Origin of the sequence: Hymenobacter coccineus (assembly GCF_001816125.1) — a bacterium.
Classification (GTDB): Bacteria; Bacteroidota; Bacteroidia; order Cytophagales; family Hymenobacteraceae; genus Hymenobacter; species Hymenobacter coccineus.
The window spans coordinates 1-56,394 of sequence record NZ_MDZA01000222.1; the positions used below are offsets into that span (position 1 = coordinate 1).

The following is a 56,394-nucleotide window of genomic DNA, read 5'->3' on the forward strand; positions in this document are numbered from 1 at the left end:
CGGGGTTGCTGGGGCCCTGTTCGAGCCGGCCGAGGCGTCGGCGCGGTAGCCGGCGGCCGAGGGGCGCGAGTTGAAGTATTCGGGCCGGTCGAAGCGCTGGCCCACGTTGGCGAAGCCCACGAGGCGGCCGTGCTGCCGGACTTGCACGCCCTGGCCCTGGCCGGGCGCGAGCTGGGCGGCGGCCCACACAAGGGCCGGGTAGGCCCCGCAGCACAGCACCAGCATCACAAGGGTCAGGCGGAAAGCGGTTGAGAGTTGGGTTTTCATGGTTTTAGTGCGTAAAACGGAGTGGTACTCCGTTAATCATTACTTGGAAAAAGGGCTTGCCGGCGCGGTGTAAAACGGAGTGGTACTCCGTTAATCGTTGCTTGGAAAAAGGGCGCTACTGGCGCGGGGAGCAACGGAGTGCCACTCCGTTTTACAAAAACACGCCTACAATCAGGTCGATGACTTTGATGCCGATGAAGGGCACGATGACGCCGCCGAGGCCGTAGATGAGCAGGTTGCGGCGCAGCAGGGCCGAGGCCCCCACGGCCTGGTAGGCCACGCCCTTGAGCGCCAGCGGCACCAGCGCCGGAATGATGAGGGCGTTGAAAATGACGGCGCTCAGAATGGCCGACTGCGGCGACTTCAGCCCCATCACGTTCAGGGCCCCCAGCGCGGGGATGGCCACCATGAATAGGGCCGGCACGATGGCGAAGTACTTGGCCACGTCGTTGGCGATGCTGAACGTGGTGAGCGTGCCGCGGGTCATCAGCAACTGCTTGCCAATCTCCACTACTTCAATGAGTTTAGTGGGGTCGTTGTCGAGGTCCACCATGTTGCCGGCTTCCTTGGCGGCCTGGGTGCCGCTGTTCATGGCTACCCCCACGTCGGCCTGGGCCAGGGCGGGGGCGTCGTTGGTGCCGTCGCCCATCATGGCCACCAGCTTGCCGGCCTGCTGCTCGGCCCGGATGTACTGCATCTTATCCTCGGGCTTGGCCTCGGCGATGAAGTCGTCCACGCCGGCTTTCTCGGCGATGAACTTGGCGGTGAGGGGGTTGTCGCCGGTCACCATCACGGTTTTGATGCCCATTTTGCGCAGGCGCTCAAACCGCTCCTGGATGCCGGGCTTGATGATGTCCTGCAACTCTACCACGCCCAGCACGCGGTCGTTTTCGCTCACCACCAGCGGGGTGCCGCCGTTGCTAGCCACCGCTTTCACGCGGTCGGCCACGTCGGCGTGGTAGGGCTGGCCGGCGGCTTCGGCCAGGCGGCGAATGGCGTCGGCGGCGCCCTTGCGGATGCGGGTGCCGCTGGCCAGCGTCACGCCGCTGCTGCGGGTTTCGGCCGTGAACTTGATCAGCTCGGCCCCGTCGAGGCGGCTTTGCAGGGCCTGGGGGCTCACTTGGTTGTCGCGGGCCAGCTCCACAATGCTCTTGCCCTCGGGGGTTTCGTCGGTGAGCGAGCTGATGGTGGCCTTCTCCACAAACTCCAGCAGGGGTACGCCGGGGGCGGGCCAGAAGTGGGTGGCTTTGCGGTTGCCGATGGTGATGGTACCGGTTTTGTCGAGCAGCAGCACGTCGATGTCGCCGGCCGTTTCCACGGCTTTGCCGCTCTTGGTGATGACGTTGGCGCGCAGGGCCCGATCCATGCCGGCAATGCCGATGGCCGAGAGCAGGCCCCCAATGGTGGTTGGAATCAGGCACACGAACAGGGCGATGAAGGCCGAAATGGCAATCGGCGTGTGGGCGTATTCGGCAAACGGCTGGAGCGTGACGCACACGATGACGAATACCAGCGTGAAACCCGCGAGCAGGATGGTGAGAGCAATTTCGTTGGGCGTTTTCTGGCGCGAGGCGCCTTCCACCAGGGCAATCATCTTGTCGAGGAACGACTCGCCGGGGGCCGTCGTCACCTGCACCACGATGCGGTCGCTCAGCACCTGGGTGCCGCCCGTGACCGACGACTTGTCGCCGCCCGCCTCGCGGATAACCGGGGCCGACTCGCCGGTGATGGCCGACTCGTCAATCGTGGCCAAGCCCTCGATGATCTCGCCGTCGGTGGGAATCAATTCCCCAGCCTCAACCACGAACACCTGCCCTTTCTGGAGCTGGGCCGAGCTCATGGCGACCATGGTGCCGTCGGGCTGGCGCACGTTGGCGGGCGTGTCCTGGCGGGTTTTGCGGAGCGAATCGGCCTGGGCCTTGCCGCGGGCTCGGCAATGGCCTCGGCGAAATTAGCGAACAGGAGGGTGAGGAACAGCACCACGAACACCGTGGCGTTGTAGCCGAAGCTGCCCTGCGCCGCGTCGGGCCGCACGAGCAGGCCCAGGGTGACGAAGAACATGACCACTGTGCCCAACTCCACGGTGAACATGACCGGGTTGCGGAACATGATGCGCGGGTCGAGCTTCACGAACGCCTGGCCAATGGCTTCGCGGACGAGGGCGGGTTGGAAAAGGGATTGGGACTGGGTTGCCATTGTCTGGAGCTGTTAGCTGATGGCTATTAGCTGTTAGTTTTTGATAAGAAGGGAATCGATTAGGCCGTCATGCTGAGCTTGTCGAAGCATCTCTCCCGCAGCAGTAAACCGTGATTAGTTGAGCAGCAGACATGCTTCGACAAGCTCAGCATGACGGCCTTTTTGGGCCCCACGACTACTTTGCGTACAGCGTGAAGTGCTCGGCCAGGGGCCCCAGGGCCAGGGCAGGGAAGAAGGCCAGGGCGGCGATGATCCAAATCACGAAGAAGACCATGATGCCGAAAGTGCCCGTGTCGGTGCGCAGTGTGCCGGCGCTTTCGGGGATGTACTTTTTGCGGGCCAGCAGGCCGGCGATGGCCACCGGCCCGATGATGGGCAGGTAGCGCGACAGAATCATCACCACGCCGGTGCTGATGTTCCACCAGGGCGTGTTGTCGCCGAGGCCCTCGAAGCCCGAGCCGTTGTTGGCGGCCGAGGACGTGAACTCGTAGAGCATTTCCGAGAAGCCGTGGTAGCCGGGGTTGGCCAGCCAGCCGGCGTAGGCGGTGGGGTTGCCCACGTAGAGGTGGGCGGCCAGGGCGGTGCCGGCCAGGATGAGCAGCGGGTGCAGCAGGGCGATGACGATGGCGATTTTCATCTCGCGGGCCTCAATCTTCTTGCCCAGGAACTCGGGGGTGCGCCCCACCATCAGCCCCGAGATGAACACGGACACGATGATGAACACGAAGAAGTTGAGGAAGCCCACGCCCACCCCGCCGTAGAAGGCGTTGGTCATCATGCCTAGCAGCGCGTCCATGCCCGAGAGGGGCGTGAGCGAGTCGTGCATGGCGTTGACGGAGCCGTTGCTGGTAACAGTAGTGGTGATGGCCCACAGCGCCGAGGCGGGGGCCCCCAGGCGCATTTCCTTGCCTTCGAGCGAGCCCAGGCGTTGGTCAACGCCCAGGTGGGTGATGGCCGGGTTGCCGTGCATTTCGAGGTACACGGTGGGCACTTGCAGCAGCAGGTAGCCGGCCGTCATCACCCCAAACACCATCCAGCCCAGCCGGGGCCGGCCCAAGTAGTAGCCGAAGGCCAGGGCCATGGCAATGGGAACGAGGACGATGGCGCCGTTCTCGACGGCGTTGGTGAGGTAGGTTGGGTTTTCGAGCGGGTGGGCCGAGTTGACGCCGAAGAAGCCGCCACCGTTGGTGCCAATTTGCTTGATGCCGATCATGGCCGCGGCGGGGCCCCGGCTCACGAACGTGCTGTCGCCCTGCATCGTCACGAGCGGGGCCTTGCCCAGCCACGTCATCGGCGTGCCCTGGAAGGCCACTACCAGGGCCACCACCAGCGAGAGCGGCAGCAGCACCCGCGTAATGCTGCGGGTGAAGTAGACGTAGAAGTTGCCCAGCTTTTCGGTGGTGCGGTCGCGCAGGGCGTTGAACACCACCACGCAGGCGGCCAGGCCGGTGGCAGCCGTCACGAACTGCAAGAACATCAGGCAAAACACCTGTGAGAAGTAGGTGGCGCCCGACTCGCCGGAGTAGTGCTGCAAGTTGCAGTTTACCAGGAACGAGACGGCCGTGTTGAACGCCTGGTCGGGCGTCATGCTGGGGTTGTGGTCGGGGTTGAGCGGCAGGCTGCCCTGGGTGCAGAGCACGAACATGGCCCAGACGAACCAGACCAGGTTGATGGTGAGCAGCGCCACCAGGTGCTGCTGCCAGCTCATTTCCCGCTCGGGCCGCACGCCGCCCAGGCGGTACAGCAGGCGCTCTAGGGGCCCCAGAAAATCGGACCAGCTTTTGTCGCCCCGGTACACGGTGGCCAGGTAGCGGCCCAGCGGCACGGCCAGCAGCACGGTGCTGCCGAAAATGACGAGGATGCCGAGGAGTTCTTTGTTCATGGGAAGTGGGTGGGGCCCCCGTGTAAGCGGGAGGGGCCCCGGTTAGAATTTTTCCGGCTTCAGCAGCACGTAGCAGAGGTAGCCGAAGGTGGCAAGGGCCAGCAGCAAAAGGGCGAGCATCATGGCGCGGGGCGGGTTAGATGTGGTCGAAAAAATCGACCGATTTGTAGAAGAGCCAGAAGAAGCCGATGCCGGCAGCAGAGAGGACCGGAATCATGAGGGCGGGGGCCATGGCAAAAGAATTGGTGAAGAATATATGGGTGAGTAGGCCGTAAGCCAACGGCGCACCCATTCCCAATGCGGCGGATTATTCCTATCTAACTATCAGATTACCAGTGATAAATATTTTATTTCGGCGCTGCGCCGGGGCCCCGGCGGCCCGCCCACCCTACCGTTTTGGTAGGGTGCTTTCCAAAACGGTAGGGTGGCGGCGGGCAATGGGGTGGCCCGGGGGCCCCAGGTCGGTGTGGGCGCGTTTTTGGGGCCCTTGGCACGGCGCTAATATTCGGCCGAGGCGTCCCTTTAACCCGTCCCATGCCCGATTTACTGGCTGAAATCACCGCCGCCGCCCGCGCTTACTACGCCCAGGCCAACGCCCTCCCCCTCACCGCCACCGATTTCCTCTCCTGGCTCGACGAGCTGCCCGCCGCCCGGCGGGCCGGCCTGCTGGCGCGCGGCCTCATCGCCAGCCGGGCCGAGCCCCACTTCCTGCGCTACTGCCTCGAATGCCGGGGCTACACCATGCGCGCGTTTATGGCCCCGCGCCTATCAGTGCCCGCCTACGGGCTGTGGGCCGCCCACGGCGAGTTCGACGGCGACCTGCCGCCGCACGGCATCGCCAGGTAGGCTGGTTGGGGCCCTAGCGCGGGTTGCGCCGGGAGCTTACCGTTTTGGTAGGGTGCTTTGCTGCTTCGGGTGGGCCCCCAAGCGGGTCACTGCGCCAAAGGATGGGGCCCCGGTGGGACCCAGGGCTGTATTAGAACCGGGCCCCCGCTAGCCCAGCCCGTACTCCTGCACCTTGCGGTAGAGCGTGGTGAGGCCAATGCCGAGCACCCGGGCGGCTTCGGTTTTGTTGCCGCCGGCTTCGAGCAAAATGCGGCGGATGTGCTGCTCCTCCACGTGGCGCAGGCTGCGCTCATCGTCGGCCGCAGCGGGGCCCGCGGGGGCCGCGGCGGCGAGCTGGATTTCCAGCGGCAGGCCGTCGAGGTCGAGCAGCTGGCCGGCGGGCGTGAGGATGGCGGCGCGCTCGAGCACGTTGCGTAGCTCGCGCACGTTGCCGGGCCAGGCGTAGGCTTGCAGGGCGCGTAGGGCCTCATCGGTGAGCGCCAAGGGCTGGCGGGTGAGCTTGGCGGCCAGCTGCCGCGCGTAGAACGCCACCAGCGCGGGCACGTCGGCGCGGCGGGCGCTGAGGGGCGGCACCTGCACCTCAAACACCGAAAGGCGGTAATATAAATCGGGCCGGAAGCGCCCGGCCTCGGCTTCTTGCTTGAGGTTGCGGTTGGTGGCGGCCACCAGGCGCACGTTCACGCGGGTGGACTTGGTGTCGCCGATTTTCAGGAACTCCTGGCCCTCCAGCACCCGCAGCAGCTTGGCTTGCAGGCCCAGCTCCAGCTCCCCAATCTCGTCGAGGAACAGCGTGCCGCCGTTGGCCTCCTCAATAAGCCCCTTCTTGTCGGCCTGGGCCCCCGTGAAGGCGCCTTTTTTGTATCCAAACAGCTCCGACTCCAGCAATTCGCGCGAAAAGGCGCTGCAATTGACGGCCACGAACGCCTTGCTGCGCCGCCCGCTGGCCCCGTGGATGGCCTGGGCAAACAGCTCCTTGCCGGCGCCCGTGGGGCCCCCCAGCAGCACGGTGGCGTCGGTGGGCGCCACCTGGCGGGCCAGGTGCTTGGCCGCTTCCAGGGCCGGCGCGTGCCCGATGATGGCGTCGAACGTAGACTGGGCCCCCGCCACTTGGCGCTCCAGGTCGGCCACGCGGCGCTGAAGGCGGGCTTTTTCCACGGCCCGCTCGGCCACCACCAGCAGCTGGTCGTCGGAGTCGCCCTTGGTGAGGTAGTCGAAGGCCCCCGCCTTCATGGCGCGCACGCCGTCGGCCACGGTGCCGTAGGCGGTCATCAGCACCACCTCGGCCAAGGGCGCCTGCGCCTTGAAGCGGGGCAGCAACTCCACGCCGTGGCCGTCGGGCAGCTTCACGTCGCTCAGCACCAGCAGCACCTCGTCGGCGTGGTCGTGCAGGGTTTGCAGTCCGCGGCGGGCGTCGGGGGCCTGCAGCACGGTGTAGCCTTCCAGCTCCAGCAGCCGCCCCACCACGGTGCGCAGCTGGGTTTCGTCGTCAATCAGCAAAATGGTGCCGGTAGGCATGGGCGGGCGGAGCAAGTGGGGCCCCAAAGAACGGCCACTCGGCCCGCCCGCTACGCAAAAAGGACCCCGCACCAAGCGGTGCGGGGCCCTCAAAACTGCCAATGCATCGGTTACTGGTTCACGCTGGTGGGCGTGAACAGGTCCGTCACCGTTTGAGCAGGCGTGTTGGGGTTGGTCGTTATCTCGATTTGCGGGTACAGGAAGCGCTGGGGCAGCGAAGCGCCCTTCTTGGGTGTCACGCCAACCAGGCTCTTGGCCAGTACGCTGCCGCCGGCCAATGGCTTGGCGCGGCGCTGGTCGTTGAAGGGCTCAATCTGGCCAATCAGACTCAGGTATTTTTCCGTCACAATCTCCTTCAGCAGGGCCTCGTTGGCGTTGGCTGCGCCGTACACGGCGATGCCGCCCGCGGCGAAGTCGGCGGCCGTGTAGGCGTCGTACTTCACCGCGCCGCTGGCGGCGTAGGGGCTGCTGCTGCCGGCGTGGTAGGCACGCACGGCGTTCAGCGCGGCCAGGGCTGGGGCGAAGTTGCCCAGCCGAATTTGCGCCTCGGCCAGCACGAGCTGCGTTTCAGCATAGGTCACCATCGGGTAGGGCGAGTTCGGCTGGAAAGCGCCGTTGTAAATGTTGGGCTCGTAGTCGACGCTAGCATAGCCCGTGCCCGTGCCATTGTTGAAGGTTTTGGTGTAGAAGTAGTTCAGGCGGCCCGTTTCCGTGGTTTTGGCATTGGTGCGGCTGGCTGCCAGCAGCTTGGGGGCAAAGGCGCCGTCGGCAGTGATATCGCCGGCGCGGTCCTGGTCCAGAAAAGAATATATCAGGTTAAGATCAACCTGATAGGCCGTGCCTGCGTGGGGCATGGTCAGGTTATTAGCCGGGGCCGATACCCCCAGCGCGGCGTACTTGGCGGCGTTCGTATAGTCCTTCGTGTGCAGGGCGTAGCGGGCGCGCAGCGTGTTGGCCACGCCCAGCCACTTCGGGCTGCTGCCGGCAAAGAAAATATCGGCCGCGGCCGGGCTGACGCCGGGCTTGGCCAGGTTGGCGGCGGCGTCGGTCAGCAGCGTTTGCACGCTGGCGTACACGTCCTTCTGGGCGTCAAACTTGGGCTGGGCGATGGTCGCGTTGAAGGCTTCCGAATACGGAATATCGCCCCACAGGGCCGTGGCCTGGCCGATGGATAAGCCCTCCAGGGTTTGGGCAATGCCCTTCACGAGCGGGTTCTTGTCCACGTCGGCGCTGGCTTCGGCCAGGCGGGCGTTGTTGCTCACGTTCAGGTAAAAGTCGCCCCAGTCGCTGTCGTAGTCCGACGCCAGGGTTTGGTATACGTCCAGGCCGGCGGCTTGGCGGGCCACCCCCGTGAACTGCTGGGTCCAGATGCTGGACAAGCGGGCCGCGTTGGCTTCTTCCTGCAAGCCCGTGGCCACTTCTACCGACGTCAGCAACAGAGAGGTGGAGGCCCCCAGCGGTACGTTGGGGTTGATGTCGTAGCCGGAAGTGAATTTTTCGCAACCCGCCAGTGCCGTCGCGGCCAGGAGCCCAGGGACGAGGAATCTTAATGGTTTTTTCATATCAGCAGGGACGCGTAGCATCCGCGAATAAAGAAGACGGGAGGAATTAATAAGTGAGACGGACGGAGAACAAGACCGAGCGCGTGCTCGGGTTGTTGAAGTAGTCCAGGCCGCGGCCGTTGGATACCCCCGTCAGGTTCGTTTCCGGGTCCACGCCCGAGTAGTTCGTCCACAGGTACAGGTTGCGGCCAGTCAGGCTGAAGTCGATGGACTGCAACTTGGTAGCGTCGCGGAAGCCCTGGTTGTTGAGCGAGTACGAGAGCGTGACTTCGCGCAGACGCGTTGTGTTCACGTGCTCCACGTATTGCTCGCCGGCGCCGGTGAAGCCGCTGCCGGCCCCCGAGCTGTACCAGTCCTCGTCGAGGGCCACGGGGCCCCCGCCGTAGTTGGCCACCGAACCACGGAAGGTCACGCTGCCGTCGTTGTTGAGCACGTAGGCAGAATTCTGGCCCACTTTGGAAGCTACAGTGCCGCCGCCGAAGGTTTTGGTGGCGGCCGCGTCGGCGGCGCTCAGCGTGGTCTTGGTGCCGCTGCTGGCCGAGGTGCCGAAGTAGTTCAGGATGCCGCGGGTGCCGTTCCACACGTCAAAGGCGTGCACGTGGTCAAACAAGGCGTAGACCGACAGGCCCTTGTAGCGGATGGTGGCGCCAAGGCCCCCGCGCCATTGCGGGTTGGGGTCGCCCACCACGCCGTTGGCGGGGTCGAGCTGGGCAAAGCCCTGGGCGTCGAGTACGAGGGCGTTGGTGCCGTCGGTGGTGCGCTGGAAGCGCGAGCCGTACAGCGTGCCCAGCTGGTAGCCCTGGATGGCCACCGAGTTCACGGAGTTGCCGCCGAAGCCGTTCAGGAACACCGAGCTGACGCCGGCCAAGTTGGCCACGTTGTTTCGGTTCTGCGAGAAGTTGGCGGCCAGGTTGAAGCCGAAATCCTGCGTCTTGATGATGGCCCCGTCCAGTTGCAGCTCAACGCCTTTGTTGGTGATGGTGGCCGCGTTCTGGAACTGCGACGAATAGCCCGTGGTGTAGGGCTTCGAAATGGCCAGGATGGCGTCGGTCGTCTTGTTGTTGTAGTACGTGGCGCTGAAGCTGATGCGGTCTTTGAGGAAGCGCAGGTCCAGGCCGGTTTCCACTTCCTGCTTGCGCTCGGGCTTCAGGGTGTTGTTGCCCTGGGCCGTGCTGCGGATGTAGCCGCCGCCGTAGGCTGCCACGTCCAGCGCGGGGCCGTAGCCGTCCACGAGCTGGCCGCTGGCGGGGATGTAGTACGTCTGGGTTTGGTACAGGCCGGGCTGCACGCCCACCTGGCCGTAGGCCACGCGCAGCTTGCCAAAGGTCAACCCTTGCTTGTCGGCCAGGGCCCCCACTTTGGTGAACTGCCAGGCAAACGTGCCCGAGGGGAAGTAGAACGTGTTTTTGGTGGCGGTGCCGAATGTTGAAGCCGCTTCGCCGCGCAGCGTGCCCGTCAGGAAGAACTGGTTGAGCAAGGCCACGTCCACTTCGCCGTACACGGCCGCCGTGCGCAGCACCGTTTTCAGGTTGAAAGGCGTGCGGGCGGTGGCCGGCGAGTTGTTGAGCTGCGGCGGCGACAACACGTTCACGATGTTGGTGGCCGAAGCGCCCAATTGGTCGGCGCGCCGCTCGTTCAGGTTGTTGCCCACAATCGCCGAAACCGAGAAGTTCTCGCCGAAGTTGTGGTTGGCCCGCACAATGAAGTCGTTGTTCACCTGGGTTTCGGTGATGTTTTCCTCCGTCACGGAGCCCGTCAACTGGGCCGCCGACTGGCGGGGGAAGAAGGCCTCCCGGCGGTCGTTGTAAGTATCCACGCCCGTGCGGTTCAGGAAGCTCAGCCAATCGGTGGGGTGGTAGTTCAGCTCGGCCGAGCCCACCAGGCGGTTCACCAGCGAGGTGTTCGTCACGCGGTTAATGGTCCAGTTCGGGTTGTCGTAGCCGGGGTTGGCGGCCCCCAGCGGGTTGCGGTAGCTCACCTGGCGGCCGGTGGTAACGGCCCCCGCGGCGTTGGTGTAATCGCCGTAGTACCCGCTGTTGTTGTAGTCGGCCGGGGTGCGCAGGCCCCCCAGGAAAATGCCGCTGGTGTTGGAACCCTGCTGGATGCGGTTGGAGAGCGTCCGGGCGTACGTTATGTTCACGGCCGAGCTAAACTTGTCCGACAAGTTGCGGGTCACGTTCGCGCGGATGGTCGTCCGGTTGTTGTCGCTGTTGTTGTACACAATGCCCTTGGTGTAGGTATTGCTGCCGCTCAGGAAGTACGTCGATTTTTCGTCGCCGCCGCTGAACTCAATGGAGTTGTCGCGGTAGTAGCCCGTGCCAAAAATGTCGCGGCCGTGGTCATACGTCTGCTGGCTGTTTTTGCCGCCGTGGGGGTTGGCCGCCGTGCCGTTGGCAACGCCGTACTGCGTCGAGCCGTCGGGAAAGGTCACGAAGCCGCGGTAGCCGGGGGCCCCTGGAGTAATAATCTGGGCGTCGGCCCCGCCGGTGCGGGTGCTGATGTCGTCGCCCCAGTTGGTGCGGCTGCCGAAGGCGTAGCGGCCGGTGGCCCCCTGGCCGTAGTTGAGCTGCAACGCCGGCGTCTTGTTGATGCGGTCGAAGCTAAAGGCCGAGCGCACGGCAATGTGCATCCGGTCGCCCAGCTTGCCCTTCTTGGTGGTGATGACGATGACGCCGTTGGCGGCCCGGGTGCCCCACAGCGCGGCGGCGGCGGCGCCTTTCAGCACTTCCATCGAGGCGATGTCGTCGGGGTTGATGTCGTTGAGGCGCGAGGCCTGCACCACGCCGTCTACCTGGTTCGAGCCGGCCCCGCCGTTGCTGGTCAGGATGCCGTCGTTGCCAATCGAGGAGTTCGAAATCGGAATGCCGTCCACCACAATCAGCGGCTGCAAGTTGCCCGTGATGGTGGCCGCGCCCCGAATCTGAATGTTGGCGCTGGCGCCCGGGTCGCCCGACGAGCGGGTGATGAGCACGCCCGGCGTCTTGCCCGAAATGCCGGTCACGACGCTGGTTTCGCCCGAGCTCACCAGGGCCGTGCCCTGCACCGTGGCCTGGGCCGTGCCCAGCTGGTCGCGGTTAGCCTGCAGGCCCAGGGCCGTCACCACCACTTCGCTCAGCTGCTTGGCGTCGGTGGCCAGCGCCACGTTCAGCGCGCCGCCGGTAATGGGTCGCTCCTGCGTGGAGTAGCCCACAAAGCTGAACACCAAGGTCGAAGCCTCAGCTGGCACGTCGTTCAGCACAAAAGAACCCTCCGCGTTACTCGTGGTGCCAACGGTCGGCCGGCCCTTCACAATCACCGTCACCCCGGGCAGCCCTTGGTTGGTGGCCCGGTCGGTTATTTTCCCCGAAACGGTTCGGTTCTGCGCTTGGGCCTGCTGCAACAGGCCGCCAAGCAGCAGGACAAACAATAGTAGCGTTTGCTTCATTTTTTGGTTGGTTTGGTGAGTAGAAATTGGGTGGTTGAAAAAATGAAAAGGCCCGTTAGATGAGAAATAGAACCTTTGCTTATGTATTGTCTGTGGAGGTAATCGGTGCTTTGGGACCCCTAGCCGTCGCTCAGTGAAGCGTAATTGTTGCCAGCCATCCTCGGGGCCCGGCCTATTCTCTGTTCTCTGTTCTCCGTAGCAGCAATTTGTGTTAACTAACAGTGAGCAATTGATTAAGAATAAGCTAACCTACCGAAATAAAAGAAAATAATATTTTACTGTGCTGTTTTAGAGCCCCAAACGGTCAATTACTTCCTCGCTAGATGTACAAAAGCCCGGGGCCTGCTGCACAGCAGGGGCCCCGGGCTTTTCGCGTAAGTGGGGGCCCTGTGCCAGGTGCAGGTTTCCTAGGTAAGGTAGGTTACCCAGCGCTGGGGCCCCACCCCGCAACAAAAAGGGCTGCCCACTGGGCAGCCCTTTCACAAAAGTGCAGGCGACAATGCAGGCGCTAAGCCTAGAGCTTGTCCCAGAAGATTTTCGTGGTCACCGCGTCGCCGCCAATGGCGGTAGCGGCGGCCGTGTAGTTGGTAGCGTTCAAGTACTGCACCAGGGTTTGCAGGCCGAGGCGGGCGTCGGGGGCGTGCCGCACGGTGTAACCTGCCAGCTCCAGCCGCCCCGCCATGGTACGCAGCGGGGTTTCGCCGTCAATCAGCATAGTGCCGGTGGGTATGGGCAGGCATGGGCGGGCGGGGCAAGTGGGGCTCCAAAGAATGGCCATTCGGCTCGCTGGGCGGTAGCAGAAAGGGCTACCCAATGCGGGTAGCCCTTTCAGAATGGTAGTCGGCTACTGCGTAGCCCGGCGTTTCGCCGTTAAAATTTGTCCCAGAAAACCTTAGTTTCCACCTTATCGCCGCCGATGGCCGTGGCGGCCGCGGCATAGTTCGTGCCGTTCAGGTTCGACTCTTCGGTGGGGTAGCGCAGGCGCACCGGAATGCCCGACAAAGCCCCGGCCGGCGCCGTAAGCGTCGGGGAATCGAGCCGCCGCCAGTCGGTCCAGGCCTGCACGGGCTGGATGTATTCAGAAATCCATTTCTGCACGCCGATTTTCTGTTTGTACGTGGTGCCCGCGGCCGTGGCGTAGGCCACGCCCGGCTGGGCCAAGTAGGTAGCCGCATCGGCGGCCGAGCCCCCCCATTGCTGGATAGACGCCGTGATGGCCGCGTTGTAGTGCGTGGTCACCGTGCCGCCCACGCTAAAGCCACGGGCCGCCGCCTCGGCCAATAGGAATTCTACTTCTGAATAGGATTCCAAAACCGCTGGCAGCGTGGGGTCTTGCAAAGCGACGCCGGGCTGCGAAAACGAAGAAGCGTTGTTGTTGGTGCCGTACACCCCGCCGATGTACGTGCCCGGGGCCATGCCAGCGGCCGCTACCTGGAAGTATTTGGGCAAACGGGGGTCTTGCAGGGTCTCAAGCTGGTTGATGAAAAAATCGGTGCCAACGAAGTCTTTCCGGCCACTTTGCACCAGGTTTTCCCATAGGGGGTTGGCGTTCGGCGGAGCGGCCTGGAAAACGAAGTTTGCCTGGTCCCCGTTGGCCGCAAACACGTTCGGCGCGGCTTGTTCCGCCTGGGTCTTGGCCTGCGCGGCATTGGCGTCGGCCGTCGTGATGGCCATGCGCAGCTTCAAGGAGTTAGCAAATTTTATCCAGCTGGTCATATTCCCGCCGTACACCAGATCGGCCGAGCCCAAGCCCGCCGACCCGGACTTCATCGACGTGATGGCCGCGTTCAACCGGGCAAACAAATCCGTGTAAATCGTGGCCGCGTCGTCGTACTTAGGCTGCGGCTTGTTGAAGTCCAGCGCTTCCGTGTAGGGCACGTTGCCGTAGGTGTCCACCAGCACCGTCCAGGCATAAACCGAGAGCACCTCAATGCAGGCCAACTGGTTGGCCTTCACCGCGGCATCCAACGTGTTGTCGGCCGTAATGACCGTTTTGGCTTGGGTCAGGTTGAGCAGAACGCCCGGGGCAACGGTGGGGTCGGAGCTGCCGTTGCCCAGGAAGAGCAAACGCCAGAAGTTGCGCGGAATGGGGCGGCTGTCGATGTTGTAAATCGATTCGTCGAAGTAGGTGGTTTCGGCCCAGTACTGAACGATCAGCTCGAAGATGTTGGTGTTGACGTTGGGGCTGACCATGGCGCGGGCCAGCCCGAGTTGCGCGGCCGAAACCAGCGTAACGCCTGGCACCACCGTGGCTTGCTTGGGGCTCACGTTGTAATCCGTCAGGCTGTTCACGCACGCCGTGGCCGTTAACAGCGCCGGTAGGCAAATGAGAAGTGACTTTTTCATAATTTAGATACTATTGCGCGGATTTAGAAACGAAGACGAAGGTTGGCTCCGACGGTGCGAACCGCTGGGTAGGCTCCGCCCTGGTAGCCCTGGCCGATATTTCCCGAGCTGGCAACGTCCTCCGGGTCAGCATCGGGCAAGTTCTTGTGGATGATCCACAGGTTGCGGCCGATGATGGAAAAGTCAGCGCCCTTCAGGAACGGCGTTTTGGCCAGCAGCGATTTAGGCAAGCCAATCGTGAGGGCTACTTCGCGCAGCTTCACGTAGCTCGCGTCGTACACGAAGGCTGCCGCCGGGTTGCGGAGGTAGCCGTAGAGGCCGTAGTTGGAGTTGCTGACGCGGACCGTGTTGGCCGAGCCGTCGGCTTGTACCCCTGCCAGAATCACCCCGCCCCCGTCGGCAACGGGGGTGCGCGAAGGGTTGCCCAGGTCGTTACTGCCCGCCGTTTCGGGCTGCAAGCCAGTGGCCAAGCCGTAGTAGCGGTCGAGCGAGAAGACCGAGCCGCCCGACTTGATGTCAACCAGAAAATTCAGCGAAATGGATTTGTAGGAAACGGTGTTGGTGATGCCTCCGCGCCAGCGCGGCGTGGGGTTGCCAATTTCCTGGTTGGCGTCGGTCATCTGGTAGTACCCGTTGGCGCCCACCACCCGCTGGCCGTCGAGGTACACGAAGTTGGTGCCGCGCAGGGTGCCGTACGCCTCGTTCACCGTGGCGTTCGACGTGATGCCGCCCTGGTAGCTGGCCAGGATGATGTTGTCCACGCCCTGGTAGAGCGACCGGACCGTGTTTTCGTTGCGCGACCAGTTGGCCGACAAGCGCCAGTTAACGTCCCCGGTTTTCACCGGCACAACGAAAGCCGACAGCTCGAGGCCGCGGTTGCGCACTTCGCCCGAGTTCACGTAGCGGGAGATATAGCCCGTGGCGGCGGATACGCTGACCGGCAGAATCTGGTTGATGGTGCTTTGCTGGTAAATGGTGGCTTCCAGGCCCAAGCGGTTGTCGAGGTAGGCCGTTTCCACGCCGGCTTCGAAGCTGCGCGTGCGCTCCGATTTCAGGTCGGGGTTGTTCTTGGTCGTCGGCAGGGCAAACAGGGGCGTCGAGCCGAACACAGCGGGCTTGCGGTAGGTGTCAAAAACACTCAGGGCCGGGGCGTCGTTGCCCACCTCGGCGTAGTTGGCCCGCACCTTGCCGTACGACAACCACGGCGCGGCGTCGTGCAGGTCTTCGGAGAAGACGTAGCCCAGGGCCGCCGAGGGGTAGTAATACGTGTTGCTGTTAACGGGCAGCGTCGTGGAACGGTCAACCCGCGAGGTCAGGTCCAGGAAAATTCGGTCGCGGAAACCGAGCGTGGCGCTGGCAAAGAAACCATCCACGCCAACCTGGGTCACGCCCTCGCTGGGCGCGTTGATGGAATTGGCGGAGTTGGCGAGGGAGTACAGGCCCGGCACCACCAGGCCGCCGTTGGTGGTGGCGAACAGCGAGTTATCGTATTGGCGGCGCAAGTTGGTGCCCACCACCCCTTGCAACGTAAAGTTGGTGCCCAGGCTTTTGTTGAAGTTGGCAAATAAGTCGTAGTTGAACTCCCGGTAGGTGTGGTTGTAGCGCGAGTAGTACGGCACGTACGACGCCTGGGTGCTGCCCACGGCCGAACGCTCCTCCTGGAACTCGTCGTAGGAATCCACCGTCAGGCGGCCCACAATCTCCAGGCCTTTGAGCACTTTGTAGTTCGCCATCACGTTGCCAAACGTGCGGTAACGGGTGTCGTTCTCGTAGTTCTGGTAGCGAACGAAGTAGGGGTTGTTCCAGTAAATGGCCGAGAGGTCGCCGTTTTCGGGGCTGGCGAAGTTCCAGGTAGCGTTGGTGTTGTTGCGGAAATACGCATCCTTCAGCTGCGAAACGTCCAGGTTGGTCTCCCACCACTGGCGGAAGTTGGTCATGATGTTTTCCGACCCGTAGCCCGTGCCGTAGCGGCCCAAGCCGTCCACCCGCGTAAAGTTGATGTTCGTGCTGAGGGTCAGCTTGGGGTTCAAATTCAGCGAACCAGCGAAGTTGAGGGTGTTTTTGGTGATTTTGCTGTTGGGCAATACCCCCCGGTCGATGTTGTTGTTGTAGCCCAGCTTAAACGTGCCATTGTCGCTGCCGCCGTCCACGACGATGGTGTTCAGCGTGGAGGCCGCCGTTTGGAAAAAGGTGCTCGGGTCGTTCGCCCCAGCCGTCCAGGGCGTAGCTTGGCCAAAATTGGGGTCGCCCGGGGTGTAGGAATACCACTGGCGCACGAGCAGGTTGGGGTCGAAAGGCGCGCCATACGAGGCGTCTTCCGAAGTAGGAGCCACCAATTCGCCGGTCGGCGAGTCGTTGAAATAAGGATTGGTGGGGCCGTAGTAGCGGCCATAGCCCCCGCCGTACTGCTTTTGGTACTTGATGAACGTGCTTTTGTCGATGCGGCCCAGCGTGACGCCCGAATTGATGGTGACCCCCATGCCGTTCTTACGCCCCTTCTTGGTGGTGATGAGGATAACGCCGTTGGCCGCCCGCGAGCCGTACAGGGCCGTGGCCGCCGCGCCTTTCAGCACCGTAGTCGAAGCAATGTCGTCGGGGTTAATGTCGGCCGCCGCGTTGCCGTAGTCGTAGCCCGACTGCCCGGACTGTTGGCCGGCGCTGTTGGTGTTCAAGTTGCTGATGGGTACCCCGTCCACCACGAAAAGGGCTTGGTTATTTCCCGTAATTGATTTGGTGCCCCGGATGACCACGTTGGACGAGCCCCCCAGCGTATTGCTCTGCTGGATGGAAAGGCCGGCAACTTTGCCCGATAAGCCGTTGATGGCGTTGGGATTGCGGGCCACCGTGATGTCGGTTCCGGTTACCTGGGTGGCTGAGTACGCCAGCGAGTTGCGGGTCCGCTCCACGCCGAGGGCCGTCACCACCACTTCGTTGAGCTGCTTGGCATCGGTGGCCAGGCTGATGTTGACGGTGTTGGCGCTCGTCACGGCCGCCTCCTGGGTGGCATAGCCCACAAAGCTGAACACGAGCGTCGTAGTACCGGCCGGCACGGGAAGGGCGTACACGCCTTCCGCATTGGTCGACGTGCCAATCGTCCCTTTGTCTTTTACGATAACCGTTACCCCTGGCAGGCCTTGGCCCGTGGCTTGGTCAACGACCTTGCCCGAAATGGTTCGGTCCTGCGCCTGGGCCTGCTGCAACAGGCCACTGAATAGTAGCAGGAATAGCAATAGAGTTTGCTTCATTTTTGAGTTGGTTTGGTGGTAGAATGTGGAAATGTGGGTTGAATAGGGGAAAGTGAAAGTTAGCACTTTGCTCGGAGACTCCTTTGAAGGAAGCTAGGGCCCCCAGGGCCCCTTTGCCGTCGCGTAGCGGAGTGCATTGCTGCCGGCCATCCTCAGGGCCCAGTCTATTCTCTTCTTTCCGTAGCAGCAATTTGTGTTAACTAATGGTGAGCATTTGATTAAGTATATTGTAACGCAGTGATAAGCAAGAGGAATAATACTTTGCTGTGCTGCTTCGGGCCCCGAAATTACCAAGCGCATCACCGCTAAGTGCATAAAAAGCCCGGGGCCTGCGCGTAGCAGGGGCCCCGGGCCCTCGTTTTTCTGGCAAAACTTTTTAGTCGCGCTTGCCCTTCAGCACGCCCTTGAGGGCGGCAAGCTCGTCGCGCAGCTTGGCGGCTTGCAGAAAGTCGAGCTCCTTGGCGGCGGCTTCCATCTGCTTTTCGGTCTGCTTGATGAGCTTTTCCAGCTCGGGGCGGTTCATCATGGCCACCACCGGCTCGGCGGCCATGGCCAGGGCGGCGGCGCCGTCGCCGTAGCCCACGGGCTGGGCCTGGGGCTCCACGGTGCGGTAGTCGGCCAGGTCGGTTTGGCCCAGGATCTGGGCGTGGCTCTTGCGCACGGTGCGCGGCGTAATGCCGTGCAGCTCGTTGTAGGCGGCCTGGGTGGCGCGGCGGCGGTTGGTTTCGTCGATGGCGCGCTGCATCGAGCCGGTCATGCGGTCGGCGTAGAGGATAACCTTGCCGCGGTCGTTTCGCGCCGCGCGGCCCATGGTTTGGATCAGGCTGCGCTGGTCGCGCAGGAAGCCTTCCTTGTCGGCGTCGAGGATGGCCACCAGGCTGACTTCGGGCAAGTCGAGACCCTCGCGCAGCAGGTTCACGCCGATGAGCACGTCGATTTCGCCCAGCCGCAGCTTGCGCAAAATCTCCACCCGGTCTAGGGTTTTCACGTCGGAGTGCACGTATTCCACCTTGATGCCCAGGCGCAGCATGTACTTGCTCAGCTCCTCAGCCATGCGCTTGGTGAGGGTCGTCACGAGTACCCGGTCGCCCATTTTCACGCGCTCGTCCACCTCGTCGAGCAGGTCGTCGATCTGGTTCGAGCTGGGGCGCAGGTCGATGATGGGGTCGAGCAGGCCCGTGGGGCGGATAATTTGCTCCACCACCACGCCATCGGCCTGGGCCAGCTCGTAGTCGGCCGGCGTGGCGCTCACGAACACGGCCTGCTGGTACATGCTCTCGAACTCGTTGAACGTCAGGGGCCTATTGTCGAGGGCCGAGGGCAGGCGGAAGCCGTACTCGATGAGGGCGGTTTTGCGGCTGCGGTCACCGCCCCACATGGCCCGGATTTGCGGCATCGTGGCGTGGCTCTCGTCCACCACCAGCAGGTAGTCTTTCGGGAAATAATCCAAGAGGCAGAAAGGACGCGAGCCGGGCGTGCGCTGGTCGAAGTAGCGCGAGTAGTTCTCGATGCCCGAGCAGTAGCCCAGCTCCCGGATCATCTCCAAATCGAACTCAGTGCGCTCCTGAATGCGCTTGGCTTCCACGTCGCGGCCCTCTTTTTCGAAGTAAGCGTGCTGGGCCACCATGTCGTCCTGAATTTGGTGGATGGCGGTTTGCAGCGTCTCCTTGCCGGTTACGAACAGGTTGGCGGGGTAGAGCGTGGCCGATTTTTCCTCGCTCAGCTTCTTGCCGCTCACCGGATCAATCTTCTGCACCGACTCAATTTCGTCGCCGTAGAAGTAGATGCGGTAGGCATAGTCGGCGTAGGCCGGAAACACGTCCACGGTGTCGCCCTTCACCCGAAACGTGCCGCGGGTGAACTCCACTTCGGTGCGCGAGTACAAAATCTGGACGAACTGGTAGAGCAGGTTGTTGCGCGTGTAGCGCTGCCCAGGGGCCAGGAAAATAACGTTTTTGGCGAACTCCTCGGGGTTGCCGATGCCGTAGATGCACGACACGGAGGCCACCACAATCACGTCGCGCCGGCCACTCAGCAGCGTGGAGGTGCAGTGCAGCCGCAGCTTCTCAATCTCCTCGTTGATGGCCAGGTCCTTCTCGATGAACACGTCGGAACTGGCGATGTAAGCCTCGGGCTGGTAGTAGTCGTAGTAGCTGATGTAGTACTCGACGGCATTCTGCGGGAAAAACGCCTTGAACTCGCCGTAGAGCTGGGCGGCCAGCGTTTTGTTGTGGCACAGCACGAGGGCCGGCTTGCCGGTTTCGGCGATGACGTTGGCCATCGTGAAGGTTTTGCCGGTGCCGGTGGCCCCCAATAGCACCTGGGCGTGTTCGCCGTTGTTCACGCCTTCCACCAGCTTGGCAATGGCGGTGGGTTGGTCGCCGGTGGGCTGAAATTCGGAGGTTAGCTGGTAATCCATGCGGAAGGGAAAGCGGCGGAAAAAAGCCAACCTCCTCAACCCCAAACCAGGGCCCCGGGTTTCTGCGCTTTCAACAAAAATAGGCCGCGCCGCCGCCCGGGGCCCCGCTCAGCGTGAGTCGCGCCACACGAGCTGCCGGTCGGCCGCGAGCTGGCGAAACTCCGGGCAGCGGCCGTCGCCCTGGCCCGAGAGGCCGCCGCTCGGGGCGCACAGCACGTTCAGGCAGGCATCGTACAGGGTTTCGTATTGGTCGCAGCACGGGGCCGTGACCAGGTACACCGGCTCGCCGCGGAACGTGTACTGCCACACCTCGTAGGCCGGGTTGCTCTTGGGCAGCGCCTGCAATTCAGCGATTTTGGTTTGGATGCTGGCCGCGCATTGGGGCCCCGGCTCGCTGGCCGCGTGGCTGCACTGGGAGGATAAAAGGGGCAGGCTGCCGATGGCCGCCAGGCAAAAGAGTCGAAGTGGAGCCATAGAACGTCCTGCGCTGCGCTAATGAAAAAAAGTGCTTGTCTGGCCCGGCCCGGGGCCCCGGGTGGCTACGGCATTTTCACGGTGCCCCCAAAATCGACGGCGGCCTCCAGGCCCACGCTGTAGGGGCGGTGCTGGCGGGCAAAATCCTGCACCGGCTGGGCATTCAGCGAGAGCACGCCAATCTCGGCCGTGGGGCCCGCCGAGAGCGTCCAGCGGCCAGCGGCGGCGCGGTACTGCACCCCGGCCCCGCCGCGCAGCGTGGTGAGCAGCCGCCGGTAGGGCGAGCCGGGCGCGGCAAGCGGGTATTCTTTGGTGGCGCTGGGCTCGCCGGCCACTTCCGAGCGCACGCTCAGCAGGGCCCCCACCACGGCGCCGAGGTGGCCGTAGCCGCTCCAGCCGTGCTTGCTGGGGTTGGCGTAGTGCACCGCCACGGGCACGCCCACCGTGCGGTAGCGGAACGAGGTGGTGCGCAGCGTGGGGCCGGGGGCCATTACGGCCAGGGCCGCGGCGGTGTTGTAGGCGTAGTAAGTGGGCAGCTGCTCGCCCACGAAGCGGGTGCTGGTGGCCGACTGGGCTTCGTGCTGGCCTAGCTCGACGCCGGTGCGCAGGGCCCAGCGGCGCCCAGCAGGCGGGTGGCGCGCACGGCCACGCGCTGGTCGAGGCCGCCGTGCAGGTACTCGCGGTACTCAGCCGCCGAGCGGTTGTTGAACGCCACCGCGTTGGTGCTGGCCGCCACCGAGTAGGGAATGCTGGCCGTGAGGGCCGGCGTGCCGTCCTCCTGCGAGAAATCGGCGTTGGGCGAGAACACGCCCGAGGCCACGCTTACCCCAAACTGCCAGCGCTTGAGGGGCGCGGCGGCCACGTTGGGCGTCACGGCCACCGCCGCCAGGCGCACCGGCAGCGCCGCGGCGGCCGGGTTCTTCGCCAGGGCTGCCTGCCGCTGGGCCAGGGCATCGAATTCCGCCGCAAACTGCACGGGGGCACCTGCCGCCGCGTAGCCGGGGCCCTGGGTATTCATATCCGCGCCCGCCGCGTCATAGTTGTTCAGGGCCGTGCGGTAGGTGCTGCCGTGCTGGCCGGTGGTAGCGTTGGCAAAAGTCGCCGCACCCGCCGCTGGGGCCCCTAAATCCGTGTTCCTGTTGCTGCTTGCGCGGCCCGCGGCTGGCGCGCCAGCCAGCGGGGTGCGTAGCCCGGCACCTGCTGGGGCCCCGGAAGCGGAGTAGCCAGCGCCGCGGCCGTTGGAGGCATTATCATAAACAGCGTAAGCGCCGCGGCCGGCCGCAGCCAGTTGCTCCGTGCCCGCCGATGAGCCCGCCGCTAACTGGCCTGCCGTAGTGTTGGCGTTAGTCGTGCGGGTGCTGGCCAGGGCAGCGCCATCGGCCTGGCTTGCGCCTGGGGCCCCAGCGGTGCCGGTAGCCTGCTCGGCGGTGTTGCGGCCAGCGGGCGGGCCGGGTGCGGTGGCGGCCACCTGGGGCCCCGGCGCGGCGTGGTGCGTCCACCAGCTGGCGCCGCCGGCCAGGGTGGCCAGCGCCAGGCTGGCGGCCGCTACCCAGCGGGTGGCGGCAAGGCGGCGGCGGTACGTTTCGTTCTGGCGCACGAGCAGCGCCGTATCTAATTGTTCCCAGAGCATCGGGCGCGGGGGTGCCTCGGCCTGGGCCAGGTGGTGGCGGAACAAGTCTTCCAGGCTGCCCTGGGGCCGGTCGGCGTCGTGGTCGGCGGGGCTAGTAGAATCGGTAAAGGCCATAATGATGCGTAGTTAAATAATCGTTAAGAATCGTGGCGGGGTGCGGTGCCCAGCCGCTCCACCTTGGCTTGCAGAATGGCGCGGGCCCGGGAATACTGCGACTTGCTGGTGCCCTCGCTGATGCCCATCAGCTCGCCGATTTCGCGGTGGTTATAGCCCTCAATGGCGTAGAGGTTGAACACCATGCGGTAGCGCGGGGCCAACTCCTGCACCAGCCCCAGTAACTCCTGGAAGCTGTAGTTGCTGAGCGTGAACTCGGGGCTGGCCAGGGCGGCCGGGTACTCGGCGTCGCTCACCGCCACCAGCGGGGCGTTGCGGCGGTGCTGGCGCAGGGCGGCGTTCACCATCACGCGCCGCACCCAAAACTCCAGCGGGCACTCGCGCCGGAAGCTGCCCAGCGTCCGAAACACGGTCAGGAAGCCTTCCTGGAGCACGTCTTCGGCCTCAAACGTGGTTTGGGCGTAGCGCAGGCACACGGCCATCATGCGGGCCGCGTACTTGTCGTAGAGCTGCTTTTGGGCCAATTGGCGGCCTTCGAGGCAGCCGGCAATCAACTCGTCCTCGGTGGGCACGGCGGGGGCGGTGCGGCTCACGACCAGGCGGGGCAAGGCGGCTTCGTCGGCCCCGCGGGTGGGCCAGGCGGCCGCGCTCATGCGCGGGGCCGGCAACCAAAACCGACCCGGTGCCCGGCAGGACCAGCGGTGAAGTGAGCGAAAAAGGAAAAGTCCGGCATAGGGGCGCGCGAGGTGGGTAGAACTGGCAAAGCCGTGGGCTAATCCCGGGAGGCTGGCCGCGCCCGAATGGTTGCATGCCCGCTCGCCACCCTTAAAATAAGTTAATTAGCAGGAATAAATAACACGGCTTCGCAACAAGGAACACGCATTTAATGTATGTACATTGGTGTTGCTTGCCTCCCCAATATTTCTTTTTTCCACCCAACCCCCACCCCCATGAAAACGCTGATTGTGTTTTATTCCACCTACGGCCACGTCTGGAAGCTGGCCGAGGCCATTGCCGAAGGCGCCCGCCAAGTGGCTGGCAACGAAGTAATCGTGAAGCGAGTGCCCGAAACGCTGCCCAAGGAAGTGCTCGACAAGACCGGTGCCACCGGGGCCCAGCAGGCCTTCGCCCACGTGCCCGTGGCCACGCCCGACGAACTGACGGAGTACGACGCCATTATCTTCGGCACGCCCACGCGCTATGGCAACCTTTGCGGCCAGATGCAGGCGTTCATGGACAGCACCGGCGGCCTGTGGGCCAAGGGGGCCCTGGTGGGCAAAGTGGGCGGCGCCTTCGTGAGCACGGCCACCCAGCACGGCGGCCAGGAAGAAACCATCCGCAACTTCCATACCGAGCTGCTGCACCACGGCTTCGTCATCGTGGGCCTTCCCTACGCCTGGCAGGGCCAGATGGGCCACGAGGAAGTGACCGGCGGCACGCCCTACGGCGCCAGCACCGTGGCCGGCGGCAAAGGCGAGCGCCAACCCAGCGAGAACGAGCTGGAAGGTGCCCGCTTCCAAGGCCGCCACACGGCCGAAATTGCCAGCAAGCTGGCCAAATAGCTGTCAGTTAACAGTTATCAGTAACAATGAACAGCCGTTCCGGTAGCCTAATTGGCCACTAGAACGGCTGTTCATTGTTAACTGATAACTGTTAACTGACCCCGTTCCAGATGTCCCAGGCGGCTTCGGCTTGCAGGCACAGCATCTCGTAGCCGTTCTTCACCTGGGCCCCGGCGGCTAGGCCGCGGGCCATAAAGGCGGTTTCGCGCGGGTTGTACACCAAGTCGTAGAGGAAGTGGCCGGGCGTTAAGGCCCCATAGGGCAGGTCTGGGGCCTCCGCCACGTGCGGGAAGGTGCCCACCGGCGTGGTGTTGACGATGAGCGGGTGCGCGGCCAATACCGCCGGCGTCAGGTCGGCGTAGGTGAGGCCCGGGGCTCCCGGGCGGCGGCCCACCCGCTGGTACGGAATGCCGAGGTCGTGCAAAGCGGCTTCCACGGCTTTGGCGGCGCCGCCCATGCCCAGCACTAGGGCGGGAGTATTGGGGCCCCCAGCGGGAAAAAACCGGCGTAGCGACTCGCGGAAGCCGATGTAGTCGGTGTTGTGGCCCACCAGGCGGCCGTCGGGGCGCACGTCAATCACGTTCACGGCGCCGATGCGGGCCGCGGCGGGCACCACTTCGTCCAGCAGGGGTAGCACGTCCTGCTTGTAGGGCACCGTCACGTTCAGACCCCGCAGGCCCTGATGGGCGCGCAGCAGCGCCGGCAGCTCGGCAGCGGTGGGCAGCTCAAACAGGTCGTAGCGGCAGTCGGCCAGGCCTAGGTCCAGGAACTTCTGGGTGAAATAGGTTTGCGAAAACGAGTGGCCGAGCGAGCGGCCGATGAGTCCAAACTCACGCATGGGGCAGGAATAAAAACGGGCGGCTACTTCGCCGGGGCCCCGGGCTGGGGCCCCAGCTTGCCTTTGAGGAACGACCACAGCGGCGGCAGCACCGACAGGGCGATGATGCCCAGCACGACCAGCTCAAAGTTTTTCTTCACCGCCTCAATGTTGCCGAACAGGTAGCCCGCCAGCGTCAGCACCACCACCCACAGCACAGCTCCCACGATGCTGTACGAGGCGAAGTGGCGGTACGTCATGGTGCCCACGCCGGCCACAAATGGCGCAAACGTGCGCACAATGGGCACGAAGCGCGCCATGATGATGGTTTTGCCGCCGTGCTTGGCGTAGAACGCCTGCGTCTGCTCCAGGTACTTGCGCTTCAGAAACCGAAAATCCTGCTGGAACACCCGGGGCCCTAGGTAGTCACCCACGGCGTAGTTCACGTTGTCGCCGATGAAGGCCGCCGCAATCAGCAGCGGGATAATCACCCACACGCTCAGGCCGGTTTCGGGGCGGGCCGCCAGGGCCCCCGCGGCAAACAGCAGCGAGTCGCCGGGCAGAAAAGGGAAGATGATGATGCCCGTTTCGGTGAAGATGATGAGGAACAGGATCAGGTAGGTGAGGCTGCCGTAGTCGTGCACCACGTTCACGAGGGTTTTGTCGAGGTGCAGCAGCAGGTCGAAGAAGTGTTTAATGATTTCCATTAGGCGCGAAAAGAATAGACAACAAAGAAAACCGCCCCGGCGCAAAGCCCGGACAGTCAAAACGCTGGCCCCTGCCAAGAGACCAGCGTTTCGGTAAAGACGGGCCGGGGCCCCGGGCTAGCCGCGGGGCATGGAGGTGCCGGGCTTGCTGGTTTTGGCGGCGGGGTGGAACATTGGGTCCACCGCGTCCATGTCGAGGAAGTCGGTGAACGTGTCGCCGCGCAGACCCAGGCGGATGGTTTCGAGGCTCACCACTTCGTTGGGAGCAATGTTGCCTAGGTTCACGTTGGTGCCAAGCAGCTTGATGAACCACACCTGCTGGGCCTTTTGCGGGGCCTCCCAGATGATTTTTTCGCCCGGAATCTTGGTCAGAATCTCCTCTACCAAGCCCGAGCGCACCTCGCCGGTGCTGCGGAACAGGCCCACGTTGCCGCCCTCGCGGGCCTCGCCGATGACCTTGATGGCGCCAGCTTCCAGCTCGGCCGCCATCTGCGAGATCCACTTGTAGGGCGGAATGATCTTCTCGGCGTCCTTGCTGCCCACTTCGCTCAGCACCCGCACGGTCTTGCTCAGGTCGCGGATGAATTCGCACTTGCGGTCGTGGGCCAGGTCGATGCTGCCGTCCGATACCTCGGCGTACTCCATTTGGTACTGGTCGAGCAGGCGGCGGTAGTCGTCGAACTGGTTGCGGATGATAAAGGCCTCGAACAGCGTGCCCCCGAAGTACACCGGGATGCCGGCCGACCGGTAAATTTCCAGCTTGCGCTTCAGGTTGGGCACCACATACGACGTGGCCCAGCCCAGCTTCACCACGTCGGTGTAAGCGGCGCCCACTTCCAGAAAGTCTTCCACTTCGCGCAGGCTCATGCCCTTGTCCATCACCATGGTATAGCCTTGCTCGCGGGGCTTGGCGGTGCGGTCGGGGAGTTGGTTAATCGAGTAATTCATGGGCAAAAACAAGCGGAAAATGGGCCGGCAAGTGCGGCAAAAAACAAAAAGCCTGCCCACCCCGAAGGGCAGGCAGGCACAAAAATAGCAACGGGGGCCTCACCGCTACGAACGGTGCTGATCGATGAGGCGCAACAAAGCCGGCTGGCGGCGCAGCTCAGGGAAGTAATCGAACAGCAGCGTGTGCTGGTCGTAGTTCAGGGCCAGGGCCGTTTCCAGCGACTGGTACGCCTCGCGCAAGTGGCCGTCGGCCAGCAAGTACGCGCAGCGCATATAGTGGAAATGGGCCTCGTGGGGGTGCAGCTCCACGGCGTGCTGCACCAGCGCCGCGGCCTCGCCAAAGTGCCCCTGCTCGTAGAGAATAGCGCTCCAGTTCACCCAGCCCTGGGCTTCCTCGGGGGCCACTTCGGTGGCTTTTTCGTAGGCCTCCAGGGCACTCACGACGTTGCCCACCTGGTTTTCGGCCGCGCCCAGCGCCGCCCAGTACTCGCCGCTTTCGCCGTACAGCTCGGTGGCCTTGCGGAAGAAGTGGATGGCTTCCATCCAGCGCTCCTGCTCCTGCATCAGCACACCCTGGCCAAACCAGGCTTCGTCCATCTCCGGGTTCACCTCCAAAGCCTGGCGGTAGAAGCGCCGGGCCGAGTCCCACTCGCGCAGCTTCTCGTAGCACTCGCCGATGTTGCACAGGGCCTCGTCGGTGGGCTCGCCGGGCGCATAGCTCAGTTCAAACTCAGCAATGGCCTTGCGGAATTCCTCCTGGCACACAAAGGCGTCGGCCAGCCAATGGTGGGCGTCGTAAAAATCGGGGCTGATGACGATGGCGTAATCAAACGCCTCGGCGGCCTTCGTGAAGTCCTCGCGCCGGTACCAGTACTGGCCCAGGTTGTACCAAGCCATGGCCGCGTAGGGGTCGTCGTCGGTGAATTTCTGGAAGAACTCCAGGTGCTCCTCCAAGCGGCCGCTGATTTCCAGGCAGTGCAGCAACTCCTGCACGCCGGTTTCGTTGTCGGGGTTCAGGCGTAGGCTCTGCTTGTAGTGCTTGGCGGCGCTCTTGAATTTCTGCCAGCTCTGGTACGCCAGGCCCAGGTTGAAGTGGATGTCGTCGCGCTCAGGCTCCTGCTCCAGCCCTACCTGAAAAAACGCCACGGCCTCGGCAAACTGCCCGCGCTGGGTGCTGATGATGCCCCGCGTCACGGCCACGTCGGCATTGGTGGGGTCGATGGTGGCCACGTGGTCAATCTGGCGCTCGGCTTCGGTGTAGTCGCCGCGCATGGCCGTCACCTGGGCCCGGTCAATAAGCAGCTCGGTGGAGAAAGGGTACTGGCCGAGCGCGGCTTCGCACGCCTGCAGCGCCTCCTCAAAGCGGGCGCTGGTGACGTAGTGGTCAATGATTAATTCAAAGTCTTCCAGGTCGAAGAAAACAGACTCTTGGCGGGCCTGCATTTGCTCGAAGCGCCGAACGGTGTCAAGCACGGCTCGGTGGTTTTCATAATGTTCGTTCATTCGCATAGTATCGCCGCTAATCCCCGGGGCTGGTGCGACCCGGCCCGGCCGCTAAAGCCGGGCGCAGTGCAACCGGTGGGCACCGGGACTTAACCAATATTACTAACAATATTCCCCAAAATCCGTGCGATTAACGAAAAAACTCCCCGCTGCGGATGGATAAGCCATTATTAGCTAAAGCTACGTTGCCGGTGGGGTTACCACCAAATTGGTCGCGCACCAAGCAATGGTTTCGGGTAAGGGCTTGAAGGAAAGTCCCGTTGCCTGCTGCACCCGCGCGCTGGCGTAGGTAATGGGGTAGCGGCCGGCGCGGGCCGTGTCGCGGGTAATGAGCGGCCGGGCCCCCGTTAGCAAAGCCCGCACGTGCTCGAGCCGCCAGATGCCCTCAGCCGCCCAGTCGGGCACGGCCAACGTGGGCGGGCGCCGGCCCAGCGCCGCCGCCGCCTGCCCAAAGAAGTCGCCCAGCGGCAGGGCCCCGGCGCTGAGGATGAAGCGCTGGTCGCGCACCGTGGGCAAATCCAGGGCCAGGGCCAGCAGCTGGGCCACCACGTCGCGCACGTCCACGAAGTTGACCAGGCCCCTGGTGTAGAAGCGGTGCTGCTCGTAGGCGTAGCGCAGCAGGCGGGTGCTGCTGCGGTGCCAGTCGCCGGGCCCCAGCACCACCGACGGGTTCACGACGACGGTGGACAAGCCCTCGGCCGCGCCGCGCCACACCTCCAGCTCGCCCAAGTACTTGCTGGTGGCGTAGGCGGGATGGGCGGCCCCGAGGTCCCAGGTAGCGGCCTCCGTCACTACCTGGGGCCCCGGGGCCGTGGGCGTGCCCAGCGCCGCCACCGACGACACGTGCACCAGCCGGATGCCCGGCCGCTCCAGGCACGCGTCCACCACGCCCGCCGTGCCGTCCACGTTCACGCGCTGAAGCAATTCCACGTCCTGCGGCGCGTACGACACCAGCCCGGCGCAGTGAAACACGTGCGTGACGTCGGGCGTGAGGGCCGCCCGCAGCAAGTCGGTATCGAGCAGGTCGCCGGCCAGCCACTCCACGCCCGGGGCCCCATCGGCGGGCACGGGGCCCCGGTGCAGGGCGCGCACCGTCAGTCCCCGCGCCCGCAGGGCCCGCAGCAAGAAAGAACCGATGAGCCCGGTGCCGCCCGTGACAAAAACCATGAATCAGAGCGTTTTATTAAGCAGCGGCAAATTCAAAAGCCGCTGGTAGTAGGGGGAGGCCGCTACTTTGCGGCCCAGCGTGGAGGTGTGGCGTAGGTGGTGCGTATCGGTGCCTACAAAGTCCACGAGCCGCGCGTCAATCAGCTGTTCGGCAATCTTCTGCGCGGCGGGCGAGTAGTAGCCGGCCAGCGAATTCAGGTTGACTTGCAGCAGCACCCCGTAGTCGCGGCGTAGCTTCTCAATGTCGGCCAGCCGCCCGTAGAGGTAGGTGTAGCGCTCGGGGTGGGCCAGCACCGGCTGGTAGCCCTGCGCCTTCAGCTCGAAGATGGTTTCGAATAAATTAAGTGGCTCGTTCAGGTACGACGTCTCGAACAGCAGGTAGCGCTGGGGCCCCCCAAAGGTGAGCATCTCGGTGCCATCCGTCAGCTTTTGCCCCAGAAACTCGTCGAGGTAATACTCCGCCGCGCACTCCAGCACCACATCGCCCAGGCCCGCGGCGGCGGCCGCCGTGCGCAGCAGCCCCAGGGCCCCCCGGATGCTCTCGGGCGTGTTTTTGTAAAAATCGCCCATGATGTGGGGCGTCATCACCAACCGCGTAAACCCCAACCGGCGCAGCTCGCGCAGCAGGGCCAGCGCGTCTTCCAGCGTCGCCGCACCATCGTCGAGGCCCGGCAGCAGGTGCGAGTGCATGTCGGTGCCCAGCGCCGCCAGGGCCCCATCCGGCGCGGGGCCCGCGGCAACGGGTGCGGCGGCCGGGCCAAAAAGCCGTTGCCAAAAAGTAGCCATCGGTATAGGTCGGGGCCCTGAAAAGACCTACTTAAAGAGGCGGCCCAGCTTCTGCGCCAGCGTGGGGGGGGGCGCCGAGCCGTGGTCCTCGTAATAGCCTTGGCCGTACGTGCCGCTACCGTAGCCGTACCCGTACCCGTACCCGTAGCCATACGCGCCCTTCGACTGGGCATCGTTGAGAATAGTGCACATGCGGGTGAGGTTATTGGTGCGCATCAGGCGGTTCATATTCTTAATGAAGGCCTTGCGGGAGTAATCGGCCCGCACAATGTAAATCGGAATATCGGCCCGCCGCATGATCAGAATGCCGTCGGTTACCAGCCCCACCGGCGGCGTGTCGATCATCACCACATCGTAGCTTTCATACAACTCATTCAACATCTGGTCGAACCGGGGGCTGAGGATGAGCTCGGACGGGTTAGGTGGCGTGGGCCCCGCCGAGATGAATTGCAGCGCGTCGATGGACGTGTGCTGAATGCATTCCGCCACCGAGTGCCGGTCAATCAGGATGGTGCTCACGCCCTTCACGTTTTCCGCCCCAAACGCCAGGTTCACCTTCGGCTTGCGCATGTCGAGGTCGAGCACAATCACGCGCTGCCCCGACATGGCAATAATACCGGCCAGGTTAACCGTGACAAACGTTTTGCCCTCGCCCGATATCGTGGACGTCACCGAAATCAGCCGCTTTTTCTTGGCAGAGCTGATGAAGTCCAGATTGGTGCGAATGGAACGGATGGCTTCGGAAATGGCCGATTTGGGGTTGTCGTTCACCACTAGGCGCGACACCTCCATCTTTTCCTTGTCGTAGGTGGGAATCACGCCCAACACGGCGGCCTGGGTGCTACGCTCCAACTCGCGGGTGTTCGTGATGGTGTTGTGCAGCAGGTACCGCACGGCTATCAGCCCAAGCCCTAGAAACAGGCCCCCGGCCAGCCCAATGGCGTAAACCATAAGCCGAACCGGCGAAATAGGTACCCGCGGTTCTGAAGCAGGAAACAAAATCTGGAAGTCAGCAGTGGTGCCGGCTTTTTGGATGTTGTAATCTACTTTTTTGCCCATCAGCATGGTGTACGTTCCCTCGGCCAAGGCGAGCGGACGTTGCAAGCGGGCCTGCTCGGTAGCCCGGCTAGGCAGCCCCTGTTGCTTAGCGTCAAGCTTGTTTTGCTGCCGGTCGAGCAGCGCGATTCTGTTGGCTAAAGCTTTGCGCGCCTGCGTAATCTGCCGTAAAATACTACTCAAGGTGTAATCCATCTGCGCATTCTTCTGCTGCACGGCCTCGGTGGCCCCAGTATAAGAGCGCCTTACCCGCTCCTGGTCCCACTGCATGCCGTTGAGTTGACCCAACAGTTGGCTCAGCACGGGGTCGTTGATGTCTCCTAGGCCCGGGATGCTTTGCTCTACCGTCTCCTCCTCGTTCCGGGTAATGTGGGTTTGCTGCACCATACGGGATATGTCGCTCAGCAACACAAGGTTTTGGTTCAGCTTCAGCCGTTGCTCCTCTAAGTCCTCGCCCTTGGCAGCTAGCGCCGCCACCTCCGACCTCACGTCGTACGTCTTCGTTTGTTCAACAAAACCTTGGTAGCGGTTCTCGGCACGCTCCAAATTATCGTAATTAACTTCAAGCTGTTGGTCGAGGTAGCGAAGCGTGCGGGCGGTGTTTTCCTGCTCGCGCAACACCTTAGCCCGCTGGTACACCGTATCAACCTTATTGACGATGCGCTGGGCCTTCCTAGGGTTGAAGTCTGTAAAAGAAATCTGGATGGTGTTTGCGTCGGCGCTCGAAATATCGACGGCCAGATTTTTTTCTAAGTAGGCATTTACCGTGCCTTGGTCTTGGATGGTGAAATGGTATTTTGCAGCTAAGGATGCGGGCCCAAAGTATTGCGTTGGCGTCACCTTCAAATCGAGGCCAGGTAGCGTTACCTGTTTCCCAAGCTCATACTCCCCATCCAAGGCTGTTCCCGGTCCGCTGTAGCTAATGCTGTAGCGCGTAGCACTGATAAATGCTAGGCTGATTTTTTGGTTATACAGCCCTTCGTCTTTAACTGTATACGCAATCCGGAACGGTGAAATACCATACAGCTCGCTTTCCAGTACCGTGCCTTGTACGTAATAATTCACGTACAAATCCAGCGAATCGCGCAGTTGTCTATAGATAATTTCTGATTTAATCAACTGAACCTCACCAGCTAGCTTGCTGCCAGCGCGGGGATCAGCAGTAGGCCCACCTAGCCCCACTACACCAGCTTCGCTGCGTTGGTCTATCTTAAGCAGCGAAGTAGACTTAAATACCGGTTTAGTGTAACGTAAATACAGCCAAGCTGCGGACCCTCCTAGGCCTAACAGCAATAGCAGCCACAGCAAGCTGCGCCGCGCCACCAGTGCCAGCGTGGATAAATCCAGCCCACCATCGGCTTCTTCGTCGGCCGCCACGCCAACGGTTGCGGCAGTAGGTGGCTCCGTGCCACCGTCGATGGCGTTGCGGATAAGAGCCTCTAGCTCCGCATTCTCGTTTATAGCCATTTTGATGGGTTTGATAATTCTATTATAATCAATAATTGTATAAAAAGATGTTTTGCCGATTCTTATTATTTGCTATTGTTAATAACCAAGTAAGTAATTGTAATAACCAGTGAAGTAATACTGGCTGCAAACCCGATAATGGGTGCCGAATCAGTCAGGTTTTCCAATAATGGGCGGCGAATTGGATCGATGTAAATGACATCGTTTGGCTCCACTTGCAAATTGGCGCGCCGCATACCGGAAATTGTGGTCAGGTCTATCTGCTCTATCTGAGGATATTTCAAATTGCCCCGGATAATGCGAATATTGTCAGCCCGGCCACCGTACCTATACAAGCTACTACCACCCCCGCCCCCGCCGTCTACGCCGCCGGCTAGGGCCAGCACTTCGAGCAGGTTCATGTTATCGTTCGTCAGCGGAATGACCCGGCCACCCTGGGACCCCAGTAAAATAATGCGGTTGTTGGTCACGCGCGTCATTACAAAAGGCTCAACGTAGTATTTGCCGTAGCTGATCTGGAGCACGCTGTCGGCCTGAAGCAGCGAAAGGCCACTCACCCTTACTCGGTTCACTAAAGGCAACCTGACAGTGCCATCGGCCTGCACCAAAAAAGAGGTTCCCGAGCCTTGCTGTCCGCCGCCCGACGAGCCACCGTTGGCGCCGGTCATTCCGGTAATGGGGGCCCCACCCGTACCGCCAAATTGCAACTCACCGTTGGGGTCCAGAATCCGCTCGCCTTTATTGGTGTTGACGCGGACTTCGAGGTAGTCGTTGGGTTGGATGAGGTAATTGCGCGCTGTCCGGTTCACCGCTACTCGGAGCTTGGCTGTATCGATGGCCCGGCCGCGCTCGTCGGTGAGGCGGAACATGGTGCGCTGGTTGTAGTAGCGCGTCGAAGCACACGAAGAGAACAGCAGTGCGGTCAGCAGGCAGCCAAGGAAGAGTTGCCCGAAACGGCCGGAAATAGAAGGGGACATGCAGACCAAAAAGGTGCTGATAATAGGAATGATTTAACGGAACGTTCGTCGGGGATTAGCAGAATGCTCCTGAAAAGCTTCAAAAGTAACACGTTTGCTTCATGCGGCTGATGCAATGCGTTATATATGGGAGGCAACCTTAAGATTTTCAACTGGTAGGGGCGTACTTTTGCGTATCACGAACTAGCGTTAGTTAGCTGTGCGTTTTAGTCCTGATTCTTATTCTCTTATTCCCACCCATCACTTGCTTATGGAAGCCGTAGCCACCGAGAACCAAACCCTGATTGCGCAAATGGTGCGCGACTTTGGGGCCCAGTACATTCAGCCCCACATCATGGAGTGGGACGAAAGCCAGGAGTTTCCCCGCGACGTGTTTCGCCGGTTGGGCGAGCTGGGGCTGATGGGTGTGCTGGTGCCCACCGAGTACGGTGGGGCCGGCTTTGGCTATCCCGAGTACGTGACGGCCATTGCCGAGTTGTCGCGCATCGACGGCAGCATTGGCCTGAGCATGGCGGCGCACAACTCGCTGTGCACAGGCCACATCTTGCAGCACGCCTCGGAAGCTCAGAAGCAGCAGTACCTGCCCCGCCTGGCCTCGGGCGAGTGGCTGGGGGCCTGGGGCCTCACCGAGCCCAACACGGGCTCCGATGCCGGCAACATGCGCACCACGGCCACGCTCGACGGCGACGCCTACGTGCTGAACGGGGCCAAAAACTTCATTACCCACGGCAAGTCCGGCGACGTAGCCGTGGTCATTGCCCGCACCGGCGAGGTGGGCGACTCGCACGGCATGACGGCCTTCATCGTGGAGCGCGGCACGCCGGGCTTCGCGGCCGGACGCAAGGAGAATAAGCTGGGCATGCGCGCTTCCGAAACCACGGAAATGATTTTCACCGATTGCCGCGTGCCCGTGGCGAACGTCATCGGCGCGGTAGGGGAGGGATTTGTGCAGTCGCTGAAGGTGCTCGACGGTGGGCGCATTAGCATTGCAGCCCTCAGCCTGGGCATTGCCCAGGGGGCCCTGGACGCGGCCATCCAGTACAGCAAGGAGCGCCAGCAGTTCAACAAGCCCATCAGCCAGTTCCAGGGCATCGCCTTCAAACTGGCCGACATGGCCACCGAAATCGAAGCCGCTCGCCTGCTCACCTACCGCGCCGCGGAGATGAAGGACGCCGGCCTGAACGTGAACCGCGAATCGGCCATGGCCAAGCTCTACGCCTCCGAGGTGAGCGTGCGCGTGGCCAACGAAGCGGTGCAGATTTTTGGCGGCTACGGCTATACCAAGGACTACCCGGTAGAGAAGTTTTACCGCGACGCCAAGCTGTGCACCATTGGCGAAGGCACCAGTGAAATTCAGAAACTGGTAATTGCCCGCACGTTGCTGAAGTAAATCAGTGATTTTGCCTGGTTGACCGTGATTACGCTGATTTTTTCTGCTTAGCGATGGCTCTGGACTGGCCCGCTGAAAAAAAAACAGCGTAATCGCGGTTAATCATTACTAATCAATGATTATCTTTGCGGCCCGATTTACTCGGCTTCCCGCCTGACATTTTTTCGAAATCCCTGATATGATCATCATCCAAATCAAAGACAACGAGTCGGTTGACCGCGCCCTGAAACGCTTCAAAAAGAAATTCGAGCGCACCGGTGTGCTGAAAGAGCTGCGTCGCCGCACGTTCTTCCAGAAGCCGAGCGTGACGGATCGCAAGCTGAAGCAGAAGGCTGTGTACAAGCTGGCCACCTACGGCACGCCCAACGAATAGGCTCCTGTTTTGTGGATAAAAAACCGGCTGGTTGGCCCCTTGGGGCCCGCCAGCCGGTTTTTTCGAATCGGCTAAGGCTAAATGCCGCGGGTAAATAAAAAAATAGTACTTTGGACGCCCGGCCCCACAAGCCGGGCTTTTTTGTTGTTCGCATGGAGGCGTTTTTTGATTTTTTGCAGTTCGAGCGGCGCTACAGTCCGCACACTGTGCTTTCGTACCGCACCGACCTGGGCCAGTTTGCCGCTTACCTGCTGGCGGAAGGCGACGCGGAGGGCCCCCAGCAGGCCACGCACCACACCATCCGCGGCTGGGTGGTGGCCCTGATGCAGCAAGACCTGGACCCGCGCACCGTAAACCGAAAAGTGGCTTGCCTGCGCTCGTACTACAAATTCCTGCTGCGTACCAACGCCATTGCGGCCAACCCCATGTTGCGCATCAAGGCCCCCAAAATGGCTAAAAAGCTGCCCGAATTCGTGCCCGAGGCGGCGCTGAATGGGCTGCTGAACTCGTTTGAGTTTGAAGACTCCTTTGCCGGGCAACGCGACCAACTGGTGCTGGAGATGCTGTACGGCACGGGCATCCGCCTCTCGGAGCTGCTAGGCATGGAGGCGGCCGATGTGAGCCTGCCCGGCGGCACGGTGCGCGTCACGGGCAAGGGCAACAAGCAGCGCCTCGTGCCGCTTAACCCCACACTGCTGCAAGTATTGGCCAAGTACCAAGCCCGCCGGGCCCACGAGTTTGGGGCCCTGCCGGGGCCCCTGCTGCTCACCGATAAGGGCGCGCCGCTCTACGAAAAGCACGTGTACCGTACCGTGAAGCAATATTTGAGCACCGTCACCACGTCGGCGGCGCAGCAGCACCCGCACGCGCTGCGCCACGCCTTTGCCACGCACTTGCTAGGCAAGGGCGCCGACCTCAACGCCATCAAGGAACTGCTGGGCCACGCCAGCCTGGCGGCCACCCAGGTGTACACCCATATGTCCGTCGACCGCCTAAAATCCGTATTTGATCAGGCCCACCCGCGGGCTTAAACGCGGGGTTTGCTAATTTCTTCACCCTCAATTCCTTCTTCGCCCTATGAAAGTTCAGATGAATGCGGTGCATTTCACTGCCGACCAAAAGCTGCTCGATTTTATCCAGCAGCGGCTCAATAAGCTGGAAACCTTTTACGATAAAGTGACCGGCGGAGAAGTTATTTTGCGAGTCAATAACAAAGATGGCGCGGCCAATAAAACCGTCGAGATAAAGCTGCTGGTACCCGGCGGCACCCTGTTCAGCGAGGAAGATGCTACTTCGTTCGAAGCCGCGACCGATGCGGCCACCGAAAACCTGCGCCGCCAAATTGTGAAGCACAAGGAAAAAACCTTGCAAACCCACTAGTACCGAACCAACGGCCGGCGTCTGCCAACCGTCAGCCATCCACATAAAAAAGGGGCCCCAACTGATTCACTCAGTCGGGGCCCCTTTCGTTACCGAAAAACTAACCGCGGGCCTTACAGGCCGAAGGCTGCCTTGATTTTGGGCACGTAGTCGAGCTTTTCCCAAGTAAAGGTTTCGAAGATTTTTACCTCGCCATTGGGCATGGTGACTTGCTTGCTGCCGGGCGTGCGGCCCATATGGCCGTAGGCGGCGGTTTCACCGAAAATAGGATTTTGCAGGCCTAGGCGCTGCACAATGGCGTAGGGGCGCAGGTCGAACAGCTCCTTCACCTTGCTGGCGATGGCGCCGTTGGACAGCGGTTTGCCGTCGGGCCCCAGCGCCTTAGTGCTGCCGTAAGTGTCTACGAACACACCCACCGGCTCGGCCACGCCGATGGCGTAGGCCACTTGCACGAGGGCGTGGTCGGCAACGCCAGCGGCCACCAGGTTTTTGGCAATGTGGCGGGTGGCGTAGGCCGCCGAGCGGTCCACTTTGCTCGAGTCTTTGCCCGAGAAGGCACCGCCGCCGTGGGCCCCTTTGCCGCCGTAGGTATCCACGATGATCTTGCGGCCGGTGAGGCCTGAGTCGCCGTGGGGGCCCCCGATAACGAATTTGCCCGTGGGATTGATGTGGTAGGTGATGTCGTCGGTGAAGAGCTTCTGCACGTCGGGGCCCAAGCTGGCCAGCACGCGCGGTACGAGCACGGCTTGCACATCGGCCTTAATTTTAGCCAGCATGGTGGCCTCGTCGGCGTCGAACTCGTCGTGCTGGGTGCTCACCACGATGGTGTCGATGGCCTCCGGGGTGCCGTTGTCGGCGTAGCGAATCGTGACCTGGCTCTTGGCGTCGGGGCGCAGGTAAGGCATGTCGCGAGCCTCGCGCCGGATGGCGGCCAACTCTTGCAGCAGGCGGTGCGAGAGGTCGAGGGCCAGGGGCATGTAGTTGTCGCTCTCGCGGGTGGCGTAGCCAAACATCATGCCCTGGTCGCCGGCGCCCTGGTCTTCGGCCGTGGCGCGCACCACGCCCTGGTTGATGTCGGGCGACTGCTCGTGCAGGCGGTTCATTACCTCGCAGGTGTCGGCGTTGAAGAGGTACTCGGGCTTGTCGTAGCCAATGCGGCGGATGGTGGCCCGGATGAAAGGCTCGGCGTCCACGCGGGCCGTCGATTTGATTTCGCCGGCCACCAGCGCGAAATCGGTGGTCACCAGGGTTTCGCAGGCTACTTTGGCGGCCGGGTCCTGCCGCAGGTATTCGTCCAGGATGGCGTCGGAAATCTGGTCCGCAACTTTATCGGGATGGCCTTCCGAAACCGATTCGGAGGTGAACAGGTAGGGCATAGAACGGGAAGAGAAGCAATAAAAAGCAAAAAAACCAACCGCTTACGCGGTCAAAGCCACCGCGTGGGCGAACGGCAAAACTACGCCACGCCGCCCGAAGGCGCGGGCCCCGCTGGGGCGGCATCGGCCAAACTGGGCAGTACGGCTTTCTCGCAAACCAGCACCACGGGCCGGCCGCGCAAGTCGGTGGTGGCAAACAAATACGTGTCGCCGCCCTCGCGGATGCCCGTGCGCAGCCGGAAATCGGCCACCGAATCGGGGAAATTGCGGGTCGTGACGTGGGCGCGGGCCTCGGGGCCCAAGTGCGCCTTCAAGGCCGCGCCATCGGCCTTCTCCACCGCCAGCACCCGGAAAATACGCCCCGGAAAATCAGCCCGCAGCGTGGCTGATGTGTATAAATGGCTGTGCTGGTGCAGCTTCAGGAGCTCAAACGCGGTGCCGATGCTCCGAAAGGCCCCCGCTTTGAGCACGGCCGCGTTGGGTTCGTAGAGGAACTGCTGGGCCTCGGCGTAGCGCGGCACGGCCCGGGCCTCGCGGGCTTTATTGAGGCGGAACTCCTGCCGGGTGCCGTCGCGCCGCAGGTTCAGGGCGAAGCGCTCGGGGTCTACGGCGGGCTCGGGGCCCAGCTCGTACAGTACCTCCTTCACTTCATTATCCAAGGCCAGCACCCAGAGGCGGCGCACGTGCTTCAGTTCCTGCACGGCCTGCTCGATGTCGAGCATGGGCGAGGTTTTGAGCAGCACGCGGTCGGCCTTATGCAGCAGCAGCGGCAGCAGGTGCAGCACATCGGGCTCGCAGTCGGTGAGCCGGAAAATCTTGCGCGAAGCGGTGTCGCGCCGGGCCGGGTCGAGGTAAATCCAGTCGTAGTGGTGGGGCGTGGCCTTGAGGAACGCCAGCGCGTCGGCGTGATGCACTGCCACGTTGTCAATGCCGAGCAGCCGGAAATTGTAGCGCACCACGGCCGCCAGCTGCGGGCTGCGCTCCACGTAATCGACCTGGGCCACGCGGGCGGCAAAATGCGCCGCATCGGCTCCAAAGCCGCCGGTGAGGTCGGCCAGCCGCTCGCCGTCCACGAGCCCAGCCTTGAAGGTGGCCGTGCGCTCCGACGAGGCCTGCTCGACCGACAGGGCGGGCGGAAAAGCCAGGTCGGGATTGGCGGCCCAGGCGGGGAGCTTGCTTTGGGCCTTCTGGCGGGCCTGGATTTGGCGTACCAGCTCGGGAACGGGTAGGCCGGGGTGGCGGCGGGCTTGCAAGGCCAGGTGGGCGGGGTCGTCGTGCAAATGCGCGGCCACGTAGCGACGGGCCGCCTCGGGCAAAGGGAATTCCATGTAAGCGGGTATACGGGAAAAACGCCGCGGGCAGCACAAATAGTGCCCCGCGGTCTAGCGCAGGCTCCAGCCCAGGGCCAGCAGCGGCGTGCCTTGGAGCCCCAGGCGCAGGCCCGCCGTGCTGGGGCTCCACCGCTGCCACTGCGAGCCTTGGGCCCCCGTCAGGCCGTTGTTGTAGGCCGATACGGCTTGCTGCAAGTGCTTGTTGGTGTGCCGGTTGATGGGGATGGTGGCCAGTAAGCTCGCCACGAATAGGCCCGCCGCCACTTGCTGCGCACCGTTGAAGTATTGTTGGCCTCCGTCTTTAGTAAACACCTGGCTGCCGTACAAACCCAGGGCCCCCACGGCCACCAGGCGGTCGGCGAGGAACAGGGTTTTCTGGCGGCGGTAATCGGTCAGGTTGCTCAGGGCTTCGGCGTTGGTGCCCAGGTAGGGGCGCAGCTTCTGGCCGAAGAAGCCGGCATTTTGGTAGTCCTCGCCCGTTTTGCCGGGGGGCAGAAAGTAGAAGTTGTGCTGGGGCCCACTGAGGCCGCGCGCCGCATCGTCGGGCTGGAGCCGCACGGTGGCGGGGTTCGCCTGGGCGGCGGCCAAGCGCGGGGCCACCGCAGACAAAGCCAATAAAAACACGCTAAAGGATAGGCGGCGGGCTCGATTCAACGCCGGGATAGAATAGTGCATAAGGCAAAGATAGGCGCCCCCGCACCCACTAAATGACGGCCCTTGGTGGCCGGGGCCCCGAAACAATTGCCGTATCTTTGTGGTTGAACCCGACCATACCAAACAACCTCTATCATGGTGGAAACCAAAACGAACACCTACGTTCCCTACAAGGTAAAAGACATGTCGCTGGCCGAGTGGGGCCGCAAGGAAATCCGCCTCGCCGAAGCCGAGATGCCCGGCCTGATGTCCTTGCGCGAAGAGTTCGGCGCGCAGCAGCCCTTCAAGGGGGCTCGCATTGCCGGCTGCCTGCACATGACCATCCAAACCGCCGTGCTCATCGAAACCCTGAAAGCGCTGGGTGCCGAGGTAACGTGGTCGTCGTGCAACATCTTCTCGACCCAAGACCACGCCGCTGCGGCCATCGCCGCCGCCGGCATCCCGGTGTATGCCTGGAAGGGTATGAACGAGGAAGAATTCAACTGGTGCATCGAGCAGACGCTGTTTTTCGGCGAAGACAAGCAGCCGCTGAACATGATCCTCGACGACGGCGGCGACCTCACCAACATGGTACTGAACGATTACCCCGAGCTGGCCGCTGGCATTAAAGGCGTGTCGGAAGAGACGACTACCGGCGTGCTCCGCTTGTACGAACGCGTGAAAAACGGTACGCTGGCTTTCCCCGCCATCAACGTGAACGACTCGGTAACGAAGTCGAAATTTGATAACAAGTACGGCTGCAAAGAGTCGGCCGTGGATGCCATCCGCCGGGCTACCGACGTGATGATGGCCGGCAAAGTGGCTGTGGTAGCCGGCTACGGCGACGTAGGAAAGGGCACCGCCGCCTCGCTGGCTGGTGCTGGGGCCCGCGTTATCGTGACGGAGATTGATCCTATTTGCGCGCTGCAAGCAGCCATGGACGGCTACGCCGTGAAGAAGCTGGCCAACGCCGTGAAGGAAGCCGACATTGTGGTGACGGCCACCGGCAACTGCGACATCCTCACCGAGACGCACTTCCGCAGCCTGAAGGACAAGGCCATTGTGTGCAACATTGGCCACTTCGACGACGAGATTGACATGGCGTGGCTGAATGGCAACTACGGCCACACCAAGGACACGGTGAAGCCGCAGGTGGACATCTACAACATCGACGGCAAGGAGGTCATCATCCTTGCCGAAGGCCGCCTCGTGAACCTGGGCTGCGCCACCGGCCACCCTTCGTTCGTAATGTCGGCTTCGTTCACCAACCAGGTGCTGGCCCAGATTGAGCTGTGGGAGCGCAACGATCAGTACACCAACCAAGTGTACACGCTGCCCAAGCACCTGGACGAGAAAGTGGCCCGCCTGCACCTCGCCAAAATTGGCGTGGAGCTGGACGAGCTGACGACCCACCAGGCTGACTACATCAAGGTGACGGTGGACGGCCCGTTCAAATCGGACCTGTACCGCTACTAGGGGGCCCCAGCCCTCAGCAAAAAGCCCCGCCAGCATTGCGCTGGCGGGGCTTTTTTGATGGCTTTCGGGGCCCCAGCTAGTGGCCTCGCCTCAGTGCTGCATGGCCATTTGCTGCTGCGTGGCGGCGCTGGTGGCGTGGCGCAGAAAGCACATGCACGGCGCAAACAGGTACTCGCCGCCCTTCAGCGTAACGAACCCGCCGAAAGCGCTGGCCGCCTGGGTGGAGGCGGGGTCGCCGTAGGTAGTGGCGTAGCGCTGCACACCGTCGGGTAGGGGCCCCTGCCCAATGACGGGGTCGAGGCCGGTGGGCGGGGTGGCGCGGGAAAATTCGGCATTGTTCACCCATTGCCGCTGGATAAACTCGAACTGCGCAGCCAAGTCGCGCTGAAAGCTCATGAAGAGCAAGCCCACGCCTTTGGTGGGCATCTCTTCAAATTCGGCTTGGTTGGGGTGCACAAAGCGGTGCCCGTAGATGATGCCGCGCCGGGCCATCATGCGGTTCTTCTCGCCCTCGAGGGTGTCGCCCAGGCCAACGGAGTCGCCGCGGGGGGTGCTCTTGCGGATGTGGGAGTGGAAGGGGCAGCGCTGCCCCGGGTCGGTGTCGTAGTTGAAGTTGTTGAGCTTGCCCAAGTCGGGTTTGGGAATGGGAATGTTGTGGATGCGCACGTCGTCGTCGCTGAGGGTAACGGGCGTGCCATTTTCAAAGCGGCCCACGGCCATGGCCCCCGCCAGCTCGCTGGTTTCATCGCCAAACAGCTCTTTCGCCAGCTGCTTTTCCCGCTCCTTGAAACCGCGCACGTTCTGCTCCAGCTTGCGAAACACGAAGTAGCTGCCGAAGGAATTGTCGACGCTGCCCGCCGGGTCGGGGGTTAGTACTAGGCTGATGGGCATCAACGGGTCCCAGTTGGTGGTGTCCAGGCCGGCCATTTCTTCCACAAAAAACTTGGGCTGACTGATGCCGTCCACGTACCCAAAGTGCTCGATGTCCTGGCCGTCGTCGTTTTGAATGCTGTCGCCTTCCTCCACGCACAGCACCGTGGCCAGCCGGTCGCCCTTCGGGCTCTTGTGGCGCAGGCGCTTCACAATGGCCCGCACGTGCTGGTCGAGCCGGGTGCGGGTGCGCTCGCCGAGGGCCACCAGCACCATGCCGTGGATGGCCCCCTGGTAGCCCCCGTCCCAGGTCGCCACGGGCGGGTCGAGCAAGTCGGCATTGGCGGCCTTCATGCCGCCGGCAAACCGGGCGTCGCCGGGGCGCTTGTCCAGCGGCACGTCCAGGTACGCGTAGCCTGCCGCACTCAGCAGCAGGGTCACCACAAAGCGCTGTTGACCGTCAATCTTGGTCTGCGCCGTATCGGCCTGCTGCTGCTGGGCCGTGGTTATTTCGGTGTGGGCAAACTCTTCCAGAAACAGCCGGGCCGCGGGCTGCTGTCCGTGGCCAAAGCGGAAAAAGAGTTGCGCCGTGTGCCGCCGCCCGTGCGATTTGAGGATGTTGGCCTGCAATTCGGGCGCGATGGCCGCGAATTCCGGCCCGTGCTCACTGATGCCGCGCTGATCAAGGTCAATGTTTGTTGCCATGTGGTTGGGAGGGAAAAGAAAGGAGAGAAATACTGCCAACACAGCCGTCAGCGTCCTGACAATTTGTTATATATCAAAGTTAATATATTAAATATTATATGGAAGAAAATTGTTCTTTTCCCACATTATTTTTTTCCTGGCCAAGCCGGGTACCCCACAACGACATTCAATCCTGTGCATGGTCCGGCGGGCCAGCGGCGGATGCCAGGGCCCTAATCTGAACACCGCCTAAACCAAAACAGCCGCCGACGCAATGCGCCAGCGGCTGCTGTAAAGCGTGTTACGAAGCTGGGTTAGTCCAGAAATTCCGTCTTGGTCAGGTCCTCGCTCATTTTCCACAGGCGCTGGCTGTTGGCCAGTGTGTTGAAGCTACTCTTCACGGGCTCGGGCTTTTTCTTGCTGTAGTACCCGCCGCTGACCGTGGCCACGCTGGGGTCGGAGGCCAGGAAAATGCTGGTCTCGGCTCCTTTCTCGGGCGACAGCATAAAGGGCCGGCCCAGGGCCAGCATGGCCGACAGCCAGCCGCCCGACTGCTGGCCGTAGCCGGTGGCCACCGCGCCGGGATGCAGCGAATTGGTGGTCACGTTGGTGATGCCGTGGGCGCGCAGCCGCCGGGCCAGCTCCTGGGTGAACATGATGTTCCAGAGCTTGGTGGTGCCGTACTCCCACATGGCGCTGTAGCTACGCTCCGACTGGAAATCATCAAGCGTGGGCTTGGAGAAGCGGTAGGCCATCGAGGCCACGTTCACGATGCGGGCGGCCGGGCTTTTGCGGAGCAAATCCAGCAGCAGGCTCGTGAGCAGGAAGGGCCCCAGGTGGTTGGTGGCCAGCGTCAGCTCGTAGCCGTCGGCCGATACTTCGCGCTCGGCGCCCAGCATCAGGCCGGCGTTGTTCACCAGCACGTCGAGGCGCGGGTACTGGGCGTTGATTTCGGCGGCCACGTCGCGCACCTCTTGCAGCGACGAGAGGTCGGCCAGGGCCATGTCTACCCGCTGGTTGCCGGTGGCATCGATGATTTCCTGGCGAGTGCGCTCGGTTTTCAGGCGGTTGCGGCCCAGTAGGATAACGTGGGCCCCTTGGCGGGCCAGCGTCTCGGCCGTGACTTTGCCGATGCCCGACGTGGCGCCGGTAATGAGAATGATTTGGTCTTTCAAGTCAGCCATAATGGGAGAAAGGGAAAAGTACTGGGGCCTAATACGCGGCACGACGGCCCGCGGTGCCGAATATTTTAGGGCCCCGGGCGCCGGGGCCGTGTTTACTTTGCCCCATGCCCGATTTTTTGCGCGTCGAAACCATCTTTTTTACCGTGCTCGGCTACCCCATGAGCTACCTCGAATTTTTCGGGGTGCTGACGGGCGCCGTGGCCGTGTGGCTCTCGGCCCGGGCCAACGTCTGGAGCTGGCCGCTGAGCCTGGTGGGCATCGTGCTCTCGTTCTTCCTGTTCTTCCAGGTGCAGCTCTACCCCGATACCTTTTTGCAAGTGTTCTTCTTCGTGACCAGCCTCATCGGCTGGTGGCAGTGGACGCACCCCGCCCCGCGCGAGGCCGACCAAAAGGAGGAGCTGCGCATCACCTACACCCCGCGGCCCGTGCTGCTGCTGGGCAGCATTGGGGCCCTGGTGGCCACCGCGCTGCTGGGGGCCCTGGCCCAGCGCCTGCACCAGTGGGTGCCGCTGGTGTTCAGCAAGCCCAGCGCCTTCCCCTACCTCGACTCATTTACCACGGTGCTCAGCATCGCCGCCACCTTCCTGCTGATGCGTAAAAAGGTGGAAAGCTGGTACGTGTGGCTGCTCGCCGACGTGGTGCTGACCTACGTGTACTTCCTGAAAGGCATCAAGTTCGTGGGTATCGAGTACGCCGTGTTCTGCGCCGTGGCCGCCTATGGCGCGTACCATTGGACGCGCGAGTTCCGCGGCTACGCTAACGAACTACCCGCCGCCTAGGGGCCCCGCCCAACCTCCGCGTTTACTCTACTTGCCCGCCCGCCGTGGTTTCGCTTTCCGTCGTCGTCATCACCTTTAACGAAGCGGCCAACATTGGCCGCTGCCTGGACGCGCTGGGCGACGTGGCCGACGAAGTGCTGGTGGTAGACTCGTTTTCGACGGACGACACGGTGAAAATCTGCCGCGCCCGCGGGGCCCGGGTAGTGCAAAACGCCTTCGCCGGCTACGTCGAGCAGAAGAACTTCGCCACCGCCCAGGCCCGTTTCGACCACATGCTCCAGCTCGATGCCGACGAGGTGCTGACCGCCGAGCTGCGCCAGAGCATCCAGCAGGCCAAGGCCGATTGGCAGCACGCCGCCTACGCCCTGGCCCGCCTCACCAACTACTGCGGCCACTGGGTGCGCCACGGCGGCTGGTACCCCGACCGCAAGCTGCGCCTCTACGACCGCCGCCTCGGCCGCTGGGAGGGCCTGCTGCTGCACGAGCACTACGAGGTGGGCCCCGGCCACACCACCGGGGCCCTGGCCGGCGATGCGCTGCACTATTCCTACCATTCCATCGCGCAGCACGTCAGCCAGTTGAATAAATTCACCAGCATCACCGCTCAAGAGCTGGCCCTGAAGGGCCGCACCCGCGTCACGCTGTTTCACCTGCTGCTCAAGCCGCTCTGGAAGTTTGGGCACGGCTACTTCCTGCGGCTGGGCTTCCTGGATGGGTTTGCCGGGCTGTGCATCGCCAGCATCTCAGCCTGGGGCGTGTTCCTGAAATTTGCGAAGCTGAAAACCCGCACCGAACGCGCCGAAGCATGAGCCCCACCTTCCTCGTTTCCCGCACCGACGCCATTGGCGACGTGGTGCTGACCCTGCCCGTGGCCGGCCGCCTCAAGCAGCTGTTTCCCGGGTGCCGGGTGGTATTCATCGGCCGCGCCTACACCGCGCCCGTGGCCGCCGCCTGCCCATGGGTGGATGAAGTGCTGGACTTCGATGCGCTGCAAACGCTGCCCGTAGTCGCCCAAGTAGGGGCCCTGCGGGCTTATGGGGCCCTGGCCATCGTGCACGTATTTCCCAACCGGGCCTTGGCCATCCTGGCCCGGCGGGCGCGCATTCCGGTGCGCATTGGCACCCGCAACCGCTGGTGGCACTGGCTGAATTGCAACCGCCTGGTGGCCCTCAGCCGCCGCCACTCGCCCCTACACGAAGCCCAGCTCAACCTCCAGCTTCTGGGGCCCCTGGGCGGCGCCGAAACCCTGCCCCTGCCCGCTGTGGCCGACCTCGTGCGCCTGCGGGCCCCCGAGCCGCTAGGGGCCCCGTGGCTACTGCTGCTGGCCCAGCGCCGCCCCAGCCAGCTCAACGTGGTGCTGCACCCGCGCAGCCGGGGCAGCGCCCGCGAGTGGGGGCTGGACAATTTTGGCCACCTGGCACAGCGTCTGCACGCTGCCGGTCACCGCGTGTTCGTCACCGGCACTGCCGCCGAGGGCGCCGAGCTGGCCGGCTGGCTGGTGGAATACGGGCCTTACCTGGCCGCCGACCTCACTGGGCAGTTGGCTATGCCGCAGTTTTTGGCCTTCCTGGCTGCTGCCGATGGCATTGTGGCGGGCAGCACGGGGCCCCTGCACCTAGCTGCTGCGCTGGGCCGCCATGCCTTGGGGCTGTACCCGCCCATCCGACCCATGCACCCCGGCCGCTGGGGCCCCCTGGGGCCCCGGGCCGAGTACCTGGTCTTCGACCGGCCCGCTTGCCAGGACTGCCGCGCCCAGCCCGCAGCCTGCACCTGCATCAGGGCCCTGGCCGCCGCCGCCGTGGCGGCGCGCGTGCAGGCGTGGCAGCCCGCTGTGCTGAGCGAAGGGTAGGGGCCCCGGCACAATACCCCGCCCCCACGGCCGTTGCCTGCACTGCGGGATTCGTTGCGGCTGGCGTAACCCGGGGCCCATCACCATCCGTACATCTGCCAGTTGGCAGCAGGGCGCAGCGGTTCGTTGACTGGCCGGTAGCCAGTTCGCCATTTGTGGCGGTTAGGCGGTGGCTGGTGCTACCTGCCGCGGGCCCCTAGCCGCAACTTTACTGCCCGTTTTTGCTTATGCAAGGACCATAGCCATTTACACTTGCTCTTTTGTAGGTTGCACCCTATTATACTCTCCGCCCCATTATTATGAGCGACTCTCCCGAACGGGTCAAACTGAGCAAAGAGGAAAAGGACCGGCGTTTCCAAGCCGAGCTGATGCCCATCATCGACCCGCTCTACAATTTTGCCTACCGCCTGACGCTGGACGAGGACGACGCCAACGACTTGGTGCAGGAGACCTACCTCAAGGCCTACCGCTTCTTCGAGTACTTCGAGCCTGGCACCAACGCCAAGGCCTGGCTGTTCCGCATCCTCAAAAACTCGTTCATCAACGATTTTCGGAAGAAAAGCAAGCAGCCCGCCAAGGTGGACTACAGCGAAATTGAGGGCTATTACAACCCCGACGATGTGGAGGCCGAAGGCGAAATAGGGGCTTCGTCGTCCGACATGCGCCAGCAGTCGGCGCGCGATTTAATCGGCGACGAAGTAGCTGGGGCCCTTAATTCTTTGCCGGTCGATTTTCGCACCGTTATTATCCTCTGCGACCTTGAAGGCTTTACCTACGAGGAAATGGCCAAAGTGCTTGATATTCCGATTGGTACGGTACGCTCGCGCTTGCACCGGGCCCGCAATTTTCTCAAGGACAAATTGGAGCGTTACGCCCAGTCGATGGGCTACGGCCACGATGAATTGCGCGCTACGGCGGAACTTCCCGACGATGAGAATGATTAGCCTCTCAACTAGCAACTATATACTTATTCCCAGCCCTCCACATTTTTTGTTATGAACCCAGCCGCTACTACTTCCACCAATACGTCGGCTCCTGCCTCATCACCCGATGGCGGCCCCGACTGCGAACGCGTGAATACTGTTCTGGACCAACTGGCCGAAGGCCAAGTCATTACGGCCGAAGACGAGGATTTCCTCTACGACCACGGCACCGATTGCTCGCCTTGCTTCGACGGCATCGGCAAGCAACATGTGTTCATCGAGTTTTTGAATTCACGCCTTGGTCGTAAGTCCACGCCGGCCGGGCTCACGCAGTCCATCATGGCCCGCGTGCACGCCGAAATGGTGTAAAAGCGGCTAGCTTTGCGCGATGCAAGGCAAAATTATTGTGTTTTCGGCCCCTTCCGGGGCGGGCAAAACCACCATCGTACACCGGCTCATGCAGCGGGTGCAGGGGCTTAGTTTTTCCATTTCTGCCTGTACCCGCGACCGCCGCGGCCGGTCCGAAGTCAACGGCAAGGACTACCACTTCATCACGGCCCAGGACTTTCAGGAGAAAATTCGGCACGACGAGTTCGTGGAGTGGGAGGAAGTGTACGAAGGTGCCTTCTATGGTACCCTCAAGTCCGAGATTGAGCGCATCTGGGCCAATGGCCAGCACGCCATTCTCGACGTCGACGTGAAGGGTGGCCTCAGCATCAAGGAGTTCTACAAGGACAGAGCCCTGGCTGTGTTCGTGCGGCCACCGTCCATTGAGGCGCTGGGCGAGCGCCTGCAAGCCCGCGCCACCGATTCGCAGTCCAGCATTTCCTCGCGCCTTTACAAAGCCGCGTTCGAGTTGGCCTTTGAGGATCGTTTCGACGTGACGGTGGTGAACGATGACTTAGACCAAGCGTCAGACGAAGCCGAGAAGCTGGTGCGCGACTTCATTCAGGCCGAAACGGACATCGTATGAGCCGCCGCGTGGGCTTGCTCTTCGGCTCGTTCAATCCGGTGCACACCGGCCACCTCATTCTGGCCGAGCATTTTGCCACCCGCACCAATTTGGCTGCGGTTTGGCTGGTCGTCACGCCTCACAACCCTTTCAAAGCCGCCAGCGGCTTGCTGCCCGAAGCCGACCGCCTGCATTGGGTTGAGCTAGCCATTGCCGGGAATCCGCGCTTGCGGGCCGAAGCCATTGAGTTTGAGTTGCCGCGACCCAATTACACCATCGCCACGCTCGATGCCCTTCGCCTGCGCCACCCCGGCACCGAGTTTGTGCTGCTGATGGGCGCTGACAACCTGTTAGGCGTGCCGCAATGGCACAATGCCAGCCGTATGCTGGCCGAAACAGACATCTACGTTTACCCCCGGCCTGGGGCCCCTATGCCCGATATGGCGGCCTTCCCCCGGGTGCAGGTGTTGGAGGCGCCGCTGCTGAACATTTCGGGGACCTACATCCGGGAATGCCTGCGGGCGGGCCACAGCATCCGTTACCTCGTACCACCCGTTGTAGAGCAAGCCTTGGCTGCCATCGACTTTCCGGGTGAAGCAGTGAATTGACAAACCGGTGTCCAGGGCCCATGGCTCTGGGCCCCAATACCCACGAAAAAGCCCCGGCTGCACGTAGCAACCGGGGCTTTTTTTGGTAATAGAAAAGGCATCAGATGGTCATAATCTCCGATTCCTTCTTGCTCAGCGACTTCTCCACTTCCATGATGTAGCTGTCGGTAGCCTTCTGCACTTTTTCCTCGGCGCTCTTGATGGCGTCTTCCGAAGCGCCGTCTTTGAGCAGCTTGCGCAGGGCTTCGTTCACGTCCTTGCGGATGCCGCGCATCCGGATTTTGCCAGCTTCCGATTCGTTTTTGGCTTGCTTCACCAAGTCGCGGCGGCGCTCCTCGGTCATGGCCGGGATGTTGAGCCGTACCCCGTCGGCATCCGATATAGGGTTTAGGCCCAAATCGCTGGCTTTGATGGCTTTGGCTACCTCGCTCACCATGTTTTTCTCCCATGGCTTAACGAGGAGTGAGCGGGCATCGGGGGCCGAAATGTTAGCTACCTGGCCAATGGGCGTGGGGGTGCCGTAATAATCTACCTTTAGGCCATCGAGCATGGCCGGCGAAGCCTTGCCGGCTCGGATGCGGCCCATTTCAACGCCCACGTGGGATAGGGCCTTGCCCATCGACTCTACCGCATCGTCGAGGTAGAACTGAATTTCTTCGTCCATTTTAGTTTGAGGTTGTCAGTTGTTAGCAGTTCGTCGGCCGCTGGCTATGGTTGGTTTCTCACTACAAACTAACAGCGGCCGGCGGATACTAGGTAATTAAGCTTGTTCCGGCTGGGGCCCCACGGTGGGCTGTAATGCGCTGTGTTTGGCATCGGGCAGCGGAGCCTTGTTGTTGCGGGCCGTGGCGGTGCCATCCATGCTCACTAAGGTGCCCATGGCTTCGCCGTTTAGTAGGCGCGCCAGGTTGCCGGGGGTATTCATGTCGAATACGATGATGGGCAGGTTGTTCTCCTTACACAGCGTGAAGGCCGTCATGTCCATCACGTTCAGATTCTTGGCAATTACCTCGTCGAAAGTGATGGATGGGAAGCGCACAGCGTCGGGGTTCTTCTCTGGGTCGGCCGAGTAGATGCCGTCCACGCGCGTACCCTTTAGTACTACGTCGGCCTCAATCTCGATGGCCCGCAGCGAAGCGGCCGAGTCGGTGGTGAAGTACGGCGAGCCGATGCCGGCTCCGAAAATCACCACGCGGCCTTTTTCGAGGTGGCGCACCGCCCGGCGGCGGATGTAGGGTTCGCACACCTTCTGGATGGTGAGGCCCGAAAGCAGCCGAGTGCTCACGTCGAGCTTTTCGAGGGCGCTTTGCAAAGCCATCGAGTTGATAACCGTGGCCAGCATGCCCATGTAGTCGCCCTGCACGCGGTCGAGCCCAAACGCTTCGGCCTGCACGCCCCGGTAAATGTTGCCGCCGCCAATCACCACGGCCACTTGCACGCCGGTAGCGGCCACGGCCTTAATTTCAGAGGCATACTGCATCAGCCGCTCGGCGTCGATGCCGTACTGCTGCTGGCCCATCAGGGCTTCGCCGCTGAGTTTAAGAAGAATACGGTGGTAGTTCAAAATGCGAAGCGTTGGTAAAAAGTAAGACAAATGATAAATTCCGGCGCTGGGGCCCCCGGGGCCCTAGCTGAACTGCACCAGCAGCTGCCCTTTCTGCACGTTGTCGCGCAGGCCCACCTTGATGGCGCTCACCGTGCCGTCGGCCGGGGCCTTGAGGATATTTTCCATCTTCATGGCCTCCAGCACCAGCAGCGGATCGCCCTTCTGCACGACCTGGCCGGGCTGCACCCGCACGTCCACAATGAGCCCGGGCATGGGGGCCTTTAGCTCGTTAACTTGCACAGCGGCAGCGTTACTCAAGCCCAGGCGCTCCAACAGCTGGTCGAACCGGTCTTTGGCCTGCAATTCGATGCGCTGGCCGTTGATTTTCAACACGAACTGTTTGGTAGCGTAATCGGCGCTCACCACCTCCGCATCGTACGACCGGCCACCGTGCAGCACCTGGAAACGGCCAGGGGCCCCAGAGGTTATATCCCAGGCAAAAGCTTGCCCGTTGAGGCGCAGGTCGTCGGCGGCGCGGTAGTCAACCTCCCAAAAACGGTCGGGGCCGGTGCTGATTTGGAGCATGGGGAACGGAGCGGGTGGGGCAGGAGTGGGGTTAAAGGTAGCCCAATTCCCAAATTATTTCGGAAATTCCAGCGATTTTTCGTCCCTTATCGCCGCTATGAATTACTTGCTAACGGGCCTTTGTGGGCTGTTACTGGCCAGTCCGCTAGGTGTTTGGGCACAAAAGGCGCGGCCTGGGGCCCCAGGGTCCGCCAGCCGGACTGTGCAGCGCCACAAGAGCCCCGCCGCCGGCGCTGGGGGCCCCACCGCCGCGCCGCTGGTGGTGCCCTCGTGGCTCCAATCGGAAGGGCCGTTGCAGCCGGCCGCCACCGTCCTCACCGAAGTAAACAATACCAAGCTCGACTTGCGCTTCGATTACCAGAAGCAGTACCTGCTCGGCACGGCCATTCTTACGCTGCGCTCGCACTTCTACCCGCAGAGCCAGGTGGTGCTCGACGCCAAGGGATTTGATGTGCAAAAAGTAGAGTTGGTGGGCGAGCGCAAAGTGAAGCCGCTGGTGTACACCTACGACAAGCGCCAGCTCACCCTCACCCTCGACCGCCCGTACTCGCGCACCGAGGCCTACCAGGTGCGCATTGTGTACGTGGCCAAGCCCAACGAGCTGCCCGCCGGTGGCTCGGCGGCCATCACAGCCGCCAAGGGCTTGTACTTCATCAACCCGCTTGGCCTGGAGAAGAACAAGCCCCGCCAAATCTGGACGCAGGGCGAGACGGAATCCAACTCGTGCTGGTTCCCGACCATCGACCGGCCTAACCAGCGCATGACGCAGGAAATCAGCCTGACGGTGGAAAACCAGTTCAAAACGTTGTCCAACGGCTCGCTCATTTCCTCCAAAACCAACTCTGATGGCACCCGCACCGACTCGTGGCGCCAAAGCCAGCCCCAGCCGCCCTACCTCACTTCGATTGTGGTGGGCGACTACGCCATCGTGAGCGATGTGTGGCGCGGCAAGGCGGTAGAGTACTACGTGGAGCCGCCGTACGCCGCCACTGCCAAGGCCGTATTCGGCCACACGCCCGAAATGCTGGAGTTTTTTTCGAAAAACCTAGGCATGGATTATCCGTGGGACAAGTACGCCCAAGTGGCGGTACGCGATTACGTGAGCGGCGCCATGGAAAACACCACCGCCGTCACGCATGGCACCAATGTGCAGGTAACGCGCCGCGAGCTGCTCGATGCCACCTACGCCGGCAACGAGACCATCATCGCCCACGAGCTAGTGCACCACTGGTTTGGCGACTACGTGACCTGCGAAAGCTGGAGCAACCTGCCCCTGAACGAGTCCTTCGCCGACTACGGCGAATACCTCTGGGCCGAGCACAAGTACGGCCCCGAAGAAGCTGCCTTGGTGCAGGAAACCAAGCTAGCCAGCTACCTCGACGAAGCCCAGGGCAAGCGCGAGCCGCTCATCCGCTACCATTATAACGAGCGGGAAGATATGTTCGACCGCCACTCCTACGCCAAGGGCGGCCGGGTGTTGCACATGCTGCGCAAGTACGCGGGCGACGATGCCTTCTTCGCATCTCTCAACCGCTACCTAGTTCAGAACAAGCAGTCGGCGGTGGAAATATCCAAGCTGCGCACGGCTTTTGAAGAAACCACCGGCGAAGACTTGATGTGGTTTTTCGACCAGTGGTTCCTGAAGCGCGGGCATCCCGAGCTGCACATCAGCCACAGCTATGCTGCCGGGGCCCTAACCCTGCGCGTGCAGCAGACCCAGGACACCGTGTACCAGCCCGTGTACCGCCTGCCGGTAACCGTGACGGTGTGGCAAAAAGACCGATCAACCGACTACCGCATAACCACCAGCAAAGCCGACCAGACCTTCTCGTTTCCTGCCACCGAGCGGCCCAGCTTGGTCAAGTTCGACAGCGAAGGCCAGCTGCTGGCCCAAATCGACGAAGACCGTACCCCCGACGAATTGATTTTTCAGTTCGACCACGCCCGGGGCTACTTGCAGCGGTCCGAGGTGCTGGAGTTGCTCCAGAACAAAACCGGTGAGTTGCCCATTAGCGCCTTATTCCGCGGGGCCCTGGACGACAAATTCTGGGCCATCCGCCGCACGGCTCTTGAACACCTGCGCCGCTACCGGGGCCCCGAGGGTAGCGCCGTTCGCCAAGCCGTGCTGCGCGTGGCTACCACCGACCCCAATTCCCAGGTACGTGCCCAGGCCTTAGCCACGCTGGCCAGTTTCCCCGATAATGCCTACCGCAGTACCTTCCTTGCTGCCCTCACCGACAGCTCTTACATCGTGGCAGCAGCCGCTTTGGCCGCCGTCGCCAAAATCCCCGGCAGTGGCGTCCAGCCCCAGGTGGCCGCCCTCGACAATACGAGCAGCAGCGTGCTACTGCTGGCCTTGGCCGATTACTACGCGCAGAATGGGGCCCTCAACCAGTATGCGTGGTTCCTGCGACGCTTGCCCGATGTGGTCGAGGGCGACCTCTACCGCTACCTGCAAGCCTTCGGGGCCCTCATGGTCAACATCCCGCCTGTCGAGCGCGACAAGGGCCAGCAGTTGCTCGAAGAGTACGCCCGCCACGCCTCTCGCTACGATGTGCGGCTGGGGGCTTATAAAGGCTTGGCGCTGCTTATGCCCAGCACGCCTGAACTCAAAGCCACCCTCCAGCGCATCCGCGAGCAGGAGACTGACCAACGACTTAAAGCATTTTACAATTTGATGTAGAACAAGTTGCCTATTGTAGCTGAAAAAAGAATGGCTTTTTTGCTTCCATCCCTTGCCCCGTAAAAGAAAAACCGTAATTTTGCACTTCCTTACGAAACACTACTACCACACGGTAATTAGTAAATCAGCAGGAATGCTTACAGGTAATCGACCGGTCAGCACCAAATTTGGGGGTATCGCATAGTGGCAATTGCGGGTGACTGTAACTCACCTCCTTCGGGTTCATAGGTTCGAGTCCTGTTACCCCCACATTTATAATTATTGAATACCATCTGCGGGAGTAGCTCAGTTGGTAGAGCGGCAGCCTTCCAAGCTGCAGGTCGCGGGTTCGAACCTCGTCTCCCGCTCATTTCAAACAGAATAAGCCGTTTTAGCTCAGTGGTAGAGCACTTCCTTGGTAAGGAAGAGGTCATGGGTTCAAATCCCATAAATGGCTCACATTAGTTACAAGTCCTGTCGGCTCACCCGCTACGGGCATGCTCCACACGAAGTAAGCGACGCGCAGTTTTCCTGAACTTTTGGGGGCTGAGTTTCGCTTTCTTGCCGTAGGGGCCTATTTTTTAAAATTCACCACCCTCTTTTTTCAATCTTTACAATGGCTAAAGAAAATTTCGACCGGTCCAAGCCGCACGTTAACATCGGTACCATCGGCCACGTTGACCACGGCAAAACGACCCTGACCGCTGCTATCACGATGGTGTTGGCAAACCAGGGCCTGGCCGAAAAGCGTGACTTCTCCTCGATTGACAACGCTCCCGAGGAAAAAGAGCGTGGTATTACCATCAACACCTCGCACGTAGAGTACTCGACGGTTAATCGTCATTACGCTCACGTTGACTGCCCCGGCCACGCTGACTATGTGAAGAACATGGTAACTGGTGCTGCTCAGATGGACGGTGCTATCCTCGTAGTAGCTGCTACCGACGGCCCCATGCCCCAAACCCGTGAGCACATCCTGCTCGCTCGTCAGGTAGGTGTGCCACAGCTAGTGGTGTTCATGAACAAGGTAGACATGGTGGACGATCCCGAGCTCCTCGAGCTGGTGGAGATGGAAATCCGTGAACTGCTCTCGTTCTACGACTTCGATGGCGACAACATTCCGATCATCCAGGGCTCGGCTCTTGGCGGCTTGAACGGTGACGCTACTTGGGTGCCGAAAATCAACGAGCTGATGGAAGCGGTTGACTCGTTCATTCCGATTCCTGCTCGTTTGACCGAATTGCCCTTCCTGATGCCAGTAGAGGACGTGTTCTCGATTACGGGCCGTGGCACTGTAGCCACCGGTCGTATCGAGCGCGGCATCATCAACTCGGGTGAGCAAGTAGATATCCTCGGCATGGGTGCCAAAGCTGGCCTCAAGTCGACGGTAACGGGCGTGGAAATGTTCCGCAAAATCCTGGACCGCGGCGAAGCTGGCGATAACGTTGGCCTGTTGCTCCGTGGTATTGAAAAGGACGATATCCGCCGTGGCATGGTTATCTGCAAGCCCAACTCGGTAACTCCTCACCAGAAGTTCAAGGCTGAGGTGTATGTTCTCTCGAAAGAGGAAGGCGGCCGCCACACCCCGTTCTTCAACAACTACCGTCCGCAGTTCTACCTGCGTACCACCGACGTTACTGGCATCATCACCTTGCCCGAGGGCGTGGAAATGGTAATGCCCGGCGACAACATCACCATTACTGTTGAGCTGATCAGCAAAGTGGCAATGGAGAAAGGCCTCCGCTTCGCTATCCGTGAGGGTGGCCGTACGGTAGGTGCCGGTCAGGTAACTGAAGTGCTCGACTAGTTCTACTGACTAAAACGATAATCCGCTCCCGCCTCCGCGGGGGCGGATTTGTTTTGTCACCAAGTTGTAGTACCTTTGCACTCCCGTTGGTAAAATATTGTCATCGGGATTGTTCTTTACGAGTGTAGTTCAAGGGTAGAATAGAGGTCTCCAAAACCTTTGATGGGAGTTCGAATCTCTCCACTCGTGCATTTTGAGGCGGTTGCCTCGCATTCGGTTCATTTTTGCTGGCTTAGCCGGTCCCTACTGCAATGAACAAGCTAACCAATTACTTCCGCGCTACTGCTGAGGAAATGCGCTATAGCGTGACGTGGCCCACTGCCATTGAGTTGCAAAAGAGCGCTGGGCTAGTGCTCATTGGCTCGTTGGTATTCGCTGCAGTCGTTGGCGTCATGGACGTTGCATTCAATAAAAGCCTGACGGCTTTTTATCAGTCATTTCGCTAGTCAGTATTAGAAGATGGGCGAATTGAAATGGTACGTGGTACGCTCAGTGAGCGGCCAGGAAAAAAAAGCCAAAAACTACCTTGAAACCGAGCTGGGTCGTCACAACCTAACCGAGCTAGTTCCTCAAGTACTAATTCCAGTGGAAAAGGTATTTGAGATGCGTAATGGCAAAAAACGTGTTCGTGAACGCAACCTTTACCCCGGCTACATCATCATCCATGCTGACTTAGGCCACGGAGAAGTAGACCACATCATCACCAGTACCCCAGGCGTTATCGGTTTCCTTGGCGACAAGGACAAAAAAGATTCTGCTAATAATAAGCCGGTTCCGCTACACATAAACGAAGTCAACCGCATCCTCGGCATTGTAGACGAAGCCGAGGAACAAGTTGCTACACTTGACAAACCCTACGTAGTAGGTGAGTTGGTGAAAATAACGGATGGTGGTTTTGCTGGTATGTCAGGAACGGTATCCGAAATCTTTGATGAGCGCAAAAAGCTTAATGTTATTGTAAAGATATTTGGCCGCTCACAGCCGATGGAATTGAATTATACCCAGGTAGAAAAAGAGGCCTAAGGCCCTGATTGTACCATGCCGACCATTGGCTCCGGGTCGGCTGGGCTTCCAAA

48 protein-coding genes, 4 tRNA genes and 1 pseudogene are annotated in these 56,394 nt (G+C 62.0%); 22 read left to right on the forward strand and 31 right to left on the reverse strand.

Annotation, left to right across the window (positions count from 1 at the left end; all coding sequences use genetic code 11):
• The 4 genes and pseudogenes from BEN49_RS13220 to kdpF form a co-directional block, all read right to left on the reverse strand.
• The coding region (locus tag BEN49_RS13220) for a potassium-transporting ATPase subunit C (protein WP_125916851.1) at window positions 1-267 on the reverse strand (267 nt) is incomplete at its 3' end.
• A 151-nt stretch (window positions 268-418) separates the two neighbouring features.
• Window positions 419-2,463, reverse strand: a pseudogene (kdpB, locus tag BEN49_RS13225) (potassium-transporting ATPase subunit KdpB).
• 175 nt (window positions 2,464-2,638) lie between these two features.
• Complete coding sequence (kdpA, locus tag BEN49_RS13230; protein WP_070744147.1) at window positions 2,639-4,345, reverse strand: potassium-transporting ATPase subunit KdpA; 1,707 nt, start codon at window positions 4,343-4,345, stop codon at window positions 2,639-2,641.
• 42 nt (window positions 4,346-4,387) lie between these two features.
• Window positions 4,388-4,468, reverse strand: coding sequence for a K(+)-transporting ATPase subunit F (kdpF, locus tag BEN49_RS30945; protein WP_068238449.1), 81 nt, complete (start codon window positions 4,466-4,468; stop codon window positions 4,388-4,390).
• A gap of 411 nt (window positions 4,469-4,879) precedes the next feature.
• Between kdpF and BEN49_RS13240 the strand changes: the two genes are divergently transcribed.
• Window positions 4,880-5,191 (forward strand): hypothetical protein, encoded by a 312-nt coding sequence (locus BEN49_RS13240; protein ID WP_070744149.1) that lies wholly within the window; start codon window positions 4,880-4,882, stop codon window positions 5,189-5,191.
• A 147-nt stretch (window positions 5,192-5,338) separates the two neighbouring features.
• On the opposite strand, the gene BEN49_RS13245 is transcribed toward BEN49_RS13240, so the two are convergent.
• The 11 genes from BEN49_RS13245 to BEN49_RS13295 all read right to left on the reverse strand — a co-directional run bounded on the left by BEN49_RS13245 (window position 5,339) and on the right by BEN49_RS13295 (window position 22,573).
• Window positions 5,339-6,706: a sigma-54-dependent transcriptional regulator gene (locus BEN49_RS13245; RefSeq protein ID WP_070744150.1), complete on the reverse strand. Its 1,368-nt coding sequence runs from the start codon at window positions 6,704-6,706 to the stop codon at window positions 5,339-5,341.
• 110 nt (window positions 6,707-6,816) lie between these two features.
• On the reverse strand, window positions 6,817-8,268 hold the full coding sequence (locus BEN49_RS13250) for a SusD/RagB family nutrient-binding outer membrane lipoprotein (RefSeq protein WP_070744152.1): 1,452 nt from the start codon (window positions 8,266-8,268) through the stop codon (window positions 6,817-6,819).
• 46 nt (window positions 8,269-8,314) lie between these two features.
• Window positions 8,315-11,692 carry a SusC/RagA family TonB-linked outer membrane protein gene (locus BEN49_RS13255; protein ID WP_070744154.1) on the reverse strand — a complete coding sequence of 1,126 codons (3,378 nt, stop codon included), beginning with the start codon at window positions 11,690-11,692 and terminating at the stop codon, window positions 8,315-8,317.
• A 514-nt stretch (window positions 11,693-12,206) separates the two neighbouring features.
• Window positions 12,207-12,407, reverse strand: coding sequence for a hypothetical protein (locus BEN49_RS13260; protein WP_070744155.1), 201 nt, complete (start codon window positions 12,405-12,407; stop codon window positions 12,207-12,209).
• A 155-nt stretch (window positions 12,408-12,562) separates the two neighbouring features.
• The gene (locus BEN49_RS13265; protein ID WP_070744157.1) at window positions 12,563-14,038 is read right to left on the reverse strand and encodes a SusD/RagB family nutrient-binding outer membrane lipoprotein; all 1,476 of its coding nucleotides are present in this window, start codon (window positions 14,036-14,038) and stop codon (window positions 12,563-12,565) included.
• Window positions 14,039-14,061: 23 nt separating this feature from the next.
• Complete coding sequence (locus BEN49_RS13270; protein ID WP_070744269.1) at window positions 14,062-17,283, reverse strand: SusC/RagA family TonB-linked outer membrane protein; 3,222 nt, start codon at window positions 17,281-17,283, stop codon at window positions 14,062-14,064.
• 376 nt (window positions 17,284-17,659) lie between these two features.
• On the reverse strand, window positions 17,660-19,702 hold the full coding sequence (uvrB, locus tag BEN49_RS13275; RefSeq protein WP_070744271.1) for an excinuclease ABC subunit UvrB: 2,043 nt from the start codon (window positions 19,700-19,702) through the stop codon (window positions 17,660-17,662).
• A 108-nt stretch (window positions 19,703-19,810) separates the two neighbouring features.
• Window positions 19,811-20,176: a DUF6970 domain-containing protein gene (locus BEN49_RS13280; RefSeq protein ID WP_083326077.1), complete on the reverse strand. Its 366-nt coding sequence runs from the start codon at window positions 20,174-20,176 to the stop codon at window positions 19,811-19,813.
• 65 nt (window positions 20,177-20,241) lie between these two features.
• Window positions 20,242-20,724: a hypothetical protein gene (locus BEN49_RS13285; protein ID WP_070744159.1), complete on the reverse strand. Its 483-nt coding sequence runs from the start codon at window positions 20,722-20,724 to the stop codon at window positions 20,242-20,244.
• 38 nt (window positions 20,725-20,762) lie between these two features.
• Entirely contained in the window at window positions 20,763-21,920 is a 1,158-nt protein-coding gene (locus tag BEN49_RS13290) for a hypothetical protein (protein ID WP_070744161.1), read from the reverse strand.
• A gap of 23 nt (window positions 21,921-21,943) precedes the next feature.
• Complete coding sequence (locus BEN49_RS13295; protein ID WP_083326078.1) at window positions 21,944-22,573, reverse strand: RNA polymerase sigma factor; 630 nt, start codon at window positions 22,571-22,573, stop codon at window positions 21,944-21,946.
• 297 nt (window positions 22,574-22,870) lie between these two features.
• Here BEN49_RS13295 and wrbA point away from each other — a divergent pair, with 297 nt between their 5' ends.
• Window positions 22,871-23,482 (forward strand): NAD(P)H:quinone oxidoreductase, encoded by a 612-nt coding sequence (gene wrbA / locus BEN49_RS13300; RefSeq protein ID WP_070744162.1) that lies wholly within the window; start codon window positions 22,871-22,873, stop codon window positions 23,480-23,482.
• A gap of 91 nt (window positions 23,483-23,573) precedes the next feature.
• On the opposite strand, the gene BEN49_RS13305 is transcribed toward wrbA, so the two are convergent.
• From BEN49_RS13305 to BEN49_RS13340, 8 genes are all read right to left on the reverse strand, one after another.
• Window positions 23,574-24,320 carry a shikimate dehydrogenase family protein gene (locus BEN49_RS13305; protein ID WP_070744164.1) on the reverse strand — a complete coding sequence of 249 codons (747 nt, stop codon included), beginning with the start codon at window positions 24,318-24,320 and terminating at the stop codon, window positions 23,574-23,576.
• A 23-nt stretch (window positions 24,321-24,343) separates the two neighbouring features.
• Entirely contained in the window at window positions 24,344-25,006 is a 663-nt protein-coding gene (locus BEN49_RS13310; RefSeq protein WP_070744166.1) for a DedA family protein, read from the reverse strand.
• Window positions 25,007-25,123: 117 nt separating this feature from the next.
• Window positions 25,124-25,954 carry a phosphosulfolactate synthase gene (locus BEN49_RS13315; RefSeq protein WP_070744276.1) on the reverse strand — a complete coding sequence of 277 codons (831 nt, stop codon included), beginning with the start codon at window positions 25,952-25,954 and terminating at the stop codon, window positions 25,124-25,126.
• A gap of 105 nt (window positions 25,955-26,059) precedes the next feature.
• Window positions 26,060-27,427, reverse strand: a complete 1,368-nt coding sequence (locus tag BEN49_RS13320) for a tetratricopeptide repeat protein (RefSeq protein WP_239691929.1) — start codon at window positions 27,425-27,427, stop codon at window positions 26,060-26,062.
• A 210-nt stretch (window positions 27,428-27,637) separates the two neighbouring features.
• The gene (locus BEN49_RS13325; RefSeq protein ID WP_070744171.1) at window positions 27,638-28,624 is read right to left on the reverse strand and encodes an NAD-dependent epimerase/dehydratase family protein; all 987 of its coding nucleotides are present in this window, start codon (window positions 28,622-28,624) and stop codon (window positions 27,638-27,640) included.
• Window positions 28,625-28,627: 3 nt separating this feature from the next.
• Window positions 28,628-29,410 (reverse strand): tyrosine-protein phosphatase, encoded by a 783-nt coding sequence (locus BEN49_RS13330; protein WP_070744173.1) that lies wholly within the window; start codon window positions 29,408-29,410, stop codon window positions 28,628-28,630.
• Window positions 29,411-29,437: 27 nt separating this feature from the next.
• The gene (locus BEN49_RS13335) at window positions 29,438-31,306 is read right to left on the reverse strand and encodes a polysaccharide biosynthesis tyrosine autokinase (protein WP_070744176.1); all 1,869 of its coding nucleotides are present in this window, start codon (window positions 31,304-31,306) and stop codon (window positions 29,438-29,440) included.
• 692 nt (window positions 31,307-31,998) lie between these two features.
• Complete coding sequence (locus BEN49_RS13340; RefSeq protein WP_070744177.1) at window positions 31,999-32,910, reverse strand: polysaccharide biosynthesis/export family protein; 912 nt, start codon at window positions 32,908-32,910, stop codon at window positions 31,999-32,001.
• A 250-nt stretch (window positions 32,911-33,160) separates the two neighbouring features.
• Between BEN49_RS13340 and BEN49_RS13345 the strand changes: the two genes are divergently transcribed.
• The 4 genes from BEN49_RS13345 (at window position 33,161) to hpf (ending at window position 36,053) form a co-directional block, all read left to right on the forward strand.
• Window positions 33,161-34,300: an acyl-CoA dehydrogenase family protein gene (locus BEN49_RS13345; protein WP_070744179.1), complete on the forward strand. Its 1,140-nt coding sequence runs from the start codon at window positions 33,161-33,163 to the stop codon at window positions 34,298-34,300.
• A gap of 178 nt (window positions 34,301-34,478) precedes the next feature.
• Window positions 34,479-34,673 carry a 30S ribosomal protein S21 gene (rpsU, locus tag BEN49_RS13350; protein ID WP_068236499.1) on the forward strand — a complete coding sequence of 65 codons (195 nt, stop codon included), beginning with the start codon at window positions 34,479-34,481 and terminating at the stop codon, window positions 34,671-34,673.
• A 152-nt stretch (window positions 34,674-34,825) separates the two neighbouring features.
• Window positions 34,826-35,704 carry a tyrosine-type recombinase/integrase gene (locus BEN49_RS13355; protein WP_070744181.1) on the forward strand — a complete coding sequence of 293 codons (879 nt, stop codon included), beginning with the start codon at window positions 34,826-34,828 and terminating at the stop codon, window positions 35,702-35,704.
• A gap of 46 nt (window positions 35,705-35,750) precedes the next feature.
• Window positions 35,751-36,053 carry a ribosome hibernation-promoting factor, HPF/YfiA family gene (hpf, locus tag BEN49_RS13360; protein WP_068236493.1) on the forward strand — a complete coding sequence of 101 codons (303 nt, stop codon included), beginning with the start codon at window positions 35,751-35,753 and terminating at the stop codon, window positions 36,051-36,053.
• 113 nt (window positions 36,054-36,166) lie between these two features.
• Here the strand turns inward: hpf and metK are convergent, their stop codons facing one another.
• The 3 genes from metK to BEN49_RS13375 all read right to left on the reverse strand — a co-directional run bounded on the left by metK (window position 36,167) and on the right by BEN49_RS13375 (window position 39,435).
• Window positions 36,167-37,429: a methionine adenosyltransferase gene (metK, locus tag BEN49_RS13365; RefSeq protein WP_070744183.1), complete on the reverse strand. Its 1,263-nt coding sequence runs from the start codon at window positions 37,427-37,429 to the stop codon at window positions 36,167-36,169.
• Window positions 37,430-37,509: 80 nt separating this feature from the next.
• On the reverse strand, window positions 37,510-38,757 hold the full coding sequence (locus BEN49_RS13370; protein WP_070744185.1) for a class I SAM-dependent methyltransferase: 1,248 nt from the start codon (window positions 38,755-38,757) through the stop codon (window positions 37,510-37,512).
• A 54-nt stretch (window positions 38,758-38,811) separates the two neighbouring features.
• Entirely contained in the window at window positions 38,812-39,435 is a 624-nt protein-coding gene (locus BEN49_RS13375; RefSeq protein WP_125916853.1) for a hypothetical protein, read from the reverse strand.
• 114 nt (window positions 39,436-39,549) lie between these two features.
• Between BEN49_RS13375 and ahcY the strand changes: the two genes are divergently transcribed.
• Window positions 39,550-40,869, forward strand: coding sequence for an adenosylhomocysteinase (gene ahcY / locus BEN49_RS13380; RefSeq protein WP_070744189.1), 1,320 nt, complete (start codon window positions 39,550-39,552; stop codon window positions 40,867-40,869).
• 90 nt (window positions 40,870-40,959) lie between these two features.
• Here the strand turns inward: ahcY and BEN49_RS13385 are convergent, their stop codons facing one another.
• Window positions 40,960-42,444 (reverse strand): Dyp-type peroxidase, encoded by a 1,485-nt coding sequence (locus tag BEN49_RS13385; protein WP_083326080.1) that lies wholly within the window; start codon window positions 42,442-42,444, stop codon window positions 40,960-40,962.
• A 293-nt stretch (window positions 42,445-42,737) separates the two neighbouring features.
• A complete protein-coding gene (locus BEN49_RS13390; RefSeq protein WP_070744191.1) occupies window positions 42,738-43,607 on the reverse strand; it encodes an SDR family oxidoreductase in 870 nt (289 codons plus the stop codon).
• 104 nt (window positions 43,608-43,711) lie between these two features.
• Between BEN49_RS13390 and pnuC the strand changes: the two genes are divergently transcribed.
• From pnuC to nadD, 7 genes are all read left to right on the forward strand, one after another.
• A complete protein-coding gene (gene pnuC / locus BEN49_RS13395; protein WP_070744192.1) occupies window positions 43,712-44,386 on the forward strand; it encodes a nicotinamide riboside transporter PnuC in 675 nt (224 codons plus the stop codon).
• Window positions 44,387-44,430: 44 nt separating this feature from the next.
• Entirely contained in the window at window positions 44,431-45,195 is a 765-nt protein-coding gene (locus BEN49_RS13400) for a glycosyltransferase family 2 protein (RefSeq protein WP_070744194.1), read from the forward strand.
• Window positions 45,192-46,235, forward strand: a complete 1,044-nt coding sequence (locus BEN49_RS13405; RefSeq protein WP_070744196.1) for a glycosyltransferase family 9 protein — start codon at window positions 45,192-45,194, stop codon at window positions 46,233-46,235. The genes BEN49_RS13400 and BEN49_RS13405 overlap by 4 nt, the downstream gene beginning before the upstream one ends.
• Before the next feature lie 299 nt (window positions 46,236-46,534).
• Window positions 46,535-47,179: a sigma-70 family RNA polymerase sigma factor gene (locus BEN49_RS13410; RefSeq protein ID WP_070744198.1), complete on the forward strand. Its 645-nt coding sequence runs from the start codon at window positions 46,535-46,537 to the stop codon at window positions 47,177-47,179.
• 51 nt (window positions 47,180-47,230) lie between these two features.
• Complete coding sequence (locus BEN49_RS13415; RefSeq protein WP_070744200.1) at window positions 47,231-47,527, forward strand: hypothetical protein; 297 nt, start codon at window positions 47,231-47,233, stop codon at window positions 47,525-47,527.
• A gap of 19 nt (window positions 47,528-47,546) precedes the next feature.
• Window positions 47,547-48,131, forward strand: coding sequence for a guanylate kinase (gene gmk, locus BEN49_RS13420; protein ID WP_070744202.1), 585 nt, complete (start codon window positions 47,547-47,549; stop codon window positions 48,129-48,131).
• Window positions 48,128-48,718, forward strand: a complete 591-nt coding sequence (gene nadD, locus BEN49_RS13425; protein WP_070744204.1) for a nicotinate (nicotinamide) nucleotide adenylyltransferase — start codon at window positions 48,128-48,130, stop codon at window positions 48,716-48,718. Before gmk ends, nadD begins: the two co-directional genes overlap by 4 nt.
• A 100-nt stretch (window positions 48,719-48,818) precedes the next feature.
• On the opposite strand, the gene frr is transcribed toward nadD, so the two are convergent.
• The 3 genes from frr to BEN49_RS13440 form a co-directional block, all read right to left on the reverse strand.
• Window positions 48,819-49,382 carry a ribosome recycling factor gene (frr, locus tag BEN49_RS13430; protein WP_070744206.1) on the reverse strand — a complete coding sequence of 188 codons (564 nt, stop codon included), beginning with the start codon at window positions 49,380-49,382 and terminating at the stop codon, window positions 48,819-48,821.
• 96 nt (window positions 49,383-49,478) lie between these two features.
• The gene (pyrH, locus tag BEN49_RS13435; RefSeq protein ID WP_083326081.1) at window positions 49,479-50,282 is read right to left on the reverse strand and encodes a UMP kinase; all 804 of its coding nucleotides are present in this window, start codon (window positions 50,280-50,282) and stop codon (window positions 49,479-49,481) included.
• Between the two features lie 63 nt (window positions 50,283-50,345).
• Window positions 50,346-50,849 (reverse strand): acyl-CoA carboxylase biotin carboxyl carrier protein subunit, encoded by a 504-nt coding sequence (locus BEN49_RS13440; RefSeq protein ID WP_070744208.1) that lies wholly within the window; start codon window positions 50,847-50,849, stop codon window positions 50,346-50,348.
• Window positions 50,850-51,051: 202 nt separating this feature from the next.
• On the opposite strand from BEN49_RS13440, the gene BEN49_RS13445 reads away from it, so the two are divergent.
• The 8 genes from BEN49_RS13445 to nusG all read left to right on the forward strand — a co-directional run bounded on the left by BEN49_RS13445 (window position 51,052) and on the right by nusG (window position 56,341).
• Window positions 51,052-53,532 (forward strand): M1 family metallopeptidase, encoded by a 2,481-nt coding sequence (locus BEN49_RS13445; RefSeq protein ID WP_239691930.1) that lies wholly within the window; start codon window positions 51,052-51,054, stop codon window positions 53,530-53,532.
• A gap of 169 nt (window positions 53,533-53,701) precedes the next feature.
• Window positions 53,702-53,781 (forward strand) — tRNA-Tyr (locus BEN49_RS13450).
• A 25-nt stretch (window positions 53,782-53,806) separates the two neighbouring features.
• Window positions 53,807-53,879: transfer RNA gene (locus tag BEN49_RS13455), tRNA-Gly, on the forward strand.
• Window positions 53,880-53,896: 17 nt separating this feature from the next.
• Window positions 53,897-53,968, forward strand: a tRNA-Thr gene (locus BEN49_RS13460).
• A gap of 159 nt (window positions 53,969-54,127) precedes the next feature.
• Complete coding sequence (gene tuf / locus BEN49_RS13465; RefSeq protein ID WP_070744212.1) at window positions 54,128-55,318, forward strand: elongation factor Tu; 1,191 nt, start codon at window positions 54,128-54,130, stop codon at window positions 55,316-55,318.
• Window positions 55,319-55,436: 118 nt separating this feature from the next.
• Window positions 55,437-55,507 (forward strand) — tRNA-Trp (locus BEN49_RS13470).
• A 62-nt stretch (window positions 55,508-55,569) separates the two neighbouring features.
• Window positions 55,570-55,764, forward strand: a complete 195-nt coding sequence (gene secE, locus BEN49_RS13475; protein WP_070744214.1) for a preprotein translocase subunit SecE — start codon at window positions 55,570-55,572, stop codon at window positions 55,762-55,764.
• A 13-nt stretch (window positions 55,765-55,777) separates the two neighbouring features.
• Window positions 55,778-56,341, forward strand: coding sequence for a transcription termination/antitermination protein NusG (gene nusG / locus BEN49_RS13480; RefSeq protein WP_070744217.1), 564 nt, complete (start codon window positions 55,778-55,780; stop codon window positions 56,339-56,341).
• Window positions 56,342-56,394 lie beyond the last annotated feature (53 nt).

What these genes read in the sequence shown, in the direction of transcription:
- kdpA (WP_070744147.1), bottom strand. Translation starts at nt 4,345, where the DNA reads ATGAACAAAGAACTCCTCGGCATCCTCGTCATTTTCGGCAGCACCGTG.
- kdpF (WP_068238449.1), bottom strand. Translation starts at nt 4,468, where the DNA reads ATGATGCTCGCCCTTTTGCTGCTGGCCCTTGCCACCTTCGGCTACCTC.
- BEN49_RS13240 (WP_070744149.1), top strand. Translation starts at nt 4,880, where the DNA reads ATGCCCGATTTACTGGCTGAAATCACCGCCGCCGCCCGCGCTTACTAC.
- BEN49_RS13245 (WP_070744150.1), bottom strand. Translation starts at nt 6,706, where the DNA reads ATGCCTACCGGCACCATTTTGCTGATTGACGACGAAACCCAGCTGCGC.
- BEN49_RS13250 (WP_070744152.1), bottom strand. Translation starts at nt 8,268, where the DNA reads ATGAAAAAACCATTAAGATTCCTCGTCCCTGGGCTCCTGGCCGCGACG.
- BEN49_RS13255 (WP_070744154.1), bottom strand. Translation starts at nt 11,692, where the DNA reads ATGAAGCAAACGCTACTATTGTTTGTCCTGCTGCTTGGCGGCCTGTTG.
- BEN49_RS13260 (WP_070744155.1), bottom strand. Translation starts at nt 12,407, where the DNA reads ATGCTGATTGACGGCGAAACCCCGCTGCGTACCATGGCGGGGCGGCTG.
- BEN49_RS13265 (WP_070744157.1), bottom strand. Translation starts at nt 14,038, where the DNA reads ATGAAAAAGTCACTTCTCATTTGCCTACCGGCGCTGTTAACGGCCACG.
- BEN49_RS13270 (WP_070744269.1), bottom strand. Translation starts at nt 17,283, where the DNA reads ATGAAGCAAACTCTATTGCTATTCCTGCTACTATTCAGTGGCCTGTTG.
- uvrB (WP_070744271.1), bottom strand. Translation starts at nt 19,702, where the DNA reads ATGGATTACCAGCTAACCTCCGAATTTCAGCCCACCGGCGACCAACCC.
- BEN49_RS13280 (WP_083326077.1), bottom strand. Translation starts at nt 20,176, where the DNA reads ATGGCTCCACTTCGACTCTTTTGCCTGGCGGCCATCGGCAGCCTGCCC.
- BEN49_RS13290 (WP_070744161.1), bottom strand. Translation starts at nt 21,920, where the DNA reads ATGGCCTTTACCGATTCTACTAGCCCCGCCGACCACGACGCCGACCGG.
- BEN49_RS13295 (WP_083326078.1), bottom strand. Translation starts at nt 22,573, where the DNA reads ATGAGCGCGGCCGCCTGGCCCACCCGCGGGGCCGACGAAGCCGCCTTG.
- wrbA (WP_070744162.1), top strand. Translation starts at nt 22,871, where the DNA reads ATGAAAACGCTGATTGTGTTTTATTCCACCTACGGCCACGTCTGGAAG.
- BEN49_RS13305 (WP_070744164.1), bottom strand. Translation starts at nt 24,320, where the DNA reads ATGCGTGAGTTTGGACTCATCGGCCGCTCGCTCGGCCACTCGTTTTCG.
- BEN49_RS13310 (WP_070744166.1), bottom strand. Translation starts at nt 25,006, where the DNA reads ATGGAAATCATTAAACACTTCTTCGACCTGCTGCTGCACCTCGACAAA.
- BEN49_RS13315 (WP_070744276.1), bottom strand. Translation starts at nt 25,954, where the DNA reads ATGAATTACTCGATTAACCAACTCCCCGACCGCACCGCCAAGCCCCGC.
- BEN49_RS13325 (WP_070744171.1), bottom strand. Translation starts at nt 28,624, where the DNA reads ATGGTTTTTGTCACGGGCGGCACCGGGCTCATCGGTTCTTTCTTGCTG.
- BEN49_RS13330 (WP_070744173.1), bottom strand. Translation starts at nt 29,410, where the DNA reads ATGGCTACTTTTTGGCAACGGCTTTTTGGCCCGGCCGCCGCACCCGTT.
- BEN49_RS13340 (WP_070744177.1), bottom strand. Translation starts at nt 32,910, where the DNA reads ATGTCCCCTTCTATTTCCGGCCGTTTCGGGCAACTCTTCCTTGGCTGC.
- BEN49_RS13345 (WP_070744179.1), top strand. Translation starts at nt 33,161, where the DNA reads ATGGAAGCCGTAGCCACCGAGAACCAAACCCTGATTGCGCAAATGGTG.
- rpsU (WP_068236499.1), top strand. Translation starts at nt 34,479, where the DNA reads ATGATCATCATCCAAATCAAAGACAACGAGTCGGTTGACCGCGCCCTG.
- BEN49_RS13355 (WP_070744181.1), top strand. Translation starts at nt 34,826, where the DNA reads ATGGAGGCGTTTTTTGATTTTTTGCAGTTCGAGCGGCGCTACAGTCCG.
- hpf (WP_068236493.1), top strand. Translation starts at nt 35,751, where the DNA reads ATGAAAGTTCAGATGAATGCGGTGCATTTCACTGCCGACCAAAAGCTG.
- metK (WP_070744183.1), bottom strand. Translation starts at nt 37,429, where the DNA reads ATGCCCTACCTGTTCACCTCCGAATCGGTTTCGGAAGGCCATCCCGAT.
- BEN49_RS13370 (WP_070744185.1), bottom strand. Translation starts at nt 38,757, where the DNA reads ATGGAATTCCCTTTGCCCGAGGCGGCCCGTCGCTACGTGGCCGCGCAT.
- BEN49_RS13375 (WP_125916853.1), bottom strand. Translation starts at nt 39,435, where the DNA reads ATGCACTATTCTATCCCGGCGTTGAATCGAGCCCGCCGCCTATCCTTT.
- ahcY (WP_070744189.1), top strand. Translation starts at nt 39,550, where the DNA reads ATGGTGGAAACCAAAACGAACACCTACGTTCCCTACAAGGTAAAAGAC.
- BEN49_RS13385 (WP_083326080.1), bottom strand. Translation starts at nt 42,444, where the DNA reads ATGGCAACAAACATTGACCTTGATCAGCGCGGCATCAGTGAGCACGGG.
- BEN49_RS13390 (WP_070744191.1), bottom strand. Translation starts at nt 43,607, where the DNA reads ATGGCTGACTTGAAAGACCAAATCATTCTCATTACCGGCGCCACGTCG.
- pnuC (WP_070744192.1), top strand. Translation starts at nt 43,712, where the DNA reads ATGCCCGATTTTTTGCGCGTCGAAACCATCTTTTTTACCGTGCTCGGC.
- BEN49_RS13405 (WP_070744196.1), top strand. Translation starts at nt 45,192, where the DNA reads ATGAGCCCCACCTTCCTCGTTTCCCGCACCGACGCCATTGGCGACGTG.
- BEN49_RS13410 (WP_070744198.1), top strand. Translation starts at nt 46,535, where the DNA reads ATGAGCGACTCTCCCGAACGGGTCAAACTGAGCAAAGAGGAAAAGGAC.
- BEN49_RS13415 (WP_070744200.1), top strand. Translation starts at nt 47,231, where the DNA reads ATGAACCCAGCCGCTACTACTTCCACCAATACGTCGGCTCCTGCCTCA.
- gmk (WP_070744202.1), top strand. Translation starts at nt 47,547, where the DNA reads ATGCAAGGCAAAATTATTGTGTTTTCGGCCCCTTCCGGGGCGGGCAAA.
- nadD (WP_070744204.1), top strand. Translation starts at nt 48,128, where the DNA reads ATGAGCCGCCGCGTGGGCTTGCTCTTCGGCTCGTTCAATCCGGTGCAC.
- frr (WP_070744206.1), bottom strand. Translation starts at nt 49,382, where the DNA reads ATGGACGAAGAAATTCAGTTCTACCTCGACGATGCGGTAGAGTCGATG.
- BEN49_RS13440 (WP_070744208.1), bottom strand. Translation starts at nt 50,849, where the DNA reads ATGCTCCAAATCAGCACCGGCCCCGACCGTTTTTGGGAGGTTGACTAC.
- tuf (WP_070744212.1), top strand. Translation starts at nt 54,128, where the DNA reads ATGGCTAAAGAAAATTTCGACCGGTCCAAGCCGCACGTTAACATCGGT.
- secE (WP_070744214.1), top strand. Translation starts at nt 55,570, where the DNA reads ATGAACAAGCTAACCAATTACTTCCGCGCTACTGCTGAGGAAATGCGC.
- nusG (WP_070744217.1), top strand. Translation starts at nt 55,778, where the DNA reads ATGGGCGAATTGAAATGGTACGTGGTACGCTCAGTGAGCGGCCAGGAA.